This is a genomic window from Peribacillus sp. NPDC097197, from assembly GCF_050278025.1.
GTDB lineage: Bacteria > Bacillota > Bacilli > Bacillales > DSM-1321 > Peribacillus.
This window is the reverse complement of sequence record NZ_JBNNST010000013.1, coordinates 1-57281: the sequence shown is the minus strand read 5'-3', so window position 1 is coordinate 57281 and position 57281 is coordinate 1. Positions and strand designations below refer to the sequence as shown.

At 40.8% G+C, this 57281-nt stretch carries 65 protein-coding genes and 2 riboswitches (1 of these 67 running past the window's edge); of the genes, 18 read left to right on the top strand and 47 right to left on the bottom strand.

What is annotated here, in order from left to right; translation table 11 throughout:
- From spoIIIAE to ACQKL6_RS16255, 9 genes are all read right to left on the bottom strand, one after another.
- Nucleotides 1-1212, bottom strand: the 5' portion of a protein-coding gene (spoIIIAE, locus tag ACQKL6_RS16295) for a stage III sporulation protein AE (protein WP_427651482.1). The gene continues 36 nt to the left of window position 1, outside the view; the window shows 1212 of its 1248 coding nt (coding positions 1-1212); the start codon lies at nt 1210-1212; the stop codon falls past the left edge of the window.
- Nucleotides 1213-1246: 34 nt separating this feature from the next.
- A complete protein-coding gene (gene spoIIIAD / locus ACQKL6_RS16290) occupies nt 1247-1627 on the bottom strand; it encodes a stage III sporulation protein AD (protein ID WP_402869884.1) in 381 nt (126 codons plus the stop codon).
- Between the two features lie 23 nt (nt 1628-1650).
- Entirely contained in the window at nt 1651-1854 is a 204-nt protein-coding gene (gene spoIIIAC, locus ACQKL6_RS16285; protein WP_034308319.1) for a stage III sporulation protein AC, read from the bottom strand.
- 22 nt (nt 1855-1876) lie between these two features.
- The gene (spoIIIAB, locus tag ACQKL6_RS16280) at nt 1877-2392 is read right to left on the bottom strand and encodes a stage III sporulation protein SpoIIIAB (RefSeq protein ID WP_402869429.1); all 516 of its coding nucleotides are present in this window, start codon (nt 2390-2392) and stop codon (nt 1877-1879) included.
- Nucleotides 2385-3317, bottom strand: coding sequence for a stage III sporulation protein AA (gene spoIIIAA / locus ACQKL6_RS16275; protein ID WP_427651481.1), 933 nt, complete (start codon nt 3315-3317; stop codon nt 2385-2387). The genes spoIIIAB and spoIIIAA overlap by 8 nt, the downstream gene beginning before the upstream one ends.
- Nucleotides 3318-3484: 167 nt before the next feature.
- Nucleotides 3485-4042: an elongation factor P gene (efp, locus tag ACQKL6_RS16270; protein ID WP_402869434.1), complete on the bottom strand. Its 558-nt coding sequence runs from the start codon at nt 4040-4042 to the stop codon at nt 3485-3487.
- A 26-nt stretch (nt 4043-4068) separates the two neighbouring features.
- On the bottom strand, nt 4069-5130 hold the full coding sequence (locus tag ACQKL6_RS16265) for a M24 family metallopeptidase (RefSeq protein WP_427651479.1): 1062 nt from the start codon (nt 5128-5130) through the stop codon (nt 4069-4071).
- Nucleotides 5127-5576, bottom strand: coding sequence for a type II 3-dehydroquinate dehydratase (gene aroQ / locus ACQKL6_RS16260; protein WP_427651478.1), 450 nt, complete (start codon nt 5574-5576; stop codon nt 5127-5129). The genes ACQKL6_RS16265 and aroQ overlap by 4 nt, the downstream gene beginning before the upstream one ends.
- Before the next feature lie 93 nt (nt 5577-5669).
- Nucleotides 5670-6182, bottom strand: coding sequence for a YqhR family membrane protein (locus tag ACQKL6_RS16255; RefSeq protein WP_427651477.1), 513 nt, complete (start codon nt 6180-6182; stop codon nt 5670-5672).
- A gap of 345 nt (nt 6183-6527) precedes the next feature.
- On the opposite strand from ACQKL6_RS16255, the gene ACQKL6_RS16250 reads away from it, so the two are divergent.
- Both ACQKL6_RS16250 and ACQKL6_RS16245 read left to right on the top strand, forming a co-directional pair.
- A complete protein-coding gene (locus ACQKL6_RS16250) occupies nt 6528-7481 on the top strand; it encodes a DUF1385 domain-containing protein (protein ID WP_402986208.1) in 954 nt (317 codons plus the stop codon).
- 130 nt (nt 7482-7611) lie between these two features.
- On the top strand, nt 7612-7986 hold the full coding sequence (locus ACQKL6_RS16245) for an SA1362 family protein (RefSeq protein ID WP_402869444.1): 375 nt from the start codon (nt 7612-7614) through the stop codon (nt 7984-7986).
- Nucleotides 7987-8005: 19 nt separating this feature from the next.
- On the opposite strand, the gene ACQKL6_RS16240 is transcribed toward ACQKL6_RS16245, so the two are convergent.
- Both ACQKL6_RS16240 and splB read right to left on the bottom strand, forming a co-directional pair.
- Nucleotides 8006-8887, bottom strand: a complete 882-nt coding sequence (locus ACQKL6_RS16240; RefSeq protein ID WP_402956561.1) for a patatin-like phospholipase family protein — start codon at nt 8885-8887, stop codon at nt 8006-8008.
- A gap of 79 nt (nt 8888-8966) precedes the next feature.
- Nucleotides 8967-9992, bottom strand: a complete 1026-nt coding sequence (splB, locus tag ACQKL6_RS16235) for a spore photoproduct lyase (protein ID WP_402986212.1) — start codon at nt 9990-9992, stop codon at nt 8967-8969.
- A gap of 135 nt (nt 9993-10127) precedes the next feature.
- Here splB and ACQKL6_RS16230 point away from each other — a divergent pair, with 135 nt between their 5' ends.
- A complete protein-coding gene (locus tag ACQKL6_RS16230) occupies nt 10128-10310 on the top strand; it encodes a hypothetical protein (RefSeq protein ID WP_427651476.1) in 183 nt (60 codons plus the stop codon).
- Between the two features lie 29 nt (nt 10311-10339).
- Here the strand turns inward: ACQKL6_RS16230 and ACQKL6_RS16225 are convergent, their stop codons facing one another.
- Nucleotides 10340-11584 (bottom strand): MFS transporter, encoded by a 1245-nt coding sequence (locus ACQKL6_RS16225; RefSeq protein ID WP_427651475.1) that lies wholly within the window; start codon nt 11582-11584, stop codon nt 10340-10342.
- Nucleotides 11585-11916: 332 nt separating this feature from the next.
- Here ACQKL6_RS16225 and ACQKL6_RS16220 point away from each other — a divergent pair, with 332 nt between their 5' ends.
- Nucleotides 11917-12759 (top strand): sialate O-acetylesterase, encoded by an 843-nt coding sequence (locus ACQKL6_RS16220; RefSeq protein ID WP_403121902.1) that lies wholly within the window; start codon nt 11917-11919, stop codon nt 12757-12759.
- Complete coding sequence (locus tag ACQKL6_RS16215) at nt 12756-13295, top strand: PadR family transcriptional regulator (protein ID WP_427651488.1); 540 nt, start codon at nt 12756-12758, stop codon at nt 13293-13295. Before ACQKL6_RS16220 ends, ACQKL6_RS16215 begins: the two co-directional genes overlap by 4 nt.
- A 201-nt stretch (nt 13296-13496) precedes the next feature.
- Here the strand turns inward: ACQKL6_RS16215 and ACQKL6_RS16210 are convergent, their stop codons facing one another.
- The gene (locus ACQKL6_RS16210) at nt 13497-16067 is read right to left on the bottom strand and encodes a vitamin B12-dependent ribonucleotide reductase (protein WP_403121904.1); all 2571 of its coding nucleotides are present in this window, start codon (nt 16065-16067) and stop codon (nt 13497-13499) included.
- Between the two features lie 387 nt (nt 16068-16454).
- Nucleotides 16455-17291 carry a lipoate--protein ligase family protein gene (locus ACQKL6_RS16205; protein WP_402869456.1) on the bottom strand — a complete coding sequence of 279 codons (837 nt, stop codon included), beginning with the start codon at nt 17289-17291 and terminating at the stop codon, nt 16455-16457.
- 197 nt (nt 17292-17488) lie between these two features.
- On the opposite strand from ACQKL6_RS16205, the gene ACQKL6_RS16200 reads away from it, so the two are divergent.
- Nucleotides 17489-17872, top strand: coding sequence for a rhodanese-like domain-containing protein (locus ACQKL6_RS16200; protein ID WP_402869458.1), 384 nt, complete (start codon nt 17489-17491; stop codon nt 17870-17872).
- A gap of 160 nt (nt 17873-18032) precedes the next feature.
- On the opposite strand, the gene gcvPB is transcribed toward ACQKL6_RS16200, so the two are convergent.
- From gcvPB to gcvT, 3 genes are read right to left on the bottom strand one after another with little or no spacing between them, the layout of a single operon-like run.
- On the bottom strand, nt 18033-19490 hold the full coding sequence (gene gcvPB, locus ACQKL6_RS16195; RefSeq protein ID WP_402869460.1) for an aminomethyl-transferring glycine dehydrogenase subunit GcvPB: 1458 nt from the start codon (nt 19488-19490) through the stop codon (nt 18033-18035).
- Nucleotides 19487-20830, bottom strand: coding sequence for an aminomethyl-transferring glycine dehydrogenase subunit GcvPA (gene gcvPA / locus ACQKL6_RS16190; protein ID WP_427651474.1), 1344 nt, complete (start codon nt 20828-20830; stop codon nt 19487-19489). Before gcvPA ends, gcvPB begins: the two co-directional genes overlap by 4 nt.
- Before the next feature lie 18 nt (nt 20831-20848).
- The gene (gcvT, locus tag ACQKL6_RS16185; protein ID WP_403121908.1) at nt 20849-21955 is read right to left on the bottom strand and encodes a glycine cleavage system aminomethyltransferase GcvT; all 1107 of its coding nucleotides are present in this window, start codon (nt 21953-21955) and stop codon (nt 20849-20851) included.
- A 98-nt stretch (nt 21956-22053) separates the two neighbouring features.
- Nucleotides 22054-22138, bottom strand: a riboswitch (glycine riboswitch).
- A 3-nt stretch (nt 22139-22141) separates the two neighbouring features.
- Nucleotides 22142-22236, bottom strand: a riboswitch (glycine riboswitch).
- Between the two features lie 320 nt (nt 22237-22556).
- Between gcvT and ACQKL6_RS16180 the strand changes: the two genes are divergently transcribed.
- Complete coding sequence (locus tag ACQKL6_RS16180) at nt 22557-24245, top strand: DEAD/DEAH box helicase (protein WP_402956549.1); 1689 nt, start codon at nt 22557-22559, stop codon at nt 24243-24245.
- Nucleotides 24223-25020: a YqhG family protein gene (locus ACQKL6_RS16175; RefSeq protein WP_402956547.1), complete on the top strand. Its 798-nt coding sequence runs from the start codon at nt 24223-24225 to the stop codon at nt 25018-25020. Before ACQKL6_RS16180 ends, ACQKL6_RS16175 begins: the two co-directional genes overlap by 23 nt.
- 44 nt (nt 25021-25064) lie before the next feature.
- On the opposite strand, the gene ACQKL6_RS16170 is transcribed toward ACQKL6_RS16175, so the two are convergent.
- The 9 genes from ACQKL6_RS16170 to ACQKL6_RS16130 form a co-directional block, all read right to left on the bottom strand.
- On the bottom strand, nt 25065-25262 hold the full coding sequence (locus ACQKL6_RS16170) for a YqzE family protein (protein ID WP_402869469.1): 198 nt from the start codon (nt 25260-25262) through the stop codon (nt 25065-25067).
- Between the two features lie 70 nt (nt 25263-25332).
- On the bottom strand, nt 25333-25719 hold the full coding sequence (gene comGG, locus ACQKL6_RS16165; protein WP_427651473.1) for a competence type IV pilus minor pilin ComGG: 387 nt from the start codon (nt 25717-25719) through the stop codon (nt 25333-25335).
- Complete coding sequence (gene comGF / locus ACQKL6_RS16160; protein ID WP_402869473.1) at nt 25712-26191, bottom strand: competence type IV pilus minor pilin ComGF; 480 nt, start codon at nt 26189-26191, stop codon at nt 25712-25714. The genes comGG and comGF overlap by 8 nt, the downstream gene beginning before the upstream one ends.
- Nucleotides 26139-26477, bottom strand: coding sequence for a hypothetical protein (locus ACQKL6_RS16155; protein WP_402869475.1), 339 nt, complete (start codon nt 26475-26477; stop codon nt 26139-26141). The genes comGF and ACQKL6_RS16155 overlap by 53 nt, the downstream gene beginning before the upstream one ends.
- A complete protein-coding gene (comGD, locus tag ACQKL6_RS16150; RefSeq protein ID WP_402956545.1) occupies nt 26464-26868 on the bottom strand; it encodes a competence type IV pilus minor pilin ComGD in 405 nt (134 codons plus the stop codon). Before comGD ends, ACQKL6_RS16155 begins: the two co-directional genes overlap by 14 nt.
- 40 nt (nt 26869-26908) lie before the next feature.
- Nucleotides 26909-27217, bottom strand: a complete 309-nt coding sequence (gene comGC, locus ACQKL6_RS16145) for a competence type IV pilus major pilin ComGC (RefSeq protein WP_402869479.1) — start codon at nt 27215-27217, stop codon at nt 26909-26911.
- 80 nt (nt 27218-27297) lie between these two features.
- The gene (gene comGB / locus ACQKL6_RS16140; RefSeq protein WP_402956543.1) at nt 27298-28356 is read right to left on the bottom strand and encodes a competence type IV pilus assembly protein ComGB; all 1059 of its coding nucleotides are present in this window, start codon (nt 28354-28356) and stop codon (nt 27298-27300) included.
- Nucleotides 28316-29392, bottom strand: a complete 1077-nt coding sequence (comGA, locus tag ACQKL6_RS16135) for a competence type IV pilus ATPase ComGA (protein WP_403079302.1) — start codon at nt 29390-29392, stop codon at nt 28316-28318. The genes comGB and comGA overlap by 41 nt, the downstream gene beginning before the upstream one ends.
- Nucleotides 29393-29493: 101 nt before the next feature.
- On the bottom strand, nt 29494-29874 hold the full coding sequence (locus ACQKL6_RS16130; RefSeq protein ID WP_427651472.1) for a Spx/MgsR family RNA polymerase-binding regulatory protein: 381 nt from the start codon (nt 29872-29874) through the stop codon (nt 29494-29496).
- A gap of 214 nt (nt 29875-30088) precedes the next feature.
- On the opposite strand from ACQKL6_RS16130, the gene ACQKL6_RS16125 reads away from it, so the two are divergent.
- Nucleotides 30089-30790 (top strand): helix-turn-helix transcriptional regulator, encoded by a 702-nt coding sequence (locus ACQKL6_RS16125; RefSeq protein ID WP_402869487.1) that lies wholly within the window; start codon nt 30089-30091, stop codon nt 30788-30790.
- A gap of 85 nt (nt 30791-30875) precedes the next feature.
- A complete protein-coding gene (locus tag ACQKL6_RS16120; protein WP_402869489.1) occupies nt 30876-31118 on the top strand; it encodes a DUF2626 domain-containing protein in 243 nt (80 codons plus the stop codon).
- A gap of 50 nt (nt 31119-31168) precedes the next feature.
- Here the strand turns inward: ACQKL6_RS16120 and ACQKL6_RS16115 are convergent, their stop codons facing one another.
- Complete coding sequence (locus ACQKL6_RS16115; RefSeq protein ID WP_427651470.1) at nt 31169-32266, bottom strand: class I SAM-dependent methyltransferase; 1098 nt, start codon at nt 32264-32266, stop codon at nt 31169-31171.
- Between the two features lie 111 nt (nt 32267-32377).
- Nucleotides 32378-33004, bottom strand: coding sequence for an MBL fold metallo-hydrolase (locus ACQKL6_RS16110; RefSeq protein WP_402869493.1), 627 nt, complete (start codon nt 33002-33004; stop codon nt 32378-32380).
- Nucleotides 33005-33235: 231 nt separating this feature from the next.
- Here ACQKL6_RS16110 and ACQKL6_RS16105 point away from each other — a divergent pair, with 231 nt between their 5' ends.
- Nucleotides 33236-33409, top strand: coding sequence for a DUF2759 domain-containing protein (locus tag ACQKL6_RS16105; RefSeq protein ID WP_402869495.1), 174 nt, complete (start codon nt 33236-33238; stop codon nt 33407-33409).
- A gap of 49 nt (nt 33410-33458) precedes the next feature.
- Here the strand turns inward: ACQKL6_RS16105 and ACQKL6_RS16100 are convergent, their stop codons facing one another.
- The 4 genes from ACQKL6_RS16100 to ACQKL6_RS16085 all read right to left on the bottom strand — a co-directional run bounded on the left by ACQKL6_RS16100 (nt 33459) and on the right by ACQKL6_RS16085 (nt 37354).
- The gene (locus ACQKL6_RS16100; protein WP_427651469.1) at nt 33459-34622 is read right to left on the bottom strand and encodes a hypothetical protein; all 1164 of its coding nucleotides are present in this window, start codon (nt 34620-34622) and stop codon (nt 33459-33461) included.
- 169 nt (nt 34623-34791) lie between these two features.
- Nucleotides 34792-35955 (bottom strand): M14 family metallopeptidase, encoded by a 1164-nt coding sequence (locus tag ACQKL6_RS16095; RefSeq protein WP_402956533.1) that lies wholly within the window; start codon nt 35953-35955, stop codon nt 34792-34794.
- A 210-nt stretch (nt 35956-36165) separates the two neighbouring features.
- On the bottom strand, nt 36166-37137 hold the full coding sequence (locus ACQKL6_RS16090) for an ROK family glucokinase (RefSeq protein ID WP_402987334.1): 972 nt from the start codon (nt 37135-37137) through the stop codon (nt 36166-36168).
- A gap of 4 nt (nt 37138-37141) precedes the next feature.
- Nucleotides 37142-37354, bottom strand: a complete 213-nt coding sequence (locus tag ACQKL6_RS16085; RefSeq protein ID WP_402869501.1) for a YqgQ family protein — start codon at nt 37352-37354, stop codon at nt 37142-37144.
- Between the two features lie 197 nt (nt 37355-37551).
- Here ACQKL6_RS16085 and ACQKL6_RS16080 point away from each other — a divergent pair, with 197 nt between their 5' ends.
- The gene (locus tag ACQKL6_RS16080) at nt 37552-38409 is read left to right on the top strand and encodes a hypothetical protein (protein WP_427651468.1); all 858 of its coding nucleotides are present in this window, start codon (nt 37552-37554) and stop codon (nt 38407-38409) included.
- Between the two features lie 5 nt (nt 38410-38414).
- On the opposite strand, the gene ACQKL6_RS16075 is transcribed toward ACQKL6_RS16080, so the two are convergent.
- The 5 genes from ACQKL6_RS16075 to ACQKL6_RS16055 all read right to left on the bottom strand — a co-directional run bounded on the left by ACQKL6_RS16075 (nt 38415) and on the right by ACQKL6_RS16055 (nt 41940).
- A complete protein-coding gene (locus ACQKL6_RS16075; RefSeq protein WP_402869505.1) occupies nt 38415-39956 on the bottom strand; it encodes a rhomboid family intramembrane serine protease in 1542 nt (513 codons plus the stop codon).
- A 124-nt stretch (nt 39957-40080) separates the two neighbouring features.
- The gene (locus tag ACQKL6_RS16070; RefSeq protein ID WP_402869507.1) at nt 40081-40269 is read right to left on the bottom strand and encodes a hypothetical protein; all 189 of its coding nucleotides are present in this window, start codon (nt 40267-40269) and stop codon (nt 40081-40083) included.
- 78 nt (nt 40270-40347) lie between these two features.
- On the bottom strand, nt 40348-40920 hold the full coding sequence (locus ACQKL6_RS16065; RefSeq protein ID WP_402869509.1) for a 5-formyltetrahydrofolate cyclo-ligase: 573 nt from the start codon (nt 40918-40920) through the stop codon (nt 40348-40350).
- 146 nt (nt 40921-41066) lie between these two features.
- Nucleotides 41067-41216, bottom strand: coding sequence for a 50S ribosomal protein L33 (gene rpmG / locus ACQKL6_RS16060; protein ID WP_028391797.1), 150 nt, complete (start codon nt 41214-41216; stop codon nt 41067-41069).
- A 115-nt stretch (nt 41217-41331) separates the two neighbouring features.
- On the bottom strand, nt 41332-41940 hold the full coding sequence (locus ACQKL6_RS16055; protein ID WP_402869511.1) for a hypothetical protein: 609 nt from the start codon (nt 41938-41940) through the stop codon (nt 41332-41334).
- A gap of 431 nt (nt 41941-42371) precedes the next feature.
- Here ACQKL6_RS16055 and ACQKL6_RS16050 point away from each other — a divergent pair, with 431 nt between their 5' ends.
- Both ACQKL6_RS16050 and ACQKL6_RS16045 read left to right on the top strand, forming a co-directional pair.
- A complete protein-coding gene (locus tag ACQKL6_RS16050) occupies nt 42372-42767 on the top strand; it encodes a hypothetical protein (protein WP_402956525.1) in 396 nt (131 codons plus the stop codon).
- On the top strand, nt 42760-43221 hold the full coding sequence (locus tag ACQKL6_RS16045) for a hypothetical protein (protein ID WP_402869515.1): 462 nt from the start codon (nt 42760-42762) through the stop codon (nt 43219-43221). The genes ACQKL6_RS16050 and ACQKL6_RS16045 overlap by 8 nt, the downstream gene beginning before the upstream one ends.
- 65 nt (nt 43222-43286) lie before the next feature.
- Here the strand turns inward: ACQKL6_RS16045 and phoU are convergent, their stop codons facing one another.
- From phoU to ACQKL6_RS16000, 9 genes are all read right to left on the bottom strand, one after another.
- Nucleotides 43287-43940, bottom strand: coding sequence for a phosphate signaling complex protein PhoU (phoU, locus tag ACQKL6_RS16040; RefSeq protein WP_402869517.1), 654 nt, complete (start codon nt 43938-43940; stop codon nt 43287-43289).
- A 19-nt stretch (nt 43941-43959) separates the two neighbouring features.
- Nucleotides 43960-44775: a phosphate ABC transporter ATP-binding protein PstB gene (pstB, locus tag ACQKL6_RS16035; protein WP_402956959.1), complete on the bottom strand. Its 816-nt coding sequence runs from the start codon at nt 44773-44775 to the stop codon at nt 43960-43962.
- Nucleotides 44776-44798: 23 nt separating this feature from the next.
- Nucleotides 44799-45677, bottom strand: a complete 879-nt coding sequence (gene pstA / locus ACQKL6_RS16030) for a phosphate ABC transporter permease PstA (protein WP_407408277.1) — start codon at nt 45675-45677, stop codon at nt 44799-44801.
- Nucleotide 45678: 1 nt separating this feature from the next.
- Nucleotides 45679-46578, bottom strand: coding sequence for a phosphate ABC transporter permease subunit PstC (gene pstC / locus ACQKL6_RS16025; RefSeq protein ID WP_402869889.1), 900 nt, complete (start codon nt 46576-46578; stop codon nt 45679-45681).
- Between the two features lie 139 nt (nt 46579-46717).
- On the bottom strand, nt 46718-47689 hold the full coding sequence (locus tag ACQKL6_RS16020) for a PstS family phosphate ABC transporter substrate-binding protein (RefSeq protein ID WP_402956519.1): 972 nt from the start codon (nt 47687-47689) through the stop codon (nt 46718-46720).
- Between the two features lie 217 nt (nt 47690-47906).
- Nucleotides 47907-50075: a peptidoglycan D,D-transpeptidase FtsI family protein gene (locus ACQKL6_RS16015; RefSeq protein ID WP_427651467.1), complete on the bottom strand. Its 2169-nt coding sequence runs from the start codon at nt 50073-50075 to the stop codon at nt 47907-47909.
- A gap of 196 nt (nt 50076-50271) precedes the next feature.
- Complete coding sequence (locus ACQKL6_RS16010; RefSeq protein ID WP_402869525.1) at nt 50272-51492, bottom strand: MFS transporter; 1221 nt, start codon at nt 51490-51492, stop codon at nt 50272-50274.
- 216 nt (nt 51493-51708) lie between these two features.
- Complete coding sequence (gene sodA / locus ACQKL6_RS16005) at nt 51709-52317, bottom strand: superoxide dismutase SodA (RefSeq protein ID WP_402869526.1); 609 nt, start codon at nt 52315-52317, stop codon at nt 51709-51711.
- A gap of 139 nt (nt 52318-52456) precedes the next feature.
- Entirely contained in the window at nt 52457-52942 is a 486-nt protein-coding gene (locus ACQKL6_RS16000; RefSeq protein WP_402869528.1) for a DUF456 domain-containing protein, read from the bottom strand.
- Nucleotides 52943-53092: 150 nt separating this feature from the next.
- Between ACQKL6_RS16000 and ACQKL6_RS15995 the strand changes: the two genes are divergently transcribed.
- The 3 genes from ACQKL6_RS15995 (at nt 53093) to ispG (ending at nt 55883) form a co-directional block, all read left to right on the top strand.
- On the top strand, nt 53093-53866 hold the full coding sequence (locus ACQKL6_RS15995; protein WP_402869530.1) for a DUF1189 domain-containing protein: 774 nt from the start codon (nt 53093-53095) through the stop codon (nt 53864-53866).
- 342 nt (nt 53867-54208) lie between these two features.
- A complete protein-coding gene (locus ACQKL6_RS15990; RefSeq protein ID WP_402869532.1) occupies nt 54209-54535 on the top strand; it encodes a hypothetical protein in 327 nt (108 codons plus the stop codon).
- Nucleotides 54536-54767: 232 nt separating this feature from the next.
- Entirely contained in the window at nt 54768-55883 is a 1116-nt protein-coding gene (gene ispG / locus ACQKL6_RS15985) for a flavodoxin-dependent (E)-4-hydroxy-3-methylbut-2-enyl-diphosphate synthase (RefSeq protein WP_402869891.1), read from the top strand.
- Nucleotides 55884-55970: 87 nt separating this feature from the next.
- Here the strand turns inward: ispG and ACQKL6_RS15980 are convergent, their stop codons facing one another.
- Nucleotides 55971-56456, bottom strand: coding sequence for a DUF4190 domain-containing protein (locus ACQKL6_RS15980; protein ID WP_427651465.1), 486 nt, complete (start codon nt 56454-56456; stop codon nt 55971-55973).
- Between the two features lie 137 nt (nt 56457-56593).
- Between ACQKL6_RS15980 and ACQKL6_RS15975 the strand changes: the two genes are divergently transcribed.
- On the top strand, nt 56594-57178 hold the full coding sequence (locus ACQKL6_RS15975) for a hypothetical protein (protein ID WP_402958436.1): 585 nt from the start codon (nt 56594-56596) through the stop codon (nt 57176-57178).
- The last annotated feature ends 103 nt before the right edge of the window (nt 57179-57281 follow it).

Sequence of the window (57281 nt, the reverse complement as noted above, 5' to 3'; positions counted from 1 at the left end):
AATTACGGTGATGCATAAAAAGAACATGAGAGATACGATGGCCAGCGCTGCAAAAATATAAATCATACTCTTACTAATAATGTCGAGACAATTGATGACGGGTCCTCCTCCAAGTGGTTGCAAAAGACTGGCAGCCAACTTATAGACAAAAGCGATCATTAAGATCTTTATGGCGGGGAAAGCAATGATGAGCAGAAGGATGACGACACCTGCCAAGCCCACCGTATTTTTAAGAAGGACTGATGCACTAATGACTGTATCCGTCGCATCAGTGAACATACGCCCTATCACCGGAATGAAATTACCGGTAATGAATTTTGCCGTCCTGATCGTCACTCCATCGGCAACGGCGGATGAGGCACCCTGGACGGAAATCACACCGAGAAATATCGTCATGAAGGCACCCAGGATCCCGATAGCAAAATTACGAAGCAATTGCGCGAGTTGGGTCACTTTGTAATGTTCAGACAATGTGCTGACAATACTTAAAATGGCAGCGAAGAATAAGAGAGGCAGGACGACATATTGGATCAATATCCCACTGGTATTCATCAGGAACATTAAGATTGGATGAAAGAATGCAGCGGATACAAGACCACCTGAAGCCGCTATTAAAGCTAACAACAAAGGTAGGAGCGCCATTAGAAAGGAAATCATTAAATCAATCGTATCTTTTGTATATTCAATGGCCACATGGAAACTATTCAGTGCCATTATGATCAATACCATATAAACGATCGCATAGGCCACCTTACTCACTGAGCTCCGTTCAAAAGCATTCTGTAGTGCTTGCAGAAACATGCTGAACACGGTCAAAAGAATGAGCGATCCCAGTAATTTACCGTTTACAAGGAGTTCATGAAAGACGAATTTCATTATGCCTTTAAACCATTGTTCGAATGAAAACTTCTTTTCACCACTCACAAAATCCATAAAACTACCCTTTTGGCTTTCCGGTAAGAAACCGCCATATTCCGTTACGATGTCATCCCAATATTGCTTGAGCTCGTCAACGCCTAATCTTTCAATTTGAGCTTGTACCAGTTCTGATTGCATGATTGGTTCCTGGTTATCCCTCCATGTCTGTTCTTCCTCAGATTGCTTAATGGGCTCATTCTTGATTTCACCATTTTCGGCAGCATGCCCAACAGATGTATGCAGGAAAAAGAATAAAACGAATAGGAAGAATAAGAAAGGCATCTGCCGCTTCATACATTCACCTCAATTGACTAGTTGGAATAGTCCATTAACTAGGGAGCATCTGTATTACCGTTTCAATAATGACCGTCAAAATGGGAATGGCCATGGCCAAGATCAAAATCTTCCCGCTCAGTTCTATTTTGGAAGCTAATGACCCTTGACCTGCATCTTTTGTGATTTGAGAAGCAAATTCAGCGATATAAGCAATTCCGATAATTTTCAAGATTGTCTCTAAATAAACTGTATTGACATTCGCATTCACAGCTATCTTTTCAAGCATCAAAATGATTTCGTATATTTTATCCGCCAGAAAGAGAAAGATTGTACAACCTACAAAAACGACTAACAAAAAAGCAAAATTTGGCTTCTGCTCCTTGACTATCAAGGCTAAAAAGGTGGCTACTAGGGCAATTCCGACGATTTTTATGATTTCAATCGCGATTACCCCCTTTACTGGAATAGGAATACGGACTTAATTTTTTGAAATAGATCCTCTACCACGGAAGCTACCATAAACAAAATATAGATAAAGCCAAAAAGTGTCACCCACTGAGCATATTCCTTTTTCCCTACCTGATCGAGAATCGTATGAAGAAACGCCACGACAAGCCCCACACCCGCTATCTTGAATATGATGTCCACATCAATGCCCATGTTTATCCCTCCCGCATATGCCCTACATCAGCAAAATGATTAATAATAATCCTGATAAAAAGCCTAGGCTCTTCATCATCTTTTCATACTTTCTCTGTCGTTCCAGTGCATCGTTCTCTTCCCGTTCCAAGTGTGCCATCGTTAGCATGATTTGTTTTTGCTGATGATATTTATCACTTCTCCCAAGGGTTTCACCGAACTGAGATAGGATTTCAAACTCCCCTTGCTTTAAAGCAAGGGACTGCCATATCTTTTTCAAGCTAGCGTCCCAAGCCTCTTTTACAGTGGTTTCGCCTGATTCAAGTCGATTGGCAAACGTATGGAAAAAGTGGGAAAGTGGTTTTGGCATTTGCTTGGAGAGCTTCTGGGCTGCTTCTTTCAAAGGGGTCTGCCCATACATGATTTCAGCTTCAAGCGATTGCATGGCGACTTTCAGTTGACGTAACTGGCGGGGGCGCATACTCAATTTCTTGGCGGCTTCAAAGCCCGCCCATGTTGTGGCTAAAATAATGATGGCCGCTCCAATCATCTTAAACATGAGGACTCACGGCTCCACCTAAGAATAATTGGCCACCCGCCGCATCGAACACCCTATAACTCCGGTCTCCTGTCTTACTTCTTTGTAATTCAATAAAGCGTTCAAAAATATTCTGTCTTAAGATTTCCGATACAAAAGGACGTTTTTTCACTTCCTCCAGTGTATGGCCATGCGTAGTGATGATCAGTTTAATTCCTGCATTTACGGCTTCGAGTACCGCTTGTGTATCCTCTGCCCGTCCAATTTCATCCACAACCAATACATCCGGGGACATAGAACGAATCATCATCATCATCCCTTCCGCTTTGGGGCAGCCATCAAGGACATCCACCCTTGGGCCGAATTCAAGTTGAGGAACTCCATGAACACAACCAGCTATTTCCGATCGTTCATCCACAATCCCCACTTTTTGAGGAGGGATGCCCTTCCGATCGATTCCACTCGAGATCATTCTGGCAATATCACGCAAAATGGTCGTTTTCCCTGACTGGGGGGCACCGATTAAAAGGGTATGCTGCCATTCCCCATTATATAAATAAGCCGTGAGTGGTTCAGCTGCCCCTATCTTTTCACGTGCTACCCGAATATTAAAGGACGAGATATCCCTTATCGCCTTGACCATCCCATTTTCCAGTATGACCTTGCCCGCTAGTCCTACACGATGTCCCCCGGCTATGGTGATATAACCGCGCTTTAATTCTTCTTCTAGCGTATATAGCGAAAATTGGCCTATAGAATTCAGTAATTGCTCTGCATCACTCGGGGTCACTTCATAAGGGAAAAAGAAAGGATTTCCCCCTGCTATCACTTCTAACGGCCTGCCGACTCGAATCCTCAGCTCTTCTATTTTTTCTATCATCATCGGGGTCATCCCTTGGAGATGTGCGCATAGTTTTTTCGGTAGAAAAGAAAGTACCATTTCCATTTAGGCAATCCTCCTGTATACACCACTTTCAATAAAATGTATGCCGGGAATCATATAATGATGACAAGCTAATCAAAGAAGCATCGCCTGAATTCATCTTTGTGACTAAAAAAACATAAAAAAAGCCCGGGATGATTAATCCCGGACTTCTTATGACTTAGGTTAACTTAGGCACGTGATACGTATGAACCTTCGTTTGTGTTAATCAATAATTTGTCGCCTTGGTTGATGAAGAATGGCACTTGAACGGAAAGGCCCGTTTCAAGTACAGCAGTTTTTGTTCCACCTGAAGATGTATCGCCTTTAATGCCTGGCTCTGTTTCAGCAACTTCAAGTTCAACTGTATTAGGAAGCTCGACGCCTAGTGTTTCCGCTTGGAAAGTCAAGATATGTACTTCCATGTTTTCCTTTAAGAATTTCAATTCGCGTTCGATACTTGATGCTGGAAGTTCGATTTGGTCGTATGTTTCGTTATCCATGAATACATGGCTGTCTCCACTTGCATAAAGATACTGCATTTTGCGGTTCTCGATATGTGCTTTCGCCACTTTTTCACCGGCGCGGAAAGTTTTTTCTTGGATGGAACCTGTACGAAGATTACGTAATTTAGAACGTACAAATGCCGCTCCCTTACCTGGTTTAACGTGTTGGAATTCAATAACCTGCCAAATTCCATTATCTACTTCAATGGTTACACCTGTGCGAAAATCGTTTACTGAAATCATAAATTTGTCCTCCTACATGTACATGTTTACAGAATGATTAACTCTTTTGATGAATGAGTAAGTGCTTCGTTACCACTTAATGTAACGATTGTATCATCTTCAATGCGTACTCCGCCAATTCCCGGTAGGTAAATCCCTGGTTCAACGGTAACTGCCATGCCTGGTTCTAAAATGATATCAGACCTTACGGATAATGCGGGACCTTCATGGACTTCAAGACCAATTCCATGTCCCGTCGAGTGTCCAAAGTATTGTCCAAACCCTTTTTCTTCAATTAAATTGCGAGTTAGTGCATCCGCTTCCCTACCCGTCATCCCAGGTTTAATCCCAGCCATGCCGCGTAATTGAGCTTCTAAAACAATGTCATAAATATTAATAAGTTCTTCACTTGGCTTACCGACTGCTAATGTGCGGGTGATATCCGATACATATCCATTATAGTACGCACCATAATCCAATGTGATGAAGTCACCTTTTTCGATAGTCTTATCCGTTGCAACACCATGTGGAAGAGCAGATCGAACACCTGATGCGACAATGATATCGAAAGAAGATGAAGTTGCGCCTTGTTTCCTCATGAAGAATTCAAGTTCATTGGACACATCCAGCTCAGTGACGCCTGGACGAATAAAATCAAGAATATGTGTAAAGGCAGCATCAGCGATAGCAGCCGCTTCCTTTAATATCTTAATCTCTGAAGAAGTCTTTATCAAGCGTAAATTCTCAATTACTCCCGACAACGGCAAAAGTTGAGCTTTGATAGCCTTTTCATAAGCCTTATATGTGGCAAATGTCATATGGTCTTGTTCAAAGCCCAATTTGGTAATTTTCATCTCTTCAACTTGTTTCCCGACTTCTTCAAGGAGTGTTCCTTTATGTTGAACGATTTCAAAACCCCTAGCCTGGGTCCCCGCCTGTTCTACATATCGAAAGTCCGTGATGAACTTAGCCTCTTTCTGTGAAACCAGCACGACACCGGTACTTCCCGTGAAGTTAGTCATAAACCGGCGGTTATATGTACTTGTAATTAATATCCCATCAACGTTCACTTTTTCCATTGATTCGCGCAACCGTTCCAGTTTATTCATTTAATTATCCCCCTTGCAATTTTCGTAATGGCCTGTAACGCCAATTCATATCCATGCATTCCCAATCCGACAATCTGTCCAGCTGATACCGGGGCAGTAACCGATTCGTGACGGAAACTCTCACGGGCATGTATATTCGAAATATGCACCTCAATAACCGGAACATCAATACCGGCAATCGCATCACGAATCGCATAGCTGTAATGCGTGAATGCTCCTGGATTAATGATGACCCCATCGAATCCATGATCTTCTGACCAATGTAGTTTATCGATGATCGCACCTTCATGATTAGATTGAAAACAGCTCAAGTCCACATCTAACCCTTCTGCTTGCTCATTCAATTGGGCTTCCACATCTTCTAGGGTAGAGGAGCCATAATGAACCGGTTCCCGTTTACCTAATCGATTAAGGTTCGGACCATTAATTAATAAAATTTTTATCATCTTTCCAACACCTGCTCATGGTTAAATAATGCTTTCCATGAATATTCTATCATAATTACAAATTGTCTTACTACTTTTTTACAAACGGCCCGATCAGCTTCCCGATTGATTTTCAGCGATTTCTTTTTGACGCAGATATTCCTGATGGTCATAGGATATAGAATATCCTACAAAAAGACCGTATAAAACAAAAATGCAAACACTGGTTATGACGGAATTAGATGACATCTTCGAAACAGCGGGCAAATCTGAAAACATTGGCTTGAAAACAAAAACCAGTAATGCCCAGCAAATCACACCATAAATCAGACCAGCAAAAATGCTTTTAATTTTTTTAAAAAGCCCATAATATATGAAAGCAACACCAATGGAGAGGATTCCGAACACTAGCAAAGTCATCATCGTTCCCTGCCAACGGTCAATCCAGGACATATCCGACCAGGAAGTTAAGATGAATTTCGGACTAAACTCCATAAACTTAAAATAATGTGCCGCCACTCCGGCTAAACTAGCAAAGATTCCCCCAAAAATACCAATGGCAAATACATTGGCAAGCAACAAACTTTTATTCTCTTGCTGATGATTACCTGTTTCATTTGTAGACACCTTAAACACCTCCGATATATAGTATGTCCTTTCTTAAATAGGAATATTTTCTTTTTTGGGCCTTCGAGGGTAGATTTACTAGAGGTTTTTGTTATTATTCTGTATGATTAACTCATAAATAATGTACTTTTCTCAAAGGATAATATCCATTCAATGTTGAAGTTTATATGTATAAGAATGTTTCTTCCTGAGATGGTTCATTTATGTTCGTGTTTAGGAATAAGTTCCCCGCTCATCATCAATAGATTGATGAAAGGTCGATTTAAAAACCTGAACATATTTTAGGCTATACATGTTAGCATCCATGAGAGAGCTACGTGAAAAACTATTTAGGTTGGTGTAGAAATGTCTGAGGTTCAAAAACCCGTTTATGGAGGGCAGGCTGTCGTGGAAGGCGTCATGTTTGGCGGCAAGCATCACACAGTCACCGCTGTCCGTCGCAAGGATTCAACGATCGTGTATTACCATTTACCACGAGAATCAAAGCCTGTGATGAATCGGCTAAAAAAAATCCCATTTGTACGGGGAATCGTTGCCCTTATACAATCAAGTGCAAATGGCTCTAAACATCTTAATTTTTCCACAGAACAGTATGAAGAGGAAGCTGAAGGAACCAAAGTAGAAAAGAAAAAAGAAGTCAAGGAGTCTTCAAGGTTTAGTGTATGGTTAAGTGTGGCTGTTATCGGTGTTCTATCATTCCTATTCGGGAAATTGCTGTTCACCCTCGTTCCCGTTTTCCTTGCAGAATTGACAAGACCCATATTCTCTAGTCACCTGGCACAGATCCTAGTGGAAAGCTTATTTAAATTGATACTACTGCTCGTATATATTTACGTAGTATCCATGACCCCATTAATCAAGCGCGTGTTCCAATATCATGGGGCAGAGCATAAAGTGATTAATTGCTTTGAAAGTGGCAAAGAATTGAATGTGGCCAATGTCCAGGCAAGTTCAAGGCTTCATTACCGTTGCGGCAGTAGCTTTATTCTATTTACTGTCATTGTCGGCATGTTTGTGTACCTTCTCGTCCCGACCGATCCTCTTTGGCTCCGTGTCGTGGATCGCGTTTTACTTATCCCTGTCGTCCTAGGCATAGCTTTTGAGGTATTGCAGTTGACGAATAAAGTGAGAGATATTCCTGTTCTTCGTTACCTTGGATATCCTGGTCTTTGGCTTCAATTGTTAACCACAAAATCCCCTTCAGACGATCAGGTCGAGGTTGCACTCGCTTCCTTCAATGAGCTCTTAAAGATGGAAAAAAGTACGGAGGAAGGTTTAGACTCGGATGTTATTGTGTAAAACACTTATAACTGACTTTCGGAATAATATGATAAGTATTACTCCCTCTTTATTTTTTGGGAATATTTTGAATGGATAATGTTTAAAATAAGCTAAAAATGCTTATGATGCTCTTAAGGAGGTGTCTTTGTTGAAACGTTTCATATCTATTTTGATATACGGAATCATCGCCCTCGGAGTCTTCGGACTGATAAGCAGAATGGTTACTGACCCAATCGGACTCCTAAAGAATATTCTGATTATTGCCGCGGTCGCTGGGATTATTTATATGATCTACACCGGATTAACAAAGAGTAAGCCAGTGAAAAAAGAGCAACAGGCATTTCGTAAGGCTGCACGTCAGTCGAAAAAGCGGCTAAAGAGCAAAACTTCGAAAAAGGATAATGTGGCTAGCTTTTCGGCAGCGAAAACGTCCAAGAAAGGTTTAGCACGTAAGAAAACGGAGAGTCACTTGACGGTCATTGAAGGAAAAAAAAATAAAAAGAAAAATCGGGCCTCATTTTAGGAGCCCGATTTTTTTCTTTTTAATAGGTCCATCGTTTTAAAAACTCCCTTGTGTAAATTCGTCCACGTTCTATTAATTCCCCCTTCATCTCATCATTCATATTGAAATCCATCGCGGAAATCCCCTTCATCGGAATAAAAACGATGTTGTTAACATGTTTTTTGGATATATAACGTGAATCGTGAGCATCCTTCATCGTTTTGAACAGGGCCGAGAATAACTCCACGGCGTTTCCTACCTCATGTGGCTTCCATATTTCATCCGCACTCAATCGCAAACCGATGACGGGTCGTTCCTTTCGTACATGTTCAGAATTGAATAACCACATGGGGAAGTTGCTCAATACTCCCCCATCAACGAATAGGGCCGTACTTTTTCCTACATTCAGCTTGACTGGTTCAAAAAAATAGGGAATGCTGCAGCTCATCCTTACTGCTTTAGCCACTGAAAAAGTATGAGGGTCAATCCCATAGTTCTTCAAATCATCAGGTAGGACGACCAACTTCCCATTTGTGATATCCGAAGCGATTATGCGAAGAGATTGAGGGGGAAGATCTTTGAAGGTAACCACATTTCTGATAGCCAGTTTTTGAGCTACCCATTTTTCTAATGCCTCCCCCTTGTATAATCCCAATTTCCAATAAACTAAAAGCCATTTTGCAAAAGGAATCGGTATAAGACCGTGTCTCCTATCCAATAAACCAGATAGGTTTATATCAATAAAGAGTTTCTCCATTTCTTCCCCTGTATACCCAGCTGCTATGAAGGCAGCTATAATAGAACCCGCACTTGTTCCTGCAGTTCTATGAAATGTAAATCCACGTTCCTCCAACTCTTGGAATCCACCCAATAATCCATAGCCTTTTATCCCGCCTCCGGAAAATACGCCGTCAATGATCATAGCTGCCCTCCCCACCCGGTCTATTCATTTTTAAGCAGGAGCAGGGCTTATTATGACTGTTTTGGCGAAACTTTTCTCTTTAAGTAAAGTACTGAACTACAGCTTTCGGAAAAAATTCCTCTATATACTCTCTTATTGTCGTTTCCAACTCTTTTGCTTCTTCATTTTGATAAACGTATTTACCGATTCCATAACGGCCCCATTTATATTTCCGTTTGGTTTCATCCAGTTCCAACTTTGTTTTGGGATAATTTTTTTGAATCACTCTTTTAGCAGGCCCCGTAAAGCGATGTTGTATTAATTCAAACGTTAAATCCGGTATGTCGACTCCTTTTAAGCCCTCGCTCAATCGTTGGAAGAGTTCATAATACCCTCCCTGCCAATCTTCATGCCTATAAATGGGAGCGACGATGAATCCTAATGGGTAGCCCGCACCCGCCACTTTTCGTGCTGCCTCTATCCTCTCGTCAAAGCTTGAGGTACCAGGTTCAAAATTCTTGATCACATACCTTGAATTGATGCTGAACCTGAATCTTGTCTTACCATTATGCTTTGCATCCAAGAGATGATCGACATGATGAAATTTGGTTACAAACCGAAGCACACCATATTCACTTTTGCCAAAGTATTCGATAGCCCGTTTTAATGAATGTGTCAAATGGTCAATGCCGACGATGTCAGATGTACAAGCGGCCTCGAAACGGGTAATTTCTGGTTTTCTTTCGTTCATGTAGTTTTCTGCAGCCTCAAAAATCTCATCCAGATTAACATAGGTCCTTATATATGGTTTGGTACCAAGCGTTGTCTGTAAATAGCAATAATGACAGTGCCCCATACAGCCTGTGGCCAAAGGAATGGCATACTCGGCCGAAGGTTTAGAGGTATCGAATTTCAATGTCTTTCTGATACCTACAACCAGTGTGGATTTAGCTACACGATACTTTTGAAGATCATTATCTCCGGGTAAGTCCCGAATTTGATTATGAGAGGTCGTTTCACGGATTTCGATACCCATGTCCTCAAACTTCTTTTTCAGTTCTCTACCTAAGGGGTATTCAAGGGCCCGTGGTTCGATATAAACAAGCTGTGGGATAAAGGGTTTCATATCCATCTCCATTCATTGACCGATCCGGTCATAGTTTTAGTTAAACTAGACAACCTATATATAAGGATAGCTTTTGCCACTTCTAAAATCCTCATGATGGTTTTTATTCTGTAAATAATGGAAAGGAGATGCAATATGTCAAAGAAGCAAAATACATTCCGAAAAGTAACCGAAAATAAAGAAATGACTGTCACAGTTAATGAAAATCCAACTTCACAGCGTATCCCTGGAGACTCTGTCGACAAGTACTCCATTTTAAGAAGTGCAAATCTTGAGCTGGCCGAAAAAGAAATCGGCCAACAAATGGAAAACAACTGACAGATACAACAAAGAGAAAGCCGATTCCTTTAGGATTCGGCTTTCTTGTCGTCCGGTTTCAATGTTTTTTTATTAATGATTTTAAAGACGAGGAATAGCAAGATGAGACCAATCACGGCGGAAATAATATAACTCATGTTTAAATGATTTTTCATTAACACAGACATGAGCGGTGGTCCTGCCGCGACACCGATAAACCTGGCCGCGCTATAAAAAGACGAGATGGTTCCTCGTTGTTCCTTTTCGATATTTTCAGTGATGAGCGCATCCAATGTTGGAAGGAGGGCCCCAATGGCAATCCCCAATATACTCACTAGAATGAGCATGATCACGAGTTTGGCCTTTGTATATCCGACAAATGCCACGCTTGCCGACATCAGTATTAAACTGACCAAAATGATCTTTCTCATCAAAGGAATGCTTCCTTTGATTTTCCTCCCCGCTATATAAGAGGAGATACACAGGAATAATAAAGGGATAGCCAATATAAAGCCTTTTTTCACTCCTTTTAGATGATGCAATTTCTCCAGATTATCCGATAAGAAAAATAGCACCGCAAAAAGAATGAGCATGACGAAAACACCCAATATGAAGACTACGAACAGCCATTTTCCTTCTTTCTTAAAGGTAGCCTTCGTTTTTTTTAAGAATTCCTTGAACTTAAGGGGCTCATCTTCATTTTTTGGAACCTTGATGCAAAAGAATACGAAAATGATTGAGATCAGGCTAAAAAAGGAAATGGAAAAGAACGGAAGGAACCAAAGGACAGCTGCAAACAAAGATCCTAAAATCGGACTTAAAACTTTGCCGAACGTATTTGACGTTTCGATGATGCCAAGCGTCGAGCTGGTCTTTTCATCGTCATCCTTATAAAGGTCCCCCACTAACGGAAGAATAATAGGTGACGCCCCAGATGCTCCAATCCCTTGAAGGATCCGCCCAATGATTATCCAGGTATATGGACTGTCCATTTTCCAGGATGCGAACCCTGCAATCAATCCTCCAATTAAAGCTAATATTAGACTCGGTAGTATGACTTTTTTTCTTCCTATGCGATCAGATAAGTAACCCGCCACGGGGATAAGAAAGATGGACGCGACCGAATAACTGGTGATTATCATACTCGATTGAAATGAAGTGATATTCACTTTCTCTTCAAAAACCGGTAGTACGGGTATAAGCATTGAATTCCCCAGGGTCATAACGAGAGGAATCGAAGCCATGCTTACAATACACCACACGCTAACCTTACTATTACCTTTCTGGTTTTCCATTCAAACACCTCATTAATGTTGATAATGAATAGTCTAACCATAAAACTGAAAATACTTCATAAAGACATTTTCCAAAAAAAAGGGTTGGGACATGCTAATAGGGAATAACTCAAAAAGTCGTCGAGGAAAGCTCCTTAGCTTACCTCGACGACTTTTTGTAGCTTTTTAATAAGTTTAAGTATGACATATAAAGTAATCAGCATGATGGGATTCTATATTTTTCGTTAGTAAAAGTTCCTTGTAGACAAACAAGTTGACGATAGTCTAATTAGACTATATAATGATGAAAGTCTAATTAGGCTATATCAGTTATCCAAAGGCGTGAAAATTAAATGACAAAATCTTTTTTAATGTTAGGTCAGTCAAATATGGCAGGACGTGGATTCTTGCATGAAGTAGATCCTATCTATAATGAAAAAATAAAAATGCTACGCAATGGTCAATGGCAAATGATGACCGAACCGATTAATTACGATCGTCCTGTTGCTGGTGTAAGTCTCGCAGCATCTTTTGCAGAGGAATGGTCGAAAGTCAATCCTGATGATGAAATTGGCTTAATTCCTTGTGCGGAAGGCGGCAGTTCTTTAAATGATTGGCATCCAGAAGGTACCCTTTTTAAACATGCTTTATCTGAAGCTCGATTTGCGCTTGAGTCTAGTGAAATCTGCGGTATTCTTTGGCACCAAGGCGAAAGTGATAGCAACCATGGTCTTCATGAAACATATTATGAGAAATTGGTCCTGATTATTGATACTTTAAGAAAAGAATTAGGACTTGAAGATGTCCCTTTAATCATTGGTGGACTTGGTGACTTTTTAGGGAAAATAGGTTTTGGAAAATACGCAACAGAGTCTCAACAAGTTAATGAACAGTTACTCCGATTTGCTCATACTCAGCAAAACTGTTACTTTGTAACGGCAGAAGGCTTAACAGCCAATCCGGACGGTATTCATTTGGACGCTGTTTCGCAACGAAAATTTGGTTATCGCTACTACGAGGCATTTTCGAAAAAGTGCGATGTCCTAACACCTCTTTCGAATGAAGAACAATCATTAAAAACCAATACTGACTATTCAAAAACCGAACAAATTTATATTCATAGTATGAATATGGCTTTAAGCAAAATCACATACGCTGAATTTGAAGCAAAAATGATGAAGGTGATGCAATCATAATCCCCTTGCTTATACTTGGCCTGCTGATCCAAAATCCTGGAGCGCATGGCTACGAACTACTAACTTTAATGGAAAAACGACATTATAAGTATATCGTTAACTTTACGAAGGGTTCATTTTATTACAACTTACAACAACTTGATGAAAAAGGCTTGATTGAACAAGTTCATCAAACAATTTCAAGCAATGGGCGCGAAATCCACCGTTTTACTATCACAAATTCAGGAATGGAAGAATTCGAAAAATTAATGGTGAAGTTTGGAACTAAATCCGAATATGTCAACTTACAATGCTATGTGGCGTTACTCTTTGCAGATGATTTCGATAAATATAAATTATTAAAATTAATTCAAGCACAAATTGACCAGACTGAAGCTCGAATTGCTCTCCTCGATGATTATCTAGCCATCACAAAAGAATTTCCTGGTAAAATCGATTATTTTCGCCGCATGAACGAAAATTCTCGTTCTCATCATCAAGTGAACTTAAAATGGTTTAAAGAATTGAAAGAAGAAATAGAAGAACCCAATGCATAAATATAATATCCCCTATCAATATTACTTAGTAAAATTGATAGGGGATATTTATTTAAGGAATCCATAAAAAGGTTTTCAATAATAGAACATTCCTCTACTTGAAATCACACTGAAATCCTCTAGACATTAAAAAACAGCCCTTTGGACTATCTTAATCCAAAGGGCTGTTTTTTTTGAACGATACATCTTTTCATTACTGGTTTAAAGCCCGCACTTCAATTGGGCACCACAATTCGTACAAGTATTGCATCCGCCCATTTCCTGGACTTCACCCTTACGGCAAACTGGACACGTGTTACCCACTTCCGAACCTATCGTTACATTAGTCGAACGCAGTTCATTGATGGTATCAACCAGAACGACTTTTTTCTTTTCTTCCACATCTGTTAAGCCATCCATTTCAAGCTGCTGTTCCATTTGGTTTTCTTCAGCTTTTAATGTAAGAACCTGGCTGTCACGGCTTCCATCTACATAAACCGTTCCACCTTTTGCGCCGCCTTTATATAAGCGCTCGTACACTTTTTGGACCTGCTCGACGGTATACCCTTTTGGGGCGTTAACCGTTTTACTGATTGAGCTATCAATCCAACGTTGAATGATGCATTGAACATCCGCATGGGCTTCAGGAGCCAATTCCATCGCCGAAATAAACCATTCAGGAAGGTTATCAGGATCGGCTTCAGGATGACGATCCAAGTATTCCTGAACGATGTCCGCTTTGACTTCAATGAATTTCCCTAAACGTCCGCTACGGAAATATGTGAACGAGAAGTATGGTTCAAGACCTGTCGAAACGCCGACCATCGTACCTGTGCTGCCCGTAGGAGCCACGGTCAATAAATGGGAGTTCCGGATACCGTGCTCGGCAATGCTTGTACGAATATCCTCAGGCATCTTCTTCATGAATCCAGTATTCGTGAAGCGCGTTCTAAGCTCATTCGTTTCTTCATCCGACGTTCCCTTCAGGAACGGGAAGCTGCCTTTTTCTTTTGCAAGTTCAACCGAAGCCCTGTAAGCAGACGTAGCAATCGTTTCAAACACTTTGTCCACCAGGATTTTTCCTTCTTCTGATCCATACTCGGTTTCACAATAAATTAGCAAATCATGCAGTCCCATGACACCTAATCCAACCCGTCTCTCGCCGAGTGCTTGTTTTTTGTTTTCCTCTAGGAAATAAGGGGTTGCATCAATGACGTTATCTTGCATCCGCACGCCCACTTCAACTGTTTTCTTAAGTTTTTCGAAGTTAACGGTCTTATTATCTTTATCCGCCATCTCAGCTAAATTGACCGCTGCCAGGTTACACACTGAAAATGGAGCCAATGGCTGTTCACCACATGGATTCGTAGCAACGACTTGCTGTCCATAAGCTTTTGCATTCGTCATCTCATTGGCATTATCAATAAAGAATATTCCCGGTTCTGCTGAGTACGTCGCACAAATGTTAATCAGGTTCCAAAGCTCCTTAGCACGGATCTTACGGTAAACCCGGACTTTATGGCCCATTTTTTCCCACTCGCGTACGTCTCCTACATTGTGCCACTCATCATTATAAATCGCCATTTCTTCCGCGTCGTAGCTTTCGACATCAGGGAAGCGCAACTCATACTCCGTATCTTTTTCGACGGCTTCCATGAACTCTTTGGTTAAGCAGATTGAGATATTGGCACCAGTCAAAAAGTCCGGATTGTGGACGCTATACGTTCCGCCTACGCGAACTTTTTCTTCAGCATCCCTAATGATTTTTTCACTGAATCCACCTAGACCCGGAATCTCTTTATAATTAATGATTCCTTGGTACATCGCCGTTTCTTGTTCGGTATGCGGTGTGAACTTCAATTTATCCGATGCATATTTCTTTATGGTTTCATCTTTTGTGTTCTCCATTAGGTAACGAAGAATCCTTGGGTTTTGCATTTTTGAAATAATGAACTCCGCAATATCTGGATGCCAATCAGTAAGCATGATCATTTGGGCACCGCGTCTACTTCCACCCTGTTCAACCAAATGAGTCAATTTCGCTATATCATCAAGCCATGAAACAGAACCTGAAGACTTGCCATTGACCCCTTTCGCAAGGGTGTTTCTTGGACGGAGAGTAGAGCCATTCGTACCGACTCCACCACCACGGCTCATGATCTCCATGACTTGCTTTCTATGCTCGGAAATCCCTTCGCGTGAATCTGGTACAAACGGCATGACATAACAATTAAAGTACGTTACATCCGTGTTAGAACCAGCGCCATATAATACCCGGCCGGCCGGCACGAAATTAAGGTCCTTTAATTCTTCATAAAATTTATTGAACCATTCCGTTCTTTTTTCTTCAGTCGTTTCCACTGAAGCCAAACCAGTTGCATTACGCTTGGCAATTTGCTCGTAATATATTTCAAGCGGCTTTTCGATGATATCAAGCGGCCGATTAATGATTCCTGTTTCCACTTCTTCCGGATTATCCAGCACTCCGCGGAACTCTTCATCCACTAAAACCTTTGCCTTTTTCGATTCCCAATCTATTTCAACGATATGGCCAAGACCACGTGCAGGAAATTTCGGATCTTCTTTAATTGTCAATACTACAAAATCGCCAGCAGAGAGTGTGATTTTTTCAGTATCCTTAAAAGAATAGCGGTCAAGCATAACTAGACGGGACACGCCCTTATGCATCATTTTCATATCAGCCGTTACAGGATGAACTTGGGGAAATAAAGATATATCTTCATTCAACCTTTCTAGATCAACCTTTAAAGCTTCTTTAATTACAACCGACATAATTCCCTCTCCTTTACATGTTTCAGATCCGTTCTTGTTGCAAAAATCAATATGTAACCTACATGTCCGTTTCGCTTAACAAGTTACACTAAATTTATCATAGCGAAACACAAAATTCAACATGTAGTGTTTAAGTATTTATTTTAACCACTATATATTGTGTTGTGGTTGATTGTCTTTTAATTTTGTCAAACGGTGAATCAATTAATTGAGTTAGTAAAAGGGAGGAAAATGTCGATTTATAATAAAAATTAGACAGATTTCAATGAATTTGAACATTGCATTTTGCCCGCCTCTTTCAAAGCACTGACGTTACAAGGAATACATGCTTGTTCACACAAATCTGAAAAAACTTATTTATTCCCGACTCTCGCTTCCCCTCTTTTTCTACCTCAAAAAATTCCAGTCATCACTTTCATATTTATTTTTGGCGATGTCCTTCACTTCCTGTAATTGCTTTTCACTCAGCACATATGGTTTCAAATCAATCGACAGACCCTCAGAAAAACCGTTTTCAAAGGCTACCTTCGCCTCGGAAATAGTTATTTTTCTACCAGCAATGTCATTGATGGCCACTGCTTTGTTTCTCAGATTGTTTTTCATCTTCTCTTTTACTTTATCATCGGAGAACTTGAATACACTAAATAGCTTCTCCTCATCAAGTTCAAGCAGGATGGCTCCATGCTGAAGGATAACACCTTTTTGTCTCGTTTGTGCGCTGCCCGCAACTTTCCTTCCCTCAACAACCAGTTCATACCAGCTTGGCGCATCAAAGCAAACTGAGGACTTTGGAGATTTCAGCATCTCTTTATCCTGTTCAGTTTCAGGCACAGAGAAATAGGCATCCAGTCCGAGGTTTCTGAACCCCTTCAATATCCCTTCAGAAATCACCCGATATGCTTCGGTCACTGTATTCGGCATTCCCGGATAAGACTCTGGGACAATGACGCTATAGGTGAGTTCATGTTCATGCAAAACAGCCCGACCGCCTGTAGGCCTACGGACAAAACCTAAGCCTTGCCTTTCAACTTCCGCCAAATCGATTTCGGTCTCAGCCCTTTGAAAATACCCGATGGATAATGTAGCCGGGTTCCACCCGTAAAACCGGATCATGGGAGGGATTTCCCCATTACTCTGCCAATTCAAGAGTGCTTCGTCCATTGCCATATTATAAGCAGGTGAACAATCGCCTGAATCAATGAATCCCCATTTTTCTTTCGTCACGATTACCCCTCTTTTCACGTAGGCTTATTAAACCCTCTAAAAAAACTCACAAGTAGTAGTTTACCAGAGTTTAGCAACGTAAAAAAGAAAGTAAGCTATTCCACCAAATATTTATAAAATTTTTTTTGATTATTGGAGAAACCAATTATATAATAGACATTGTCTGTATTCGTTTAGGTAGAAGGGAGTTTTTATGGTTGGATATCTTATATACACTGATTATCATCATAGTAGCCATCGTTGCATATTCACTATTTAATTGGTTCCGTCAACGTAAAATCGTTAAAACCTTAACACAGGAAGAATTTATCGCTAATTACAGAAAAGTTCAATTAATTGACGTACGGGAACCTAATGATTTTGATAATGGACATATCTTAGGGGCAAGAAATATCCCTATGACACAAATGAAGACCCGCTTAGTGGAAATTAGGCAGGACAAGCCTGTATACTTGTATGCTCAAAGTGAAATCATTAGCGGAAGAGCGGCAGCCATGCTATATAAAAAAGGCTACAGGGAACTTTTTCACTTAAAAGGCGGTTTCAAAATGTGGACAGGGAAGATCAAGGCGAAGAAATAAGGCCCAATTGCCTAAACCTTACATCTTATCCGGTTTTGAAACATATCATACTGTTCAATAGGGAACTCATGCTTAACAGGCCAAGCATGTTATTTCCCGAGATACATATGAATTTTACCAAATAAAAAACCCCCGCCATCTGGCAGGGGTTTTTTCAGCATCATGCTTGATAACGAAGAATTGGTTTTCTAGCGGCCAATGTTTCATCCAGGCGTTTAATAACCGTGGTATGGGGAGCCTCCTGAACGATTTCAGGGGTTTCTTCGGCTTCCTTGGCTATTTGTATCATTGCATCTATGAAAGCGTCCAGTGTTTCTTTTGACTCCGTTTCCGTCGGTTCGATCATCATTCCTTCTTCTACATTTAACGGAAAATATATGGTTGGTGGATGATACCCAAAATCAAGTAGTCTTTTCGCAATATCTAATGTACGGACTCCCAACTGCTTTTGCCTCCGACCACTCAATACAAATTCATGCTTACAATGGCGATTATATGGCAAATCGAAAAATGGTTCCAAACGTCGCATCATATAATTTGCATTGATGACGGCATTCTCCGTAACGGCCTTAAGTCCATCCGGTCCCATTGACCTTATGTACGTATAAGCCCTTACATTGATGCCGAAGTTCCCATAATAGGGCTTGACCCTTCCAATGGATTGTGGACGGTCATAATCAAGGACAAACTGATCGCCCTCTTTTGTCACGATCGGTTTAGGCAAATAGGGAATTAAATCCGACTTCACCCCAACCGGACCTGAACCAGGTCCTCCTCCGCCATGGGGTCCAGTGAATGTTTTATGGAGATTTAAATGAACAACGTCAAAACCCATATCTCCTGGACGCACTTTGGAAAGAACAGCATTCAGGTTAGCCCCGTCATAATAAAGCTTTCCACCGGCGTCATGGACAAGCTGTGCCATCTCCAGGATATCCTCTTCGAATAAGCCTAATGTATTTGGATTCGTAAGCATTAATGCTGCTGTATCTGGTCCTACCACTCGCTTCAAGTCTTCAAGGTCCACGAGCCCGAATTCATTGGATTTTACCGTAATCGTCTCTAGTCCGGCAACTGTTGCCGAAGCCGGGTTCGTTCCATGGGCCGAATCGGGGACGATGACTTTCGTACGGTTTACATCTCCATTCGCTTCATGGAAAGCCCTGATCATCATGAGCCCAGTCCATTCACCATGCGCCCCGGCAGCAGGCTGCAAGGTCACTTGATCCATTCCTGTAATTTCCGTCAAATGTTCCTGAAGATCAAATAACAACTCTAGAGCACCTTGGACGGTTTCTGGGTCCTGGTATGGATGGATATGGGCAAAACCATTGTACCTGGCGACATTTTCATTAATTTTCGGATTATATTTCATCGTACAGGAGCCGAGTGGATAAAACCCAGAGTCCACTCCATGGTTCCGTTTGGATAAAGCCGTATAATGACGCATGATATCAAGCTCGGAAACTTCCGGAAGCTCGGCTTCCTCCGTACGTATATATTCCACAGGCAGGATTTCTTCTAGTGGAATATCCGCTACATCCATTTCAGGAAGGCTATACCCGATTCGACCGGCTGTACTGATTTCAAAAATGAGTGATTGATCTTGATTATTCATAGTTGATCCCCCAGTTCCTGCGCAAATGCATCGATTTCTTCTTTTGTTCTTAGTTCCGTTACAGCCACTAGCATATGATTTTTCAACTCGGGATAAACGGAGCCCAGGTCAAAACCACCAATCATTTCTTTTTCAAAGAGCCTCTTATTGATATCTTTGTAGGGAAGAGGCAACTTAATGACAAATTCATTAAACGAAGGTCCTTCAAAGACCACTTCAATTCCTTGTGCTTGGAGCGTCTTTTTTGCGTAATGGGCTTTTTGAATATTCTGGACGGCCATTTCTCTGACGCCTTTTTTCCCTAGAGCAGTCATGGCTACAGCGGCTGCCAATGCGTTCAATGCCTGATTGGAACAAATATTGGATGTAGCTTTGTCACGGCGTATATGTTGCTCACGTGCTTGGAGCGTCAGTACGAAGCCCCGTTTTCCATCCTCATCCACTGTCTGACCGACTAAACGGCCCGGCACTTTCCGTAGCAGTTTTTTCGTGACCGCGAAATATCCGCAATGAGGTCCGCCGAATGCGGCTGGAATGCCGAATGGCTGAGCATCACCCGTCACGATATCGGCACCGAGTTTTCCCGGCGGAGTCAATGCACCAAGTGCAAGCGGATTACTCGATACGATAAACATCGATTTCACGTTATGTATGATTGCTTCCATTTCCTTCAACGGCTCGATGCGTCCAAAGAAGTTGGGGTACTGTACGATGACGCCTGCAATATCATCCGAAGCCAGGTCTTTTAAAGCAGCAATATCTGTGACTCCGTCTTTATGAGGAATCTCGATGACCTCCACCCGTTGACCCTTTGCGTAGGTTTTCACCACTTCCCTTGATTCAGGATGGACAGTAGATGATAATAAAATCTTTTTCCGGCGCGTTTGTCCGGCAGCAAGCATGGCCGCTTCAGCTAAGGCTGTTCCACCGTCATACATCGAGGAATTCGCAACCTCCATACCCGTCAATTCACATATCATCGTTTGATATTCAAAGATGGCCTGAAGCTCTCCTTGAGAAATTTCCGGTTGATAGGGAGTGTAGGCTGTATAAAACTCCGAACGGGATAGGACGTGATCGACGATGACAGGTGAATAATGATCATACACACCAGCCCCAAGGAAAGATGCATAGTTTTTCAAATCCGCATTTTTGGAAGCCAGTTTTGATAGTTCCTTCATTAAAGCTGGCTCTGATTTTGCTGGTTTTATGTCATATTCACCTTGAAATCGGACATTTTCTGGTATATCGCTGAAGAGATCATCGACGGATATGACCCCTATAACTTCCAACATTTCTTTTTTATCCTGCTCTGTCATCGGTAAGTAACGATGTTTCATCTTATGGACCATTCCCTTCTATTTTCGTGTATTTTTATAAAAAGGTGTTTGGATAACAATGGCTTTCAGTCTCTTAGAACGGATTTCCACTTCTACTTCCGTGGATAGACTTGAGTGATTCTTATCGATAAGGACCAATCCTACATTTTTATTCAATGTTGGTGACTGAGTCCCTGTCGTCACTTCGCCAATGAGTTTCTCCCCGTTATATACTTTATAGCCATGCCGAGGTATGCCCCGGTCAATCATTTCGATTCCAACAAGCTTACGTGGTGCCCCTTTTTCCTTTTGTTCGGCAAGCACGGCTTTTCCAAAAAAGTCTGACGCCTTATCCGGTTTAACCGCAAAACCAATCCCCGCTTCGATTGGGGTGATGTCCGGCGAAAGCTCTTGACCATAAAGCGGTAGTTTCGCTTCGAATCGAAGGGTATCACGGGCTCCCAGCCCAATCGGTTGTATCCCATCATCTTTACCAGCTTCCAAAATTTTTCTCCAGAGGGCTGGACCATCCTCACTTCGGCAATATATCTCGAAACCATCTTCCCCCGTATACCCTGTACGTGAAACCATCGTGGATATATTATGAATGTGGACATCTTCTTTAAATTTAAAAAAGCCAATTGTGCTTAAATCGGTTTGCTCGGTAATCTTCTGCAATACTTTCTCCGCTCGAGGACCCTGCAGAGCAAGTTGCGCATAATCGTTTGAAACATTATTGATGCTGACACCTTCCATACCATTCGCCTGAAGCCAATTGAAGTCTTTCTCGATGTTGGCTGCATTGACCACAAGCAGATAATCCTCTTCCGCTTTTTGGTAAACGATAAGATCGTCCACGGTCCCCCCATTTTCATAACACATGGCTGTGTATAGCGCTCCGCCCTGTTTCAGCTTGGCTACGTCATTCGTCAACATCTTTTGTAAAAAAGAAAGGCTCCCGAAACCTTTTACCTCAATCTCTCCCATATGCGACACATCAAATAAGCCACCTCTTGTACGCACAGCTTCGTGTTCATCTTTTATGCCGGTAAACTGCACGGGCAGTTCCCACCCACCAAAATCGATTGTTTTTCCACCGTGCTCACTGTAAACCTCGAATAATGGCGTTCTTTTTAAATCGCTCAAAAAATGACCTCCTTCAATTTTTTTGCTTGTTCTCTTTCACCTGATATTCCTTAAAAAAAAGACACAAAAAAGGACAGAGAAAGCCAAAATGGCTTTTTCTCTGTCCTGAAACCTGAAAGTTTACCTATTATTATAGGTTTTCCCCTTTGGTGGCCGTCATTAAATAATTGGCGCTCTCCAGAGTCGCGTCCGATAAGAGTTCATTTGCCTGAGAGATTCACTGCTAAGTTTGCTCCTTCGGCGCTACATATGTAGATGGTAGTCTCTCCCCTTATCCTCACCCGCATATTGATGGAAAAGACTGAAAATTCCCCACCTGATGGTCATCCATTTGCGTGAAATGGGTACCAATCTGCTCATTGTTGATCTTTGGATAAAGCACTATCCAAATGCTAATACTATAATAACTAAAATTATTATCCAAGAAGAATATTTTCCTTCTAACTTCATTACTATTGCAATTTTCTAAATATATTTACATCCTACCCTAAGATACTTTACTCTGCAATAACTTTCGTGGAGAAAGATTTTATTAACCTATAAAAAAGTTCATGGTCTAAAGAAACTAAGAAAATTATGTTTTAAGAAGGAGCAAGAATCAATGAAAATCAATATATCCTTCAGTTCTGATTGGAATGATGAATTTCTGCAAAAGATGGAAAACGACGGTCCATGGGGAAATTGGGATCTTTATAAACTGGCCATCCAAATGGAAGAGAACCTAATTATTCCTGATTTCGAAGGCTTACAAGCGCCTAAGCACCTTCAACAACTGACTCCCCTTCCCCATCAATTAGAGGCTGCACGTCAGGTGGTTGAACAGATGAATGGCAAAGCCATATTGGCTGATGAGGTCGGTCTTGGTAAGACTATCGAAGCGGGATTGATTTTAAAAGAATATATGATTCGGGGACTGGTTAAAAAGGTTTTGATCCTTGTACCCGCATCACTTGTCACCCAATGGGCTTTCGAACTGAATACGAAGTTTCATATTCCTGCAGTAGTTCAAAGGAAGAGTTATGTATGGGAATCATGCGATATCGTCATATCCTCCATCGATACGGCTAAGCGAGCCCCCCATCGGGATATCATTTTCAATCAAGAATATGACTTTATCATTATTGATGAAGCTCATAAACTTAAAAATAATAAAACGAAAAATTATGAATTTGTCCAAAATCTTAAAAAGAAATTCTGTTTGTTGCTGACTGCTACACCCATTCAGAATAAAATCGAGGAAATCTTTAATCTCGTTTCATTATTAAAGCCTGGACACCTAGGAAATGCCGCACTCTTTTCCGAAAAATACAAAGGGAAAGGCCGGAACATTCTAGAAGATGAGCACTTAAAGGAGCTTGTCAATACGGTCATGATAAGAAACCGACGTGCCGATACTGGAATTGAATGGACGAAACGGCGTGTAGAGACGATCATCATTGAATTTTCACCAACTGAACAAGCCTTGTATGATGCCGTAACGAAGTTTAAACCAATATCAGACGGAACAAAAGGAAGTGCTTTTTCTTCACTCACCCTTCAAAGGGAAGCATGCAGCAGCCGAGAAGCAGTCTACTATACATTGAAGAATATGAAGGAAAAATACAAAGAACCATCGGCTGACTTTGAAGCAAGATTAGATGATCTGTTTGAGAAAGTAAACCTCACCGAACAAAATTCAAAGGCAGAGAAGGCTTTGGAACTTATTAAGAAAATTGATGACAAGGTCATTATTTTCACCGAATATCGCGCTACACAGCTTTATCTACAATGGTACCTGCAACAGCATGGCATTTCATCCGTTCCATTCCGCGGAGGGTTTAAGCGTGGTAAAAAAGATTGGATGAAGGAACTATTCCAGAAGAAAATCCAGGTATTGATTGCCACCGAAGCCGGAGGAGAAGGAATCAACCTACAATTTTGCCATCACTTGATCAATTTTGATTTGCCTTGGAATCCAATGAGGTTGGAACAAAGGATTGGACGGATTCATCGACTTGGTCAAGAAGAAGACGTCATGATTTATAACTTTGCCACTAAAAATACAGTCGAAGAGCATATTTTGAAATTGCTTTATGAAAAAATCCACTTATTTGAAAAGGTAATTGGAGAATTGGATGATATTTTAACGAAGTTGGATATTAACAATATCGAGGAATATTTAATTGATGTTGTCGGAGAGTCCAAATCAGAAGGAGAAATGAAAATTAAAATGGATAATTTGTCTTCCATGATTCAGTTCGCACAAGCTATGAAGGATGGTGAAATCCATGCAGCAACAGGAAATTCATGATTTTTTAATAACCTACTTTCAATCCAACGCATGTGAAGTGTTGGAAAATACCTCTTCATATCTCACTGTTCAGTTAACGATCGAAATGGATAAGGAACTCATGAACAGACCTTTTTATTGGCACTATCTCGAAAAAACCGGTGGGATACCGAATCCTGGCATGCTTACGTTCATCACCCATCCCGAACTGGCACCGCCTGATTTGAAAGGGGAAATCATTCATTTTGGTTCGCCACGGCTCCACCAAATTATCCAGTCGACCAAGAGGCTGGCAGGTTTCATCAGGCTTTTTGAGGATAGGCCTCCCTTAAAGACGGGCCAAAGTCCACTTTTTCCTTGGCTCACCCAAAATGTAAAAATCTCTTATCAGTGTGACAGAAAAAAAGATATCTTCATGTCCATAGGACTTAATTTAATTTCCGGTGAATTCATAGAAGGATTCAATGAGCGTCTCCTGTCGGTCAAGGTCACTCCCAAAATACCGGATTATTCTTTTACACTTTCCCCCTTGATCATGCCTAAAAGCGGGCTATCCAGACTCGATACGTATATTCGTAAAAGCTTCGAGAATGATGATCATACCTGGGCGGAAGAAGCGATGGAACGGTGGCAGACAGACTTGAATCTATTGGAACATTTTTATAAGGATATGGAAGAGAAAAGCGAAAGCTACTTCACTGAGAAACAGGCATTGCAAGCCCAATATGAGCCAAATATCCAAATTACCATCATCAATGGCGGGCTATTCTATTTATCCGACCAATCATTAGCATAATGGTCTCTTTAGCCAATCATTAAGAAAAGCAGATGTCTATGAATTCAAGACATCTGCTTTCTTTTTTTGACTTTTTTAATGAACATGGACACTGCGAAAGGGACAATTCCAAACCAGTGAGAAACTCTAGGCTCCTTATCCTCTTTCCGATGACGGCGCTTTTCTTTTCTTTCTCTCTTGGTTAAATTGAAATACTGTACGATTTGTTGTGTAATATATTTGATATAAGCGTTCGTAGACATACATTATCACCCATGACCAAGTATGCCCCATATTCGTATTCCATATTCGTATTCACCACAAATCGACACGTTAGTCCTTCAGTTTTTCTATCCATTCTATCACTCTACCTAGTTTTTTATCATATAGAATGATGATTCGGCCTGTTCGCTTATTTTTGGTGATAGAAGAAAATTCGATATAGGCATATCGCACATCCTGCTTCGTTAACCTATAGTGAACATCACCATTAGGATAGGCGATTTCCCCCTGAATGCTTTTGGGTACCTCATCCTCCCATTCGGCTGTCACTTCATTAACGGCCAGATGCACTAAGTGATCGGAAAGTAAGGTCTCTTCTACTTCTTTATAAAATTTTTTATCAATAATGAATTGATCAATCATCAGTATCGTGAACATGATAAAAACACTAGCTATAATCATAACCATTGGGAATATGACTCCTTTTTGATTATTCATCAGCCACCAACTCACTTTTAATGAAGGGATGGAACCTTCGTATAAAGGTCTGACCTGCTTTATCCGTTATATTGAGCACGATGACGTTGCCATCCTTTTCAACCTTCACATTCGAAATGTTCTGGAGTATGACCTCATGGCCCTCCCCGTTAACCCGTCTTCTAAGCTTGTCATTATATTGCTCGATTAAAGACAAATCCTCTCCTGAAAGTAAATATAATTTATTCCCCACAACATCCTGGCTTTTGGAGCTTCTGACTTCCTGTTGCATTTGCAACGTAAAGATCTCCCACTCTTTAGGATGTATTCTATTTTTTGTTCCTATCTGGGATTGAATGATTGAGAAAAACTGGAGGATAAAAAGGGAAAGGGTCAGCAGGATCATTAAGGAAAAGAGCATTTCAATCATGGTAAACCCTTCACTTTTTCGCAACATCACAAATCGATTCATACTTCCCCTTTGCATTTTCATATCGGACACATCCTTCAACCATATCCGGAAACTCCTTTTGGACATTCCAGGTCAATTCATACGATTTTTCCTGGTACGTAATTTCTTCGTGGATAGCCTGTATTTCCCCATCCATATATGCCAACAATCTTTCATACAGCAAATGATGGGCATCCGCCCTCAAAACTACGTTCTTACGATTGGACATCGAATCTTCAAGAATAGGAAGCATGGAAATCACTAGGAATACACAAATGGAAAAAGAGGCTATCATTTCTAAGTAGACGTATCCTTTACTGTTTCTCAATCCTGAACCTCCCTTTACCGATATTGACCACCAGCTTGTATTTCCCCTTTGAAGTATCAATGGTCATCGTACCGGCTTTTGAAGCATTTCCATATTGATTGAAATAAAAAGAAGCCCCTAATGTCCCATTCATGAACTGTACGTCCGGCGGTATCTTTCTCTCTAGTATCACTTCTTCCTTATAAGAGTAAATCGTGTAAATATCGTTATCCACATAGAAATAAATTAAGCTTTCGTGACTTATTGCATACTGTTGTGCATAAAAAATATCTTCATTCAATTGATTAAGGAACATCTTATTGTGCATTCCCTTTGAAAAACTTGGATATAGGTTAAGGCCTAGAGTGCTTAATAGAATAAATACCACAAGGACAATCAGGGTCTCGGACATGGTGAATCCTCCGGAGGAAGGGCTATCCTCCCCGAATTTTCTACTCAACGACTGTAACCTTTCCTTTATTGTCAATGCTGATGCTGTCCCCATTCGGACAGGATTTCTGTTTAAGGTATCCTTGAGTTTCCAAATCATTAATACCGGAAGGCAACTTGGAATTGTCTATCTCATAAGCTTGGACTTGGGCCTGAACCATTTTGACAAAAGCCTCACACCCCTTAGAATGGATGGTCGATTGATGCTTCGTGATGTTCGGTATGGTGATAATCAGCAGAATCGAGATGACGAGCAATACAATAAGCATTTCAATTAACGTAAAGCCTTTTTCGTTTAAATATTTCTTCATATTAATCTGCTAATTACGAAAATAACAAGAATGCACTCAATATTTTCTGAGCAGATTCACCTCCCATTTTTTCTTGTACCTTATATTCCATCTAGTAGAGAAAACATCGGCAATAAGACAGCCATATAAATAGAAATAATCAATAGCCCGATTATAGAAAAAAGAAGAGGTTGTATGACTTTCATGATGGTGTTCATCCTCTCTTCAATCTTTTCCAATAAAAAACGGCTGTAATGGAGTAACTCAGAATCAAGCCTGCCATACTTTTGTCCATTCGCTGCGATAATCGACAAGTTCTTATCAAAGTACGGTTGCTCTTGAAAGATGGTTTCTAGCGACCTGCCCTCCATTAAATCATCTTTAATGATGGAGCAAAGCTTTTGATAAAATGGTTGCTGCTGGTTTACGGAGAATAATTTAATGCTCTCATTAATAGAAAGTCCACCAGCGAGGAGACCGCTGAACTGACTTGCAAAAAAATACGTTTCATACAACTTGATGAAGGGTCCTGCCAACGGAATCTTCATCAATAATCGCCGTTGTCTTAATGGACATAGTTTGTCGAACCAGAATTGTTTGAATAAATAGAAGATAAGGAGCATTCCAAGTAGGATGAAGGGGATCAGCGGGAGGATGACTGAGGATGCAGCCAACACATTCAGGATCATATTCTGTTTAACATTCATCGTCTGAAAAATCGTCTGAAACTTGGGGAGAAGGACACTTTGCAGTACATAAAATACAATGCTCACAAAAAAGAACAGGAAAATCGGATAGATCATGAGTTTTTTCACTTTTTCTGTATCTTCCGTCCGTTTCTTCCAGTAGTCCCCACCTTCCTTCAATGCTCGATCAAGGTCGCCATATTGTTCGCCATAAAATATAAAACTTACAAGCTCTGGATGAAACGTAAGATTCGTCAACACTTGATGCAAAGGGTGCCCACTCCTTAAATCCTGAATGGCCTGATTGAAATCCCCAGCCTTTTTCTTGGATTCCTGAAATTCCAGGAAGTGGATCGCCTCGGCTAAAGGATAACCATGAGCTAATAATTCGCCCAGCTTCGTTATAAAGACAGCCTGTTCTTTCAACGTCCATTTACTTTTTGGTTTCTTCGTAAACCAACCGTTCAAATTCATCGAGATTCACATAGCCCATCGCTACCGCTTTCCCAATTTCGTCTTTCAGCTGACGATAGGTGGCTTTCCCCTTTCCTTTTTCCTCTTTCGTCACCTTCAAGACTTCCGCTAGACTTTTTCCAGTCAGCAACTCATATACGCTGGCCCTTTTATTTCGGTAGGTCATGGAACAATCGGGTGCACACTCGCCCTCACAATGCGGGCATTTCAATTCCACCAGTCTTTGCGCCGTCACACCAATCAAACTCTGTTCAATCTCCAGCCAGCTTACACCGAACTCTAGAAGCCTAGAAATGGCTCCTTGAGCATCCCTTGTATGCATAGTAGTAAGGATTAGATGCCCGGTCAATGCGGCCCGTACTGCAATCTTTGCCGTTTCGGAATCCCTAATTTCCCCGACCATGATAATATCGGGATCATGTCTAAGTACCGCTTTTAAACCGACTGAATACGTAATGCCGGCCTTTTCATTAATTTGGACCTGTAACACTTTATCAGATTCATTTTCTATAGGATCCTCAAGCGTGATGACATTTCGGTTAATCATTTCTTGTGCATGATGAAGCAAGGAGTATAATGTTGTCGTTTTCCCACTTCCAGTAGGACCCGTGAAAATGATCATCCCATGGGAATGTTTCAAAAGCGCTATCAGTTTTTGAGCGGTATTGGGAAATAAGGATAACTGTTCTAGAGGTAGGATATTCTGTTGAGGAATTAAACGGATAACCAAACTCTCGGAGTGAGCTGTGGGTAGGGTGGAAAGGCGAAGTCCAACCACTTTATTGGCGAGATTGACGGTAATGGCTCCGCTTTGGGGCCTTCTTTTCTCGCCAATATCCATTGCGGCAAGAAATTTAAGATGGGAAATAAGCCTCTCGGTTTCAAAAAAGGATAGGGTTTCTTGTGGTACGAGCTTGTTGTCGATTCTAAATTGAATAAGTGGACCTTCCTTGCGTGGTAAAACGTGGATGTCCGATGCCGAGAGTCTAATGGCACTGGTAAGGATTTTTTCTGCTGTTTTTTCAGTTGATATCAATCATTCATCACCTCCAGATTTTCTTGTAGTAGAATTTCGACGTTATAAGACAAATTCCTTCTAAATAAAAAAAATTCTCGAAAAAAAATTCGAGAATAGACTTATATGCTCATTTTCAATTCTGAGTTATGGGAAACCAAATTTCGTAAAGCATCTTCATTATAACCAATCACTAACTTTTCACCGTCTATGAGAATCGGACGTCTCAATAATTTAGGCTCATTCGTCAATAGATGGAGTACATCGGAAAGCATCATCTCATCAATGTTCACGTTTAATTTTTTGTACGCTTCGCTTCTTGTTGCCAATACCTCATCCATTCCTTCGGTTGTTAATTCAAGGATTCTCTTCAATTCTTCTTCATTCGGTGTATCTTTGAATAAATGACGCTCATCAAAGCTAACATGGTTGGCTTTCAACCACTTCTTTGTTTTACGGCAAGAAGTACAACTTGGATAAGAATAGAAAGTTAATCGATTCATCCTTCATCACTCTCCGTTCACAAATTATTGTTTTTGATTTCCATAATGGAATTGTACAATATTTGTATAACGTTTGTATATACATTTGCACTATAAATCCAATTGAAATGTGAACTTTTTCTTAAATAAGGGAAATTTGTTCTTTCTTTCATTCCAATTTTTTTTGCCTGTATTATAATATAATTAGTTAAACTTGGAATTTTAGGAGGGCACAATGGAACAAACGTTAAGAATTACCAACGTATTAGCCGATCCAACCCGATATTATATCTATCAATATATCGTGAATAATCATCAAGGAGTCTCAGTCCAGCAAATTGCAGACTCCTTTGAAATCCATCCAAATGTTGCCCGTCTTCATTTATCAAAACTTGAAGATGTTGATATGCTTACATCAGAGGCACGGAAAACTGGAAAAGGTGGCCGTCCGAGCAGGATTTACCACTTATCGGATAAAGTCATTCAACTTCATTTTCCTTTCAGGGATTATCAGTTACTTTCAAAAATTGCCATCCAGACTATGATGACACTCGGCGAAGCAGGCATACAGGCGCTCTATGAAACTGGAAAAACATTTGGAGAAGAGTTGATCCACCAACAAATCAAACTTAAATCAACCTCAATCGATGACTTGACCTTTGATGAAAAAGTCAACATGCTTAAAAATGCAGCATCAATTGCAGGGTTCTCTCCTGAAATACAGGCAGATGAGGCGGAAAATAAAATTCACTTCAGAATTTATAACTGTCCCTTTAAAGAAGTTGCCAAAGTTGACCCTAGCACTATCTGCACCATGCACAACTCCTTCTTAAAAGGAATGTTTGAGTCGTTGTTTACCAATGTCCACATCGTGGAATTGGATAATATGATGGAAAATTGCGTAACATGTTCTTATAAGGCATCCATCCTCGCCTAGAAACAAAAGGCATCCTTTACATTACCTTACAATTTCATTTATAATTATTTAGTATGAACACGACTAGACACAGGGAGGTATTCAGATGGAACGCATGTTTAGAGTTTGTGGATTTTGGACAGGGGTTATGGCAATTTTCTTTTATCTTGGCGATATGTACCAAACATCTTTACTTTTCTTCGCACAAACCGGATTTTTTGTACTATTGAGTTACCTGAAGTTGTCTGAACGCATGTATATTTACGTTTTCGGTGCCTATCTTACCGTTTTCTTTGCAGGATTTTCCTACTGGAGCGTATTTATGATGACCCCAGGCGCTGCACATTAAGAGCAAAATACATAACCCATGGACTCTTGGTCCATGGGTTTTATCATGTCTCATTCACGAAACAATTTCACCTTTTCGTCTATATTCTTTGTTTGTACTAAAACCCTAAAGTATTCACTTTGGCCTCCAGGCATGATTAAGCTTCGTATCGCACGGTTACGCTTAGCATGTTCGGAGAATGGGTTTGTTCCTTCGTGATTCCTCAGCCCTTCAAGAATTCCCCCTTTCAGTAAAAAGTCCCGTTGCACCAGGAGATCTCTCAAGGATAGACCCCGGTTAGTCCCAAGTTTGATTAGGGTATCAAAATGGATATGCGTAGTCAGATCCGCTTCCCCTGGTCGTTGGAGTATGTCATTGACCATGTTATGTTGATAAAAACCTCTTAAGCTACCTTGCTGATGAGCTGGTTCGCCCCATTCCAGTTCCGTATAGCCATAATCAAAGGTAAGGAGGATACCCGCATGGAGGCGATTAACGATTCTCTCAAATTCCTCTACCATCTTTAAAGGTACCTCATAACGCTGATTTTCTTTCAATGCAATATTATGCTCCTCCAGGTAGGAGTGGATTTCCTGATTTTCAAGGGATTCCTTTATTTCCACTAATTTATCTTCTTTCACCGTGATGAATATTTCTACAAGCTCTCCATTTTTCTTTTCGATAACATGGACCGGCAATGCATCAAAAAGTTCATTAGAAAACAAGATTCCCCTCACTATTGGGAAGTCTTCGAGATCAGTGGCAAAAACGACCTGTTTGCATGGGCGTATCCGTATTTGTTGCAGTTTCCTATGATAAGGACTGCTATCCACTAGGATATATGTAAAATCCTCCCACAGCATTGGTTCTTCTTCTCTCATATACTTGAGAATGTCATGGGCCAGCTTTCCATTTCCAGCCCCCATTTCAACGACACAAGGCGGCAACCCCCTTTCCTTCATTAAGAAGGCAAACCACCTAGCAAGGGTCCTACCAAATGCATCGCCAACATTACCAGATGTATAAAAGTCACCGTTCATACCAATCTTCTCTTTTTCACGCATATAATAGCCTAAAGTAGGTGAATAAAGAACAGCTTCCATATAGTCCTGATAGGATATTTTTTTATGTGGACTATTTCCTATCAGTTCATACAGGAACTTTTCCAAATTCCCACCTCCTTTTTTCGAGTACCTTCAGTATAATTACACGAGTCAAAATATTCAATCAATTATAATTCAAAGAAAAACAGGTACCTGATCCGGCACCTGTAGCATCTCTTATTTCAGAAAGGGATTCGTATTCTTTTCATCTAAAATGGTCGTAATGGGACCGTGCCCTGGAAAGACAATTGTATCATCAGAAAGGGGCAATAATTTCGTATCAATACTTTTTAAAAGCACTGATTCACTGCCACCTATCAAGTCCGTTCTTCCTACACTTCCCTGAAACAAGACGTCCCCGGAAAAGAGAAGCCGCTCTTCCTTTGCATAATAGGAGACGCTGCCCGGCGAGTGTCCCGGTGTTTCAAGCACTTCAAAAGTGAATCCGCCAATAGTAAGCTCCTGTTCGTTGGCAAGGATATGGTCTGCCGGCTTCATGCGCATCGGATTATCGGGGAACCAGTTCTGTGAACCATTCAGGGCAGGGTCAAGCAGCCATTTGGCCTCCCTTTCATGGATATACGCAGGAATTTCATAATGATCGCGGATGGCATCCAGTGCACCGATATGATCAAAATGTGCGTGGGTTAATAAAATGGCTAGCGGTTTAAACTTTTTGGTTTGTATGTACTGAATTATTTTCTGCGGCTCCTCGCCCGGGTCAATAATTAAGCACTTCTGTCCGTCGGAAACGATATAACAATTCGTTTGCAACGGTCCTAGAGGTATTTGAGTCCATTTCATCTTCAACAACTCCCATATTTTCATTACCCTTATCTTACACCAATTTGGATCTTTTGTTGATACAGTTTACCCATGACATAGAAGTGTCATCTTTTAGGCCTCGACAAATAATTGAAAAAATATTAAAATATTAACAAATGCAATCTTTTCTACATATTTTTGGTAGTTACTTAAATCTCTGGGTATATTATTAGGGATTGGGTTTTCAATTAGGGAAAAGGGGGTTTTGATATGGTATTAATGGTCATTTTCGGACTTGTGGCGATACTTGGTTTAGCAGCGGTAGTTACCACAATTAAAAAAAGAAACTTCTTGGGATTCATTTTCGCAGCAGGTAGTGCCGCCGTATTTGGCTGGTTTACTGTCATGACTATCATCAACAGCGGTTTTCCAGTTGCACATTAAAAGAAAAAGCTCGCCATGTGGCGAGCTTTTGATTTAGTCATTATATTTCTTAGAATAATTTTTTTATTTGATGGGTTTTCATATCAATGATTTTTTCAAATTGATTCCCATATAAGCATAGACTGCCATCAAGCGAACAGCTCAATGGTTCATTTTCCATGTCCTTCATCAATTCTTCTTGTGTACCCGTTTCCCAATTCAATTTAGTTAAAGTAAACTTACTTTCATATTGGTCAGCGTCTTTTGATCCTACAGGAACGAACGTTAAAAGTTCCTTATTCTTTTCAATCATGTCATAGGCTGGTATAACCCAATCTGAAAAGCTTTTCAATAGTGGTACGGAAAAAGAATGGATCGGTTTGTTTGTCTCATCATAAAATGCGTATGTACCTCGATCTTGTTTTTCTGTCTCCACTTGAATAGTCATAAGCGCGTGTTTCACTTTTTTAAAATGAATGACATCCAGCATTAAGTTTTCCACTGTCCCATCATTCAACGCTTTTCTTTCTAAAGGAGCCGTCAAAGCGGGTTCTTCCCTATCCCAATCAAGAAACATCAACCCATTTCCACTATCCCATTGAGCGAAAGGCTGTGGAAAATCAAGGGAATGAACCGTTTGCTCTTCTGGGTTTATCACATAACTGCTGTATGTCCAATCTTCATAAAAACTGGTTAGAAACAACATATCCTCTTGGAACGAATTCCACTCAAAAGATAATTCGTAGGCAGGTAACACGAGAGAATATTGTGGGTTACCCGTTCGGTCCAAGATTGTAATCGCCGTTTTACCTGCTGATGTGAAGGAAGAAATCAACACATGTGCCCCTGTTGGACTGATTGACACTTCACTAAAATCCGAAGAAGGCTGATAAAAAACAGCTGAAGTATTCGTTTTCAAATTCCATTCCATCAGCTGTGGTGAATCCATACCATCTTTCTTTTCGGAAAACAAAATGGTGTTGGAATCGAGCCAACCATAAATAGCTTCGATTTTTCCCTTTTCTGAAGCCGGGATTTCTAATGTGCTCAATGAAGATTCCTGATTGTGTTGGGATTTTTCTTTTTCCGTATCAGCTACGGGTTTACTAAGGTCATTGGAAGGCTCACAAGCCGAGAGAAGAAGGGTAGTGGAGATACACAACAAAACGATACTTACCATCTTACAGATAGGCAGCAATTGAGTGAGGGCTGCATTAAACACTTTAATCTCCACACACCTTCCTTTGAAACTAAACGCCTGGCATATGTGTGAGCAAGACATTAGAAAGAGTAAGAGATTACAAATGAACCTCTTATGTTCTTCATTATAAAGTAAAAAAGAAGAAATGTGGCGATTAATCACCTTATATTTATTTGGAAGTATATTCCGACAAAAATCATGGTCACATATATAATGCCGCCATTAAAATATGCACAGATTCTTCATATATAGAAGGAAACTGGGATAAAGGAAGCGGGTTGATCCCCTTGCCCAACTCTATTGTATAGGCCTCTTTCCTGAATTCTTGAATGAACCAATCTTTATAGCCTGCATGACTGTCAACATATTGAACGGCACGGTACCCGCTTCTCGCTTCAAACTCTTTAGCGATTTCCTCACTTTGCTTAGGCTCCCATCCTTCATACCCCCAGTAAAACTCTTTACCTTGCGTATGGAGTGCCAAGACTCTGCAAAAGTTCCGCTTCTCTGCCAATTCTTTCATGGCAATTGCTTCCGGCTCCGACAAACACACCTCACCGGGAAAATCCCTCGGTGCAGGTGCCTGTGGTACTTTTCTTTGTTTTTCTATCTCCCACTTGGCAGGGTATTGATTGTTCAAATCAACCCCGCGTATATTCGCCTTCCAGGCATAAAAAGCAGGGTTGCCATTATTCATTTCGAGCACATCTACGCACCCCTCCGCCGCTTCCTCCCCCTTAAGTACAAGGTCTACGCCATCAGGGTTGACCATAGGAACGACCGAAATGGTCACTTCCTGAAAAAAAGGCAAACACGCTATGCCGCATATGCGATCATCGTTGCTTAGGGCGAGAAGCAAATCATTAAGCCATTTCATTAAAATGGCCGAGGTGATCCATTCATTTGCATGAAATGAACCATTAAAATGGATGACTTTTTCACCTTGGCCGATTCTTACTTCCAACAGCTCTTTGCCTAACACACTCTTTCCAATCGACTCCACCTTGATAAATGGGTAATGTACGGTTAAAGCCTCCAAATCATCCAGAAGTGACTGATAATCATAGAACTTGACCGGATTAAGCAGAGGGCCCATGATTCGAACGGGTACTGAAAAAGGTCCTTGGTTTGACTGATTAACCAGGATCAATGCATCCAGCGGCAAATGATAGTGTTTGGAGATTGTCACCAGATCAAAATCGTTCCTTGACTCCTTCTGAAGAATAAACCCCGGTATGTTCACATAAAGTCCTTCCTGCAGAATGCCTTGGATATCTCTGTTAGCCTCCTCCACCAACACCTGTGGGATTTGAAACAGTTTACTGTAATAGTCCAAACTGTCACCATTCCTACTTATGATTATCATCCACTATCGTCCCCTTTCATTCCTTAATATTTATGAAATGAAAAAGGGAAACATGTAAGAACCTCCCCTTTTAAAGGACCCTTTCTTTTCCATGGACATTGACCGAGCCAAACAATACCTACATTCAGTTCCCGTCACTTCTTTTGCAATATTCCATCTATTCATCATCCACCCATGCCTATATAATCGGTTGAATCATTACAAGTAAGATCATGATGGATTTAACCGATTTTTAATAAGCCAGGCAGCCCCTATGACCCCGGCATCATTTCCAAGGGTTGCTAGATGGATTTTTGTCGATTTGCGAACTCGTTTAAAAGAATAAAGTTCAAATGCCTTACGGACTGGTTCCAGGAGTATATCTCCAGCATTAGAAACCCCTCCGCCGATAACGATTTTTTCAGGATTCATGACATTGCCAACATGGGATAATGCCAGTCCTAAATAATTGCCCACACGATCCACCACAGATTTAGACAAAGAATCTCCTGCTAGTGCGCATTGAAAAAGCAATTTGGAGGATAGCGGATTTCCCTCTTGTATTCTTTCTTGTAGCAGAGAGGGTTCGTCCGCCATTCCCAATGCTTCTGATGCAAGTCGGACAATTCCAGTTGCCGAAGCAACCGTTTCCAAGCAGCCAACCTTGCCACAGTTACAGGGAGCCCCTCCTTCTGTAACGACGGTCATATGACCAATTTCCCCAGCTGCTCCGCTTATACCATGTACGATTTTGCCATTATGGATGACCCCTCCGCCTACCCCTGTTCCAAGCGTTACACACACAAGGTCTTTAGCTCCTTCTCCAGCGCCTTTCCACATCTCGCCCAATGCCGCCATATTAGCATCATTGTCGATCACGGCCGGAAGAGATGTCTCCACTTCCAATAAATCCTTCAATGGGTAGTCTTTCCAACCGAGATTGACCGCTTCATAAATGGATCCGTTGGTAAAGTTGACGGGGCCCGGGGCACCCATTCCGATACCTAGCATTTTACTTTTCGGTTCATTGAGTTCCTCAAGCTTTGCATCAATCGCCTTTGCAATATTCATGGTGATGTTCTTTCCATTTTCGGAAATGTCAGTCGCAATTTCCCACTTATGAATAATCTCTCCGTAAACATTGATTAAGGCAAGCTTGGTTGTGGTTCCGCCCAAGTCAACCCCTAACAGCACCTTTTCCATCGTATCACCTTTTTTTATCATTTTTTTCTCTTTCAATAGCCAATTGCTGCCTAATCAAGAGTATCGCCATCTGGTAATCCTTCGTGTCCATCATTTGCATTTGATGGATTTCCCTGATTTCAGATTCCATCATTTCCAACTCAGCCACACGATCACCGAAATAAATGAATGTCCCAAACTTTTTCAAGTATTGTTGTAAATCATAGTATGTTTTCATATTAAACCTCTTTACTATTTTCTCCATACAGCATAATCAATTTGCCATGTGAATCCTCTAATGTTATTTTTCAGTACTTCTTGTCCAGCACCATTCATATGATGAAACAGTGGGTATTTCCATCTAGCATTCCGTTTATTCATTTTTCTTTTTAAATGAACTTGTTTATAGCATACAGCCAAAAACGGAGGCGAAAAATGAAACTACAATTGAAGTATACCGTTTTTTTAATGGTAGCTGCCATCTTTATTATCCTATATTTTTCGGACACACACCAGGTAGAGGAAACGATCATTTATTTCCCAATTGACTCTTCCCTCCAATTTGAACATGCTTCTACTCATTTGGTAGCGAAAGAAACAGGAAAGGACGCCTATTCCCTTACATGGAAAGTTCACTCCTCATTGGATCAGACAGCCTATTTGCGTCAGGACGTTTCACTCCTTTACAAGAATGGGAATCTAGAAGGCACGTTAAAAAACTGGAAACAAAATCGACAAGAGCTCTCACAGTCAGACAAATTCAAGGAAAAAGAAAGTGGGCGTTATGATGCGATAACCTTTCATTATGCCGAATTACACCCTTCTGATACCATTTTCACAAGCGCACAACAATTAAGTAAAGACAAACTATATGCCATATCCACACCTGATTTTCAATCTTTCCATAATCCCCTTTCCGAGGAACAGAAGGAGTGGAAACATGTCCTGGACAGTGTAACCAAGAATATTACCCAAAATAGTTTACAAAAAGCCGAAGAACACTTTGATATTGACCCAAATCAATATAAAGTGATCTCTCTAACCGATTTACCGGCCAGAAAAAATCAGTGGCTTTCAAGCTTTCCTTCATTCCAGCGGGAAGAAATTGTCGGTAAACTTTGGGAAGGCCTTTATAAAAATTATGTAATAAGCATAAAAAAAGAGGACGGTACCACCTTGAGTCCACAAGGCAGTACCATCCCCCTATTGTTAGTAGCCAAAGATAAAAGGGAAGTCCTCGTCTTATTTTCCGGTAAAGACGGCACCCCATATTTGCTAAGGCAAAAATTATAGACTTCCTATTCCAATTCTTCTAGCAATTCCTTATATGATTTTTCCTTTGGAGCAAGCTCAACGGCCTTTTGAGCCTGCTCTTTAGCTTCATCCATCAGGTTGAGCTTGGCATACGCCAAAGCGAGATTGTAATGTGCTTCATGTAACTTAGGGTTTTGTTCAATCGCTTTTTCAAAGTAGTGGCGAGCGTCTTCGAATTCCTCATTATCAAAGGATAGGTTCCCAAGGATGAAATGAGATATCGGTGCATCAGAATTATCCTCCACATAGTCCGCCAACATTTCCTCCGCTTTCGCTTCCTCACCATCTTCAATGTAATCCTGTGCCAACATGGCCATTGTTTCATCATCATTTTTCTGATGAGTATAGCCAAATTGCAGCAAAAAGTAAGTCAGTACGGCAGTTCCAACTAAAAAAGCCATCTGACGTAACACCTTTTGCGTCTTCGGTAGGTGGACCACCCCGGCCGCTAGGAAACCACCGATCAAACCACCGATATGTCCTGCATTATCGATTCCCGATACGGTAAAACCATATACCAGGTTAATGACGATGAGAAGAATGACGGTAGAACCCATCGTACGCATAAATAACTTTGGATACACCATCCCAAAATACAACAGGGCCCCAAAACAACCAAAAATAGCTCCGCTGGCTCCTGCTGAAAGGTTTGGAGTCATAATGAAGCTACCTAGAGTTCCTGCAAAACCTGCAAAGATATAGATGAATAGAAACCTAGCATTCCCATATATCCTTTCAACTTCCGCCCCTATCAAGTACAACGAAAATGTATTCATGAGTAAGTGGATAAAACCAATGTGGACAACCATCGGAGTAAAGAACCTCCACCACTCCCCTTGAAGGATGTAAGGCGAGTATTTAGCTCCAAACTCGATTAAAGTCCTGGAATCGGTGCTCCCTCCACTAAACCCCATCAAGATGAATACAGCAACCTGTATCGCTATCAATATATAGGTAAAGAATGGTTTAGCCTGCTGGAATACTTTTTGTTCAGCCTTAGCCTTTTTGACGGAAGCTGAGATGGCTACCTTCTTTAACTCGAGCACTTGCCCTTCATCAATTTCTTCATCCTCCGGTACAGAAATCGAAAGTGGTGTTTTCAGGGTAGCCTCCAAATTTTGTTTGGAAGTCTGAAAAGACTCGCTTGCAAATATAAAGGTGTTCACTTTCGTTTTTTGAAGCATAGCTGGTTGTGCGCTGAATTCAAAATCATCAACAGGAGCAAATTTACTCACATAGATACTTAAAATGCTCATTGGTTTTTTATATAATTTTTTCCTGACTTGTTCGCCGTTTTTCAAGGTCCGGTCTATATCCCTTTTAAGCCAATTTGCCCAATCAAGATCATGACGAATCAATCTTATCACGGGGAAATCCGTGTTTTTTTCGCTTTCTAGCCATATTTCCTCATGATTTTCCGTGACAGTGATCATGCGGTAATCATATTGAACTGACAATAGCCGGACAATCTCCCAAAATAAATACTCCTCTTTATACCCCAAAACATTCCCCACTTTCCAAATCATTTCCTGATGAAATCCTTATATTATCTAATTCAAACTATAGACGAAATGATCAAAAAAGTAAAAAAAAGAAGTGTACCTCCCATAAAAAAAGGAACCCTCTCATTAGGTTCCTTCTACTCACTCATCATTTGGTTTGTGAAAACATACTTTGCATCATTTTATCCCTCAATATCGGCATGTTTAAGGACTTGGTCACTAGATATTTTCTTATCATGCCATTCGATAGGGCTATATTCATCAAACGATACCGATTTTTGAAACCTGCATAAATCACTAAACCAATCAAAAATATTTGTACAATTACTCGTAACATAAAAATCCCTCCTACCATTAGTGTGATACAGGAAAGGATTTTTATGAGTGAAAAATAATAATGGAACCTCTTCTTGCTCTAATGAGCATATGTACGTAAAACTTTCGTGGGAGTAATCAGTTTACCAACGGCGATATCATGCACCTCTATTGGCAAGTCATCCAGTATTTGAACATCGTAGGCAAGCGCTAACGTCTTTCCACTGTAATGAGAAAGGAAACGATCATAATAACCTCCGCCAAATCCTAGACGATATCCTTCATTCGAAAATGCCAAACCCGGGACAACCAAAAGATCCAATTCACGGACGGATGCTTTTTTCGTATCCTCCATTGGTTCAAGAAGACCATAATAAACGGACTCTAACTGATTGAAAGAAGTGATTTTCTTAAAATCCATTGCCTTCTCTTCTGGGTAGCACTTCGGTACGGCAATCGACTTGCCTTCTCTCCATGCTTGTTCAATGATCCTGACCGTTGAAATTTCAGGGTAGATGGAAATGGTAATGCCGATGGTTTTGGCCTGTTTCCACTCGTCAAGTGAAAATAGATTTTCGGCAATCTTATTTGATAGCTCCTCATGCTCTTCATTGCTCATTTCCATTAAATGAGTTCGAATGCGTTGCCTGATTATCTTTTTATTCTCTCTCATCATTTTATACTCCTTTAAGTCTACTACTATCAGTATCTCATAAAATGAACTCATTTACGAAAGCCGAAATAGAAAGTTGTCGAATTTTAGGATTAATGGCTAAAAGGGAAAAAAGCAAAAAAAAAACAACAGGAAAATCCTGTTGCTTACTTTGTTTCGCGGTGAGTTGTGCTGCGTTTTTCTCTTGAGCAGTATTTTTTAAGCTCAAGACGGTCTGGATTGTTACGTTTATTTTTTTTAGAAATATAGTTACGGTCTCCACATTCAGTGCAAGCTAATGTAATATTTACGCGCATGTGTATTTCCCTCCAAACATATTGACTTTTTCACATAGGACTTTTCTATAATAGCATTATTTATTGTGAAATGCTAGTATGTTTTTCGGGAAAAATTAATTTAACTTTTTTTTTCCTAGTTCTCGCCGTTTTTCATGGTTTGAAGAAGATTGTGATTCAGGAGTTTTGCTTCTTCTTTTGTTTCAGCATGTATGGCCCATGCCACTACTTCCACACATTCCTTTGGCAGGATTTCCGTTTCCAGGGTGAACATACTGGTGACCTCCCCTTTGGCAAGTGGTGAGTAAGCAAGGATCCCTTCTTTCAACGATTTAAAACATCCTTCTTGATAGAGACTCCCTTTCCCCTGAATACAGTATTGTGAAATACCTTTCCCCTTTACAACTCCTCCTAATAGGGCAATCGACTGCGTCGCAACATGTAGGATTGCCCGCTCACCCGGACTGTAAAAAGCGACCGCTTGCTTTTCGAAAGCGTTTTCATAATGAAAGAACATCTTTGGATATTTAGGCTCAAAGGACGTATTTCTTATCGTGAACTTTGAAAATGTTATTTTTCCTTGGGTAAACGTTTGTAAAAGCGACCTTATTTCCCCGCCGGGATGACTCATCATATCCTCTTCAGGATACCAATCAAAACTCTCGTCCATCCATAGCCCCGCCTTTAACCCCTTTCGAAATACTTCCCGGTTATCCTGTGGCATATATGCGGATAATGAACTCATAAAAATCATCCCTTTCTCTTTTCGAATTTATATCACACTTAACGATAGGCGCTGACAGTGACACTCAATCTCTCATAATCCTACACACTAATTTTAAGAAAGGCTTTACCTTGTTTAAGAAATAAAACTATTTGATTTTTCAGTTTATTTTATTACATTTATGTTAGCATTGAATTCGCCAATGAACAATAAACACATTTTGTCGAAATTTATTTACTTTAGAAATAAAGGGATTTACATCAAAATTATTATCCATATTTATTTTTTTTTATAAAAACGAGTGCATTTTCGACAAATAGCGAATGAAAATCCGTCAGATTAGGAAAAGAAATGCTATTTTAAAAATATAATAAAAGGAAAATCACCAAATTTTTAATAAATATGTGTAAAATAGATGTAAATGTCGAAAATTTTCTCCCTGAGGTGAAAACATGCAAATCTTAATTATTCTATTATTCTCATTGGCAATCATCCTTCTTATTATTTCTTTTTTCAAACAAGACAAGGTTGCTAAATTAGAAGAAGATCTAGAACAAATGACTATAACCTATATGCAGGATATCTACCAATTGAAGAAAAAGGTGAAGATTCTTGAAGAGGAATTTGTGATCCAGGACGGGCCAGACCACTCTGAGGCAAACCGTCTCAAAGCAACCACTCCTTCAAATGACAGGGAGTCCATTCATAAAATCTTAAAGAGCCAGGTTCTTTCTTTATACAACCAAGGACTTTCACTGGACCAGATCGCCAAACAATCCTCTTTGACGAAAGAACAAACCCTTTCAGTCATTGAAGAATATGGATTGCGGGGAAAAGAAGATGAATAAAGTGACTCTTCAGGCCTTTTCAGCAGGCCTCATTGTTTCCACAACAATCTTTGCTGGTTTTTATTATATGACGGAGCCCAACGAAGAAACTGGACCGACTGTGGAAGAAGCTAAGAAATTGCTGAATGAAAAAGGCTATCTCGTATCCTTGCAGAAAGACGAAAGGCTAAATTCCGAAAAAGAAGAAAAAAGGATCGACAAGGAGGAGAAGAAACAAGAGAAAGAGGTTCCCAAAAAGAATAATCCTGTTGTTTCCTATACCTTAGAAGTGAAAGCCAATATGACTACACTAGAAATAGCAACGAAACTGGAAAAGGAAAAAATCATCGATGACGCTGCACGTTTTGAGTCTTACGTTGAAGATCAGGGCTTCTCCAAGAACATTCAGATTGGCGAATTTGTCGTCACGGATAACATGACCTATCGACAATTGGCCAAGACACTGACACAATAATGATAAAAGAGAGACTTTGAATGGCTGCCGGCCAGGCAAAGTCTCTCTATTAAAACTGCCTATATTCAATCCCTGCGGCTGATATAACGCCCCCTCACAAGGAAGTATATATTTTCGGCAATATTCGTTGTATGATCAGCCGTTCGTTCTAGATAGCGGGCAATGAAGGAAAGTTGAGTCACCTGTTGTAGGTTCTTTTCATCCGACAATCTTAGGAGACTTCGGATCATATCCCCATAGAAACGATCGACCTCATCGTCCATTTCAATGATTTCTCGCGCTAAAGTAATATCTTCCCTCTCAAAGGCATCAATGGAAAGTTCAATCATCTTCAGTGTGATATCATACATCTCTTTCAATGAAGTTATCGGAAGAATGAAAGGCTGATCACCGATTCGTATGGCCGATTTGGCTATATTAACGCCAAAGTCTGCCATTCTCTCCATATCGGATGCAATTTTGATGGCAGCAATAATCCTCCGTAAATCGATGGCAACCGGTTGTTGTTTAGCAATTAGGAGAATGGCGAAGTCGTTAATTTCCTCTTCCAATAAATCTGCTTTCGTATCATCCTCGATGACTCCAAGCGCTTCTTCAAAATCCCTGTTCTCGAGTGCCATAAATGATTTAGTGATTGCGCCTGATGCCAATTCAGCCAACTCAACGATTTTCCCTTGTAATTCTTTTAACTGAAGTTCGAAATTTTCGCGTACAATCATGCATCTGCCCCCTTTTCTCTCATCCAAACCTACCTGTAATATAATCTTCGGTCCTCTTATCATGCGGGTTCGAGAAGATGGTATCGGTGTCGTCATACTCGATGACTTCTCCATTTAGAAAGAAAGCCGTTTTATCAGAGATTCGGGCCGCTTGCTGCATATTATGGGTAACGATTATAATACTAAAATCTTTTTTTAGCTCTTGGATCAATTCTTCAATTTTTAATGTGGAAATCGGATCGAGCGCTGATGTCGGTTCATCCATTAAAATGACATCAGGTTCAATGGCGAGACACCGAGCGATACAAAGTCGCTGTTGTTGCCCACCTGAGAGTCCATATGCATTTTCTTGAAGACGGTCTTTTACTTCATCCCAGATGGCAGCACCTCTTAAACTTTTTTCCACTATTTCGTCCAAAATCTTTTTATTCTTGATGCCATGAAGTTTCGGTCCATATATCACATTCTCATAGATTGATTTAGGGAAAGGGTTCGGTTTTTGAAAAACCATACCCACCTGCGTTCTCAAATCCTCCACTTTATAAGATTGATCCAGGATATTACGGTTCCGGTATTTAATCTGTCCTGTCGTCCTTACGCCTGGAACAAGTTCGATCATCCGGTTCAACGTTTTGATAAAGGTGGATTTCCCACATCCTGACGGACCGATGATTGCGGTCACCTCATTCTCATGCATATCAAGATCAATATTTTTCAATGCATGGTTTTCCCCATACCATAGATTGAGCCCTGCCGTTTTATATACGGGAGCCCTTGAAGAAACAGGCTTTTTTTCATTTTTAATTAGTGGAACCTCTTGTTTCGCTAAGGTCATGTTCATATTATCTTCTCCCCCCATCAGTATCTTTTCTGAAATTTATTTCGGATTACCACAGCAATTGAATTCATGAAAATGAGCAGAATGAGCAACACGATGATTCCTGCTGCAGCCACCTGTTGAAATTCTTCCTGAGGACGCGATGTCCAGTTATAGATTTGCATAGGGAGCACCGTAAACGTATCCATGACTGATTGCGGTAAAAAGGCAATGAATAATGGAATGCCGACCACCACCAATGGAGCGGTTTCTCCGATTGCCCGGGATAAAGCAAGGATCCCACCTGTTAAAATCCCTGGTATCGCTGCTGGCAGGACCACTTTCCAGATGGTCTGCCATTTCGTGGCACCCATTCCATAAGAAGCATCTCTTAATTCACGAGGTACAGCCCTAATGGCTTCCTGTGCCGCTACAATGATGACTGGCAGGACGAGTAGGCTCATCGTTAGTCCTGCTGCCAAAATGGAGCGATCCAAGGCCAAAGCCCTGACGAAAACCGTCAAACCAAGCAATCCGAATACAATGGAGGGAACTCCCGCCAGGTTAGATATATTAACTTTGATGAATGTGGTGATCCAATTCTTTTTCGCATATTCCTCCAAATAGATGGCCGTCCCAACCCCCAACATAAGAGCAACCGGTGCAACGACGGCCATCAGCCATAATGAACCAATGAGAGCAGCCTTTACCCCAGCTTCTTCAGGTTTTCGGGAAGCGAAGTTCTGGAGAAAATCCCCATTCAAGTGACCAATCCCTTGAGTAAATATCCGATAGAATAAGAGGGCTAAGATCAGGAGCCCAAATAAGGTTGCCAAGAAGAATAACCCTTTACAGATTGAGTTAATCGCCAGCCGGACAGGCATTTTCTTTGCTACAAGACCTTTATTTATCAGTTTCATGTTAATATTCCTCCCTGTACCTGCGGGAGATGAACTGCGCCAGCAGATTCATGATTAGCGTAAAAGCGAACAGTGTCATTCCGACCGCATAGATGCTGTAGTATATCGTTGTTCCATACCCAGCATCCCCACTACTGACCTGCACGATATAGGCTGTCATCGTTTGAATCGATGAGGTGACGTCCATGCTCACGCTAGGAGTCGAACCACCTGCCACACTCACGATCATCGTCTCTCCTATTGCTCTCGAGATAGCCAGGACGATGGAAGCCACAATGCCGGATACAGCAGCTGGCAGGACCACCTTTATCGTCGTTTCAAGCTTTGTGGCACCTAGAGCATATGCACCCTCACGGATCGATTTCGGTACCGAGATAAGTGCATCTTCCGATAAAGAGGCTATCATCGGCATGATCATGATTCCTACGACGATCCCAGGGCTTAGCGCATTGAACATTTCCAGGAAGGGGAAGAGATCACGCAAAACCGGTGTAACGAAGGTCAAGGCAAAGAATCCGTAAACGATAGTGGGAATCCCCGCTAACACTTCTAGAATCGGCTTTATCACTCTCCGCGTTTTCTCCGATGCATATTCACTCAAGAAAATGGCAGTGGCAAGTCCTACGGGGACCGCAACTAGCGAGGCTATTACCGCTATCTTCAGTGTACCTACAACAAGTGGCATAATTCCATAAGAAGGAGTGGCGGCAAAAGGTAACCACTTACCATTTGTAAAAAATTCAACTATCGATACCTTCTCAAAAAATATAAACGTCTCAAAAATAAGGGTAAAGACAATTCCAATGGTCGTGAAGACCGATATGGCCGCTGTTAGGAACAGCATGACCGGAATCAGCTTTTCCAGATTGAACCTTTTTTTATTTTTTCTCTCCAGGATCATTCGCTGTACAGAATAGGCTTCTGCTTGTTTCAGTTCCAAAATGCATCCTCCATTTCAAACACGCAATATTTGAATGACCATCCGTTCCCCGCTCTGAATTCAGATGAGGAGACGGAAAGGAGTGACATGATTAAACCGTCTATTCCTTTAGTTCTTTCAATTTATCAAGATCCTTTTTATACTCCTCTTCCGGAAGGCTGATGTACCCTACTTCTTCAGATAGTTCTCCCGCATTTTCAATCATGAATTCCGTATAATCCGCTACTTGTTCCTTCTCTGCTACTGATTTGTTCGCTACATAGGTAAATAAGGGACGAGACAAAGGAGCATAGTCCCCACTTTTAATCGTTTCATGGGTTGGCTCAACGGCCCCATTTCCATTATCGATGGAGATGACCTTTAATTTATCCTTATTCTCTGCATAGTACGCGAATCCAAAGAACCCTATGGCATTCTTATCCCCCTCTACTCCTTGAACCAAGACATTATCATCTTCGGAAAGTGTCGCGTTCTCCACCATCGGTTTTTCCTCGAGTATGACTTCATTGAAATAATCGTATGTGCCTGAGTCTGTACCCGGGGAATAAAACTTAATCTCTTCCTTTGGCCATTCCGGACGTATATCAGACCATTTCTTCACGGTTCCATTATCAACCCATAGTTCTTTTAGTTCCTCGACTGTCATGTGTTCAATAAAATCATTATCTTTGTTGACCACTATCGAGATGCCATCAAACGCTAATTTCAATTCTGTATATTCAATACCTTTTTCATCGATCAATTTACTTTCTTCCTCTTTGACAGGTCGGGACGCATTCGTTAAATCCGTTTCACCGGCAATGAATTTTTTAAATCCCCCGCCCGTTCCTGAAGATCCTACAGAAACTTTCACATCCGGTTGTTCAGCCATATATTCTTCCGCAACTGCCTCTACTATGGGAAATACAGTAGAAGAACCATCCATGATGACTTCCCCTGCCAATGAAGATGAGCTAGAGCCTTCCCCTTTTGCACCGCTTGTTTTAGTCGAATCATCCGCACCACAACCAGCCGCAATGGCTATCACTCCACCCATTACTACAGTCATCGCCATCCCCTTGAAATATCTCATGCGTAAGTCCCCCTAATATTTTTTTATGATTAATTTGTCCTACATACAAATCATACGATTACTCTGTAAACCTCGTATAAAGGAATTGTAAATATTCAGTAAATGATTGTTCACCTAGTGTAAAGATGCTAAGAGAAAAGTGGTTGCACCCTGAACATCCCCATTTGAACATAAAAAAACACGCTTTGGGTTGATCCCAAAAGCGTGTATCTTTTCTTTATTCGTCTTGACTATCTCTTATTTCAGCTTGCTCTTTTTGAATCTCTTTACCGTTCTCAACTTTCAAATCGGTTGATGCATTCGTATCTTTTTTCTCGGTCCGCTCTTTTTTCAGCTTGAAATAAGTATCCATGATTTCCGCACCAATTTCTTTACTCATGGAATGACCTGAATGTCCCTGATATGCCCAAGGAACGACAACAGCAAATGCAACTTCCGGGTTTTCGGCTGGAGCATAACCCACAAGCGTGATATTCATCGTGGCTTGAGGCTCGCTATAATCCAATCTACTCGGACCATCATAGAATGCTTCCGCCGTACCTGTTTTGGCCGCTACTGTATAAGACTTATTTCCAAAGTAAGAATAAGCGGTTCCGCCTACTTCCATCGTTACCTTTTCAAAGCCCTTTTGTACACGGGTAATCCATTCATCCTTCATATCAAGACGATTCAGGACAGTTGGTGAAACTTCTTCGGAAATGGGACCCAATTCATCATTTTCATCAACCGGATCACGTATTTCCTTAACAATGTGGGGTTCCATACGGTTCCCGCCATTGGCAATCGTGGACACATACTGCGCAAGTTGCATAGGAGTGTATGTATCATACTGACCGATAGCAAAATCCAGTAATTTACCCGGAGTTGTTTCGGAACCCTTGAAACCATTCATTTCCATCGGGAGATCGATTCCCGTACGAACCCCTAAACCAAACTGGGCAAACGAATTTCGCATCGTTGAAAATGCACTGGATTTAATGTTTAAAGGCTCATTCGGCACATAATGTGCACCTGCAATATTAATGGCGGTCCTGAACATATAAACGTTGGAAGAGACTTTTAAAGCCGTTAAATCGTTTATGTTCCCGAAATTGCTATAAGATCCTTTTTCCTTTGTACCTTTGATCTTCAACTTTGTATCATAGAAGAATGTTCCGGGCTGAATGGCTCCTTGTTGATAACCAGTCAAAACAGTCGCACCCTTCACAGCAGAACCCATCGTATAAGAAGTCGTGATGTTTCCTAATGCGAAATCATTAATGGACCTTTTTCCCGTCTTTTCATCCTTGTCATATTTTTTACCTGCCATCGTTAAAACTTCTCCCGTTTTCGGATCCATCATCACGACAAACGCTCTATCCAAGAATTTTGTGTTCCCCATCTTTTTCTTGCTGATTAAATGCTTTTCAATGATTTCCTCTGTTGCCAACTGTAAATCCATATCAACCGTCAACACCAGGTCTTTCCCACGCTGTCCTTCAGTAATGACTTCTGAATCCACAACGTTTCCTGATTTATCGGTTACATTCTTCACTTTTGCCTTTTGGCCTTGGAGGACATCTTCATATTGCAACTCAATATAACTTTTACCCACACGGTCATTCCGGCTGTAATCACGTGCTAAATAATAATCAAGGCTTTCGCTAGGCAATCCTTCTTCTGAAGAAGAAACCTTTCCTAGCACAGACTTAAGCGTTTTATTATAGGTATAGAACCTGTCCCAATCGGTTGAAATATCCACACCTGGAAGCGAATCGAGATTTTCACTCACCCTTGCAAACTCTTCCTTGGTTACTTTCTTGTTTTTCACGATTTGTGGAGTCAGTGCATAACCACTGGCGAACTCCCTATAAATGGCCAGGACTTCCATTTCCTTTTTGGAAAGCTCCATTTCTTCTTCTGTAATACGTTCGAGCTGTAGCTTGTACAAATCAGCTTCTTCAAGCTCTCCCTCTTCTACCTTTTTTCTTTCTTTATCCGTAATCTTTTTCTCCGCAAGCTCTGGATTACGCAGGATCCAAAAATCCTTTTTATCACGATCCGTGACCTTATCGGCTTCTTTATCAATCAACTTAGCTAGCTTCTCGGCCGTTTCAACCATTTCTATTTGTTTCGTACCTTGCTTTCTTGTATATGTAATTGCATCCAGCGGCTGATTGTCGACCATCAATTTCAAATTCCGGTCATACATTTTGCCACGAGGCACCGAATTATTCACGGTTACTTCTTCTGTTCTTTCAATCTCGCGTCGGTAATCATCGCCGTATACGATCTGTACGACACCCAAACGCAAAATCAGACCAGAAAACAAAACAAATACTAAAAAGAAAAGAACATTCAATCTGAAAGGTACATGCGTCTTTTTCTTTTTCTTTGTATTTACCACACCAAGCCACACTTCCTTTATCCATAGTCATGATAGTCCTATACTATTCTATAGAACAATTTTGTTTTTTTCTACCTTCATGTTCTAGAAATATTAGACACATAAAGAAAATCTAGCCCAAAAGCACGCTCAAGCCGTTCATTCGCGTTTTTTTACCACCATCTTACAATAAAAAAAGGCCCTCCAAGGCCTTTTTTCATTCTCGATCATAGATATCGATTTTCCTCACAAACCAATAAATGATCAAATGTCCCGCACCAACGATTAACAAATAGAAGGGCAAGCTCTCTTTCAAATCAAAGCTCATGACCATCCAGATAAAACCTACTACAGAAACAATCCTTCCAAGATGAACGAACAGTTCACGGACAACCACGTATTCAATTCGCATTTTAGCTGCATCCTTAGCCCTTCCTATGATGTCATAGGTCAAAGAAATATATGGAACAAGCAACAGCGGATATGCTCCTGCAACGATGGCCCCATAAACGAGAAGCTTACCGAATGTCACATCGAAAGCGATGAGCCAGACTCCCATATAAAGAAAGATGCCTCCGATAAGGATTGCTTTCTTCCGCATGGGTTGTTTTATGTACCGCGAAACAAAAAAATAAGCAATGAAGGACACCGCTGAATTCAATAGTCCATAGCTCCCTATAGCCAGTTCACTTCCCGTTTGTACAAAGATGGTGATGGATATGATGAACATGAACGTTCCTTCCCGAAGCCCCTGAAAAAAATGGGCACGGGTGATCATACGCCAGTTCTTATCATTTTTTCTTTCTTTCCATACTCTCATAAAAAAGTATTTTCCGTGAGCAGGGCGTCTATTCAAGGAAAAGCTCAGAAAAACGGCAATGGTAAACAGTAATAATGATAAACCAAAAATGATTGTATACCCCGTGAACTTTTCGAGCCTTGATATAATAAACCCTGAAAGGATAGGACCAATCATGCCCCCAAAGGAATGTAGAGCCCCTAAAACACCGTTGAAGAAGTCTCTCGTATCCGGTTCAGTAATTTCAAAAGTCAAAACATTAAACGCTAGCCAATAAAACCCATAGCCAATCCCTAGCAAGGCCCCCAATAGAAAAAGAAAATCCGTGGCCCTCGTTCCTACCAAAAGGACTGTCAAATAAAACAAAGCCATGAAACTTACGCCTAACCTTAAAACGATAATTCGGTCGACCTTTTTGGCTAACCGTCCGGCAAATACAAAAGTAATTGGTTGGAAAAGAACCACACTTAAATTGTAAACGGCAATATCAATAATTTGACCGGATTGTTTCCACAGATACACATTAACAAATGTATTGGATAAAGCGACACTCAGGCTATATAATCCGCCAATCAGCAAGAGAAGCTGCAAATCCTTCTTCGCTCCCGCCTCTCCCTTCCATTTTACTAAAATACCCATTGTTTTAACTCCCCTTCAAATTCCACTCTAGTGTTTGAAAAAACAATGGCATTTATGTGAGAAAGGGAAAGAAAACTGATGAATCGGCGTTCCCAATCAGGCCTATCCCTTTAGATTATCCAAGAGGAATAAGTAAGTTGTAAACGATTAGTTCCCATAAAACAAATAAGGCGGAAATCCCCGAAAGGATTTCCGCCTTATTATTAGTGCGTATAATTATTTAGCTGCGCTGTAACGTTTTGCAACTTCATCCCAGTTAACAACATTCCAGAAAGAATTGATGTATTCAGGACGACGGTTTTGGTAGTTCAGGTAATAAGCATGTTCCCAAACATCTAATCCAAGAAGTGGAGTCTTTCCTTCAGATAATGGGTTGTCTTGGTTTGGTGTGCTAGTAACTTCTAATTCACCGTTGTTAACGGCAAGCCATGCCCAACCAGAACCGAAACGAGTAGTTGCCGCTTTAGCGAACTCCTCTTTAAAGCTGTCAAAGCTTCCAAATTTAGAAGTGATAGCGTCTGCTAATTCACCAGTTGGTTGTCCGCCACCGTTTGGTGAAAGGATTTCCCAGAATAATGAGTGGTTAGCATGTCCGCCACCGTTATTGCGTACAGCTGTACGTACAGCTTCTGGTACTGCGTCTAGGTTAGCAACGATTTCTTCAACGCTTTTGCTTTGAAGCTCTTCGTTTCCTTCTAGCGCCTTGTTTAAGTTTGTCACATACGTATTGTGATGTTTAGTGTGGTGAATGTTCATTGTTTCTTTGTCAATGTGTGGTTCTAACGCATCGTATGCGTAAGGTAATTGTGGAAGTTCGAAAGCCATAATAAAATTCCTCCCTATGTAAGCTGTTTTTTGGGGCTCTAGTCATCTTCAGATTCCTAAAGCTCGTTAGCATTAGATTACCAAATTTTCTTATCCGTTTCAAATCTTATGCCTATATTTATTTTCATTTTATAGTTCTTTAGGCGAAGATCACGAATAAAAAGTACCCAATCATCAAAAGTTGGATGATTCCTTTAGTGAAAATGCTGCTTATGAAGCCTACCACGGAACCAAGGCCGATTTTTGATGCCGTAACCACATCTTTTTTATGGAAAAGGATCTCGGCCAGGAATGCTCCAATGAAGGGCCCAATCAATATTCCCACAAATGGAATCACAAAAGGACCGACAATGAGCCCGATTGTACTGCCCCAAACACCCGCCTTAGTCCCTCCGTATTTTTTGATGCCGACCATATTCGCAATATAGTCCGCAGAAAATAAAAGAACGACAAACAAAACTTGGACCGTCCAGAAAAACCAACCAAAAGGCTCAAAGGAATAAAAAAGTCCATATAACAAAATCCCTGCGAATATGAATAATACGCTTGGGATGATGGGAAAAATCAAACCGACAAAACCGATGATGAACATCAGGATAATGATGATCCAAAATAGCGTATCCACAAATAAAACATCCCTTCTATTTTATACACCTTACCTCTTCATATTTGCCCGTTTATATGCGGTTGAAACCATTGAATGCTGATACAGGTTGTTTTATTCCATAACTCTAGTTAAAATTGAGGGGAATATCATAAGATAGGTGCTGAAATCATGAACATATTCAAACAACTATGGGTGAGCCTCTATTCACCGAAAGATATCGGTTCCTTTCAAAACCAGGGAATTGGTAAGACAATTTTATATGTATTTTTCTTGAGCCTCATATTCTTCCTTCCTTCCGCATTTTACTTAGGTACAATGATTACGAATGGAATAAACGCGATTTCAGAAACTGTCTCGGAGGAAATGCCTGATTTTGAAATTAAAAATGGAACGCTAACCTCTGCTGACAAAGAGCCATTCGTCTTGAAAAAAGACAACTACCAAATATTCGTGGATGGCACTGGTTCCTTAACTCCAAAAGATGTTTCCGAAAAAACGGATGAAGCAGTGGCCCTTTTAAAATCCGAACTTGTATTTGTATCGAATGGCAATATACAAACTTCTCCTTATTCACTCTTAGAAGGAAATAATGAAGATTTATACAAATGGATCCATTCCGTGGAATCCGTCCTACCGATCATCCTGCCGTTGCTTCTCCTGACTTTATATTTATTCACGGCTGCTGGAACATTCTTGAAAGTGACCATTCTTGCTGCATTCGGGACGATATTCCGGAGCACCATGGGGCGTTCAATATCGTATAGACACCTATGGAGGATTGCCGCATATAGCATCACGCTGTCCACTATTTTCTTCACAATCATGGACGCCTTTCAAGCAGAAGTCCCCTTCGCTTCCTTCATTAGCTGGTTCGTGTCGTTAATTATGCTTCACTTATCCATTAAAGAAACGAATGATAATCCTGAAGAAATAGGATCATAAGAATAAATCAAAACCAGACTTGCTCTTGCCTGTCTGGTTTTTTGTACAGGGCGTTATTCCATATGACACCCCTGCTCCCTAACCATATGTGACTGTAGTCATCATTTTTCCCGTTCACCTAAAATCGACAAACTATTCCCGAACATATGCCTATAATAAGAGTTTAATCAGTATGTAAGGGGTGAAATGGCATGACCAAAGGGATTTTTGAATGAACTTCAAAAAGGACTGCCCAAACAAACTCTATTTAAAAGACACTCAGGAAAACCTGCCCAATTTCAGGCATAATACACCATCCTCCCAAATATATATGTATGAAAGACCATATTGGGGGATGAAATAATGAAAAGGTTACTGATGTTTTTCTCAATTTGTTTCATTCTATTTATCATTTATTTCGACATGACTACAGGAACTTTACCCACCTCCCCATCGTCAGCAACTTCAGTTCAGCCATCCAAGCCCGTAAGTAAACCTTCGGCCCCTTCAATCGCATATAAAGAAGTCCTCATCAAACCTGGAGATACCTTACTCTCCATCATGGAAAATGAAAGGGGAGCATCAAACAAGCCAATTGAAGAAGTCATATCAGATTTCCAAAGTTTGAATGAAGGGTTAAAACCTGAAAATATGCAGATTGGTAAAACGTACAAAGTACCCACATACTAATAAACCGTAATGATATATCTATCTTATCCGATGCTGGGATTGATGTCTTCTAGAAATAGCCGAACTTCAATCGAGAAAATCTCGACTGAAAAGAGTATACTTACTTCATAATAAAAAAGTAATGCGTCCTATTCCTTGTCAAGCGGTATGGACATTGATACAATATTTTAGTGAACTAAATGAAAAATCAAAATTGATTTTTTCCTAAAGGAGAGAATTCCACTTGAGTGAAATCATACATCGTACTAAAACGCGGCCAATTAAAGTTGGAAACTTAACAATCGGCGGCAATAACGAAGTAATCATCCAAAGCATGACAACAACTAAAACACATGATGTTGAAGCAACCGTTGCAGAAATCCTTCGTCTTGAAGAAGCAGGTTGTCAAATTGTACGTGTGGCCTGCCCGGATGAAAGAGCGGCTGATGCCATCCCTGAAATTAAAAAACGCATCCATATTCCACTTGTGGTCGATATCCATTTTGACTATAAGCTAGCCTTGAAAGCGATCGAAGGCGGAGCGGACAAAATACGGATTAACCCTGGGAATATCGGACGCCGAGAAAAAGTGGAAGCAGTAGTAACAGCTGCCAAAGCTAAAGGCATTCCGATTCGTATCGGTGTCAATGCAGGTTCTCTTGAAAAGAAAATCCTCGACAAATATGGCTATCCAACAGCAGATGGAATGGTCGAAAGTGCATTGCACCACATCAAGATCCTGGAAGATCTTGATTTCCATGACATCATCGTGTCAATGAAGGCATCCGATGTTACTTTGGCAGTCGAAGCTTATGAAAAAGCTTCAAGAGCTTTTGATTATCCATTACATCTGGGAATTACTGAGTCGGGCACCCTCTTCTCCGGTACGGTTAAAAGTGCGGCTGGACTCGGCGCCATCCTTAGCCAGGGTATAGGTAGCACACTCCGCGTATCGTTGAGCGCAGACCCTGTAGAAGAAGTGAAAGTAGCAAGGGAGCTCCTTAAAGTATTCGGGCTTGCTTCTAATATGGCCACACTAATCTCTTGCCCTACTTGTGGACGAATTGAAATCGACCTTATCTCCATCGCAAATGAGGTCGAGGAGTATATCCAGACGATTAAAGCACCAATCAAGGTATCTGTCCTAGGTTGTGCAGTGAATGGTCCTGGTGAAGCACGTGAGGCTGATATAGGCATTGCCGGAGCACGAGGCGAAGGTTTGCTGTTCAGAAAAGGAAAAATCGTCCGTAAAGTACCTGAAGAAACCATGGTTGAAGAATTAAAAATAGAAATCGACAAAATCGCCGAAGAGTATTATGCAAAGCAAAGAGCTGAAGCAGAAGAAGCGGCTAATGCAGTCATTAAATAGTAAAAAAGCCCTGATTCTAATCAGGGCTTTTTTGTTTCCACAAAAAAGCTGTCTCCGCTACAAACGGAAACAGCAAAAACATGCTCCTTAAAAGAACGGCAGGATGAATATGCCCACAATGATGGAAACTGCACTTATACCTATAGCCCATGAGCCCATGCTCGATCCCCTTTTACGGGCTGAAAAACCAATAATGATCCCAAGGATCCCCAATATAAAGGGCATCATGAACAACGAGAGAATGGAAATGATTAACGCAATGGCCCCTATACCTGTTCCACCCGATGCTTTACCAGAAGCATCCGACCGTCCATTCATTTTACTTTTATTAGGAATGGTGGAAATCTCGGCAGAAGTTTCTTCCTGATAACGACTATCCTGGACTGAAGTATCGTTTCTTTTTTGATAAGCCCTTTGCTCTACCGCATTTTCTTCTGTATAGTACCGCTCATGATGTTCATCATCCACGACAACCACTGGATCTTTTCCCGCTTCAGTTGAATGATCCTTGTCAATAATGGAGTATTGATCTTCTTCCATTGATCCATCACTCACTTTCGTTTTTAGGAGCATTTATAGTATATGTATAATAGCGAATAACCCTCATGATAAAGGTTGCATGTCTTGGTTTAAATATGTATTGTTTCCAATGGCTTGTTTGAATATGATACACTAAAATAACTGTTGCTGAAAATGAGGAGAGAGTCATCATGAAAAAAAGATTTGGTATCGATATTGACGGGACCATAACAAGACCCGATACCCTAGTTCCCTATTTAAATAAAGCTTTTCAATTAAATTTAGCTTATGAAGACATTAATGAATATGATTTATTCCCTTACGTCAATGTACCCAAAGAAGACTTCACAAAATGGTTCATCGAAACCGAACCGACCATTTATTCGGAATCCTTAATGGCTGAAGGGGCAAAGGACATTCTCGAGGACTGGATGAAGCACGCTGATTTATATTTCATCAGTGCCAGGAGTGACCGCCTTCTTGATGTAACAAAAGACTGGTTTACGAAGAACCAGGTCCAATACAGTCATCTGGAGTTAGTCGGTTCCCATGATAAAGTCGCCACAGCCAAAAAATACGCCGTGGATCTCTTTCTAGAGGACAAGTATGACAATGCGGTCGCCATTTCTGAAGAATGTAATATCCCTGTCCTTTTATTCAATACACCATATAATCAAGGACCGGTACCAGAAAGGGTTTTCAGGGTGGATAACTGGATGGAAGCTTCTCAGTGGGTCAACCATTGGCTCCCCGATAAGCCGTTAAGCTTAAAATAGGATCGTAAAAAAAGGGGCTGTCTAATAAGTCCCTAAAATAAAACAGGTGGAGAAAAACGAGTTGTTTTTCTCCACCTGTTTTTCTATTTCTATAATAATTTAC

Coding starts and splice junctions, on each gene's coding strand:
- spoIIIAC (WP_034308319.1), bottom strand. CDS start 1,854: ATGGGCATTGATGTGGACATCATATTCAAGATAGCGGGTGTGGGGCTT.
- spoIIIAB (WP_402869429.1), bottom strand. CDS start 2,392: ATGTTTAAGATGATTGGAGCGGCCATCATTATTTTAGCCACAACATGG.
- spoIIIAA (WP_427651481.1), bottom strand. CDS start 3,317: ATGGAAATGGTACTTTCTTTTCTACCGAAAAAACTATGCGCACATCTC.
- efp (WP_402869434.1), bottom strand. CDS start 4,042: ATGATTTCAGTAAACGATTTTCGCACAGGTGTAACCATTGAAGTAGAT.
- ACQKL6_RS16265 (WP_427651479.1), bottom strand. CDS start 5,130: ATGAATAAACTGGAACGGTTGCGCGAATCAATGGAAAAAGTGAACGTT.
- aroQ (WP_427651478.1), bottom strand. CDS start 5,576: ATGATAAAAATTTTATTAATTAATGGTCCGAACCTTAATCGATTAGGT.
- ACQKL6_RS16250 (WP_402986208.1), top strand. CDS start 6,528: ATGTCTGAGGTTCAAAAACCCGTTTATGGAGGGCAGGCTGTCGTGGAA.
- ACQKL6_RS16240 (WP_402956561.1), bottom strand. CDS start 8,887: ATGATCATTGACGGCGTATTTTCCGGAGGCGGGATAAAAGGCTATGGA.
- splB (WP_402986212.1), bottom strand. CDS start 9,992: ATGAAACCCTTTATCCCACAGCTTGTTTATATCGAACCACGGGCCCTT.
- ACQKL6_RS16230 (WP_427651476.1), top strand. CDS start 10,128: ATGTCAAAGAAGCAAAATACATTCCGAAAAGTAACCGAAAATAAAGAA.
- ACQKL6_RS16225 (WP_427651475.1), bottom strand. CDS start 11,584: ATGGAAAACCAGAAAGGTAATAGTAAGGTTAGCGTGTGGTGTATTGTA.
- ACQKL6_RS16220 (WP_403121902.1), top strand. CDS start 11,917: ATGACAAAATCTTTTTTAATGTTAGGTCAGTCAAATATGGCAGGACGT.
- ACQKL6_RS16210 (WP_403121904.1), bottom strand. CDS start 16,067: ATGTCGGTTGTAATTAAAGAAGCTTTAAAGGTTGATCTAGAAAGGTTG.
- gcvPB (WP_402869460.1), bottom strand. CDS start 19,490: ATGAATAATCAAGATCAATCACTCATTTTTGAAATCAGTACAGCCGGT.
- gcvPA (WP_427651474.1), bottom strand. CDS start 20,830: ATGAAACATCGTTACTTACCGATGACAGAGCAGGATAAAAAAGAAATG.
- ACQKL6_RS16180 (WP_402956549.1), top strand. CDS start 22,557: ATGAAAATCAATATATCCTTCAGTTCTGATTGGAATGATGAATTTCTG.
- ACQKL6_RS16175 (WP_402956547.1), top strand. CDS start 24,223: ATGCAGCAACAGGAAATTCATGATTTTTTAATAACCTACTTTCAATCC.
- ACQKL6_RS16170 (WP_402869469.1), bottom strand. CDS start 25,262: ATGTCTACGAACGCTTATATCAAATATATTACACAACAAATCGTACAG.
- comGG (WP_427651473.1), bottom strand. CDS start 25,719: ATGAATAATCAAAAAGGAGTCATATTCCCAATGGTTATGATTATAGCT.
- comGF (WP_402869473.1), bottom strand. CDS start 26,191: ATGAAAATGCAAAGGGGAAGTATGAATCGATTTGTGATGTTGCGAAAA.
- comGD (WP_402956545.1), bottom strand. CDS start 26,868: ATGTCCGAGACCCTGATTGTCCTTGTGGTATTTATTCTATTAAGCACT.
- comGC (WP_402869479.1), bottom strand. CDS start 27,217: ATGAAGAAATATTTAAACGAAAAAGGCTTTACGTTAATTGAAATGCTT.
- comGB (WP_402956543.1), bottom strand. CDS start 28,356: ATGAATTTGAACGGTTGGTTTACGAAGAAACCAAAAAGTAAATGGACG.
- ACQKL6_RS16130 (WP_427651472.1), bottom strand. CDS start 29,874: ATGAATCGATTAACTTTCTATTCTTATCCAAGTTGTACTTCTTGCCGT.
- ACQKL6_RS16125 (WP_402869487.1), top strand. CDS start 30,089: ATGGAACAAACGTTAAGAATTACCAACGTATTAGCCGATCCAACCCGA.
- ACQKL6_RS16120 (WP_402869489.1), top strand. CDS start 30,876: ATGGAACGCATGTTTAGAGTTTGTGGATTTTGGACAGGGGTTATGGCA.
- ACQKL6_RS16110 (WP_402869493.1), bottom strand. CDS start 33,004: ATGAAATGGACTCAAATACCTCTAGGACCGTTGCAAACGAATTGTTAT.
- ACQKL6_RS16105 (WP_402869495.1), top strand. CDS start 33,236: ATGGTATTAATGGTCATTTTCGGACTTGTGGCGATACTTGGTTTAGCA.
- ACQKL6_RS16095 (WP_402956533.1), bottom strand. CDS start 35,955: ATGATAATCATAAGTAGGAATGGTGACAGTTTGGACTATTACAGTAAA.
- ACQKL6_RS16090 (WP_402987334.1), bottom strand. CDS start 37,137: ATGGAAAAGGTGCTGTTAGGGGTTGACTTGGGCGGAACCACAACCAAG.
- ACQKL6_RS16085 (WP_402869501.1), bottom strand. CDS start 37,354: ATGAAAACATACTATGATTTACAACAATACTTGAAAAAGTTTGGGACA.
- ACQKL6_RS16080 (WP_427651468.1), top strand. CDS start 37,552: ATGAAACTACAATTGAAGTATACCGTTTTTTTAATGGTAGCTGCCATC.
- ACQKL6_RS16075 (WP_402869505.1), bottom strand. CDS start 39,956: ATGATTTGGAAAGTGGGGAATGTTTTGGGGTATAAAGAGGAGTATTTA.
- ACQKL6_RS16070 (WP_402869507.1), bottom strand. CDS start 40,269: ATGTTACGAGTAATTGTACAAATATTTTTGATTGGTTTAGTGATTTAT.
- ACQKL6_RS16065 (WP_402869509.1), bottom strand. CDS start 40,920: ATGAGAGAGAATAAAAAGATAATCAGGCAACGCATTCGAACTCATTTA.
- rpmG (WP_028391797.1), bottom strand. CDS start 41,216: ATGCGCGTAAATATTACATTAGCTTGCACTGAATGTGGAGACCGTAAC.
- ACQKL6_RS16055 (WP_402869511.1), bottom strand. CDS start 41,940: ATGAGTTCATTATCCGCATATATGCCACAGGATAACCGGGAAGTATTT.
- ACQKL6_RS16050 (WP_402956525.1), top strand. CDS start 42,372: ATGCAAATCTTAATTATTCTATTATTCTCATTGGCAATCATCCTTCTT.
- ACQKL6_RS16045 (WP_402869515.1), top strand. CDS start 42,760: ATGAATAAAGTGACTCTTCAGGCCTTTTCAGCAGGCCTCATTGTTTCC.
- phoU (WP_402869517.1), bottom strand. CDS start 43,940: ATGATTGTACGCGAAAATTTCGAACTTCAGTTAAAAGAATTACAAGGG.
- pstB (WP_402956959.1), bottom strand. CDS start 44,775: ATGACCTTAGCGAAACAAGAGGTTCCACTAATTAAAAATGAAAAAAAG.
- pstA (WP_407408277.1), bottom strand. CDS start 45,677: ATGAAACTGATAAATAAAGGTCTTGTAGCAAAGAAAATGCCTGTCCGG.
- pstC (WP_402869889.1), bottom strand. CDS start 46,578: ATGATCCTGGAGAGAAAAAATAAAAAAAGGTTCAATCTGGAAAAGCTG.
- ACQKL6_RS16020 (WP_402956519.1), bottom strand. CDS start 47,689: ATGAGATATTTCAAGGGGATGGCGATGACTGTAGTAATGGGTGGAGTG.
- ACQKL6_RS16010 (WP_402869525.1), bottom strand. CDS start 51,492: ATGGGTATTTTAGTAAAATGGAAGGGAGAGGCGGGAGCGAAGAAGGAT.
- sodA (WP_402869526.1), bottom strand. CDS start 52,317: ATGGCTTTCGAACTTCCACAATTACCTTACGCATACGATGCGTTAGAA.
- ACQKL6_RS15995 (WP_402869530.1), top strand. CDS start 53,093: ATGAACATATTCAAACAACTATGGGTGAGCCTCTATTCACCGAAAGAT.
- ACQKL6_RS15990 (WP_402869532.1), top strand. CDS start 54,209: ATGAAAAGGTTACTGATGTTTTTCTCAATTTGTTTCATTCTATTTATC.
- ACQKL6_RS15980 (WP_427651465.1), bottom strand. CDS start 56,456: ATGCTCCTAAAAACGAAAGTGAGTGATGGATCAATGGAAGAAGATCAA.
- ACQKL6_RS15975 (WP_402958436.1), top strand. CDS start 56,594: ATGAAAAAAAGATTTGGTATCGATATTGACGGGACCATAACAAGACCC.